This window comes from Thalassospiraceae bacterium LMO-SO8, assembly GCA_031655335.1.
Classification (GTDB): Bacteria; Pseudomonadota; Alphaproteobacteria; order Rhodospirillales; family Casp-alpha2; genus UBA1479.
The window spans coordinates 1,716,503-1,771,654 of sequence record CP134226.1; the positions used below are offsets into that span (position 1 = coordinate 1,716,503).

The window sequence follows — 55,152 nt, forward strand, 5'->3', positions numbered from 1 at the left end:
CCAAGGGCGTGCCGACATGGGGGCAGGAATTGACGTAGGCGAAAACGGTATCGCCTTGGCGGATCGCCATGACCAGCTTGCCCGCGACCTCGAACCCGGCCGAGCCGCCGTCGGCGATGTCGTCCAATGGGCAGAGGGCGTGTTCCGTCATGAAATGTCTCGGGCCGGGTCTCGGTCGGGGGCTTTCGGTTCGGGTCACTCGGCGGGAATGGTGCGCTTCCAGCGCTTGATGACCGTGCTTTCGAACAGGCCGGCCTTGGCATAGGGGTCGTTCTTGGCGAAGGCTTCGGCGGCGGCGCGGTCGGGTACGTCGATCACCAGCATGCTGCCGATCATGGAAGCACCGTCGTCGGACTGCATGGGCCCGGCGGTGACGATGATGTCTTTCTGGGACGTGAGGTATTCCAGATGATCCGGGCGGCTGGCCTGGCGCAGGTCGACATGGCCGGGCTTGTCGATGGCGAAGACGATGAAGTGCATGGGCGTGTCCTTGGTTAGGCTTTCGTGGGGAGCATTCGGGTTCATAGTTCCTTGGTGAAGGGGCGGGCGAGCAGGCTTTCGATCATGCGGTCGATGTCCTTGCCGTGATTGACGACGGCGTTGACGGCGGTGCAGATCGGCATGTCGACGCCGAGACGGCCGGCCAGTTCGATCACCGCGCGGGCGGAAAACACCCCCTCGGTCACGGCCTTGCGTTCGCCCAGGATGTCGGCCAGCGGCCGCCCCTGGCCGAGCGCCACGCCCAAGGAGAAATTGCGCGACTGCAAGGCGTTGCAGGTCAGCGTCAGATCGCCGATGCCGCACAGGCCCATGAGGGTTTCCGCCTGCGCGCCCTTGGCCAATCCTAAGCGCACGATTTCGGCGAGACCCCGGGTGATCAGCGCCGCCCGTGTATTGTCGCCCATGCCGCGGCCCTGCACGATGCCGCAGGCGATGGCCAGGATGTTCTTCACCGCGCCGCCGACCTCGGCGCCGATGGGATCTTCCGAACGGTAGGGCCGGAAGCGCGGCGTGCCGATGGCCTGGATGAACTGTTCGGCCAGCCGGCCGTCGTCGGACGCCAAGGTCACGGCGGAGGGAATTTCCCGGGCCACCTCGATGGCGAAGGTCGGCCCCGACAACACGGCCTGGGCGGCGGCGGGCAGGGTTTCGGCGACGACCTCGGTCATCAGCTTGCAGCTGCCGTTCTCGATCCCCTTGGCGCAGATCAGGACCGGCGCCTTGAACGGCCTGGCCGCCGACATGGCCAGGGTCACCGGGCGCATGAACTGCGCCGGGGCGACCAGGATCGCCGCGTCGGCGCCGTCGATGGCGGCGGCCATGTCCGACGTCGCCTCGATGGCCGGGTCCAGCGTCACGCCGGGCAGGTAGGGGTTCTGGTGGCTTGAATTGATCTCGGCGGCGATGTCGGCTTCGTGGGCCTGCAGGATCACCGACCGTCCCGCCCGGCGGGCGACCATGGCAAGCGCCGTGCCCCAGGCACCGGCGCCGATGACGGCGAAACGTTCCATGGCGACTCTTTTATAGGCCGGGCCGGGGACTGGGAAGAGGGAGATGGCGCATTGTTGCTCCTTATGCCTTGACCCCGGCGCCCACGGCCTTGGGCGCGTCGGGGTCAAGCGGCCAGCGCGGGCGCGGGCGGAAATCGAGCCCGTCGGTCAGACCCAGGCGGAAGCGTTCGACCCCGGCCCAGGCGACCATGGCGCCGTTGTCGGTGCACAGCGCCGGGGCGGGCACGGCGAAGTCCAGGCCCCGGTCCGCCGCCAGACCCTGCAATCGTGTGCGGACCGCCTGGTTGGCGGCGACCCCGCCGGCGACGACCAGGGTGCGGCCCGCCGGATGTCTTTCCAGAAACATGTCGATGGCCCGGCCCGTGCGTTCGGCCAGCACGTCGGCGACCGCGGCCTGGAACGAGGCGCAAAGATCGGCGATGTCCCGGTCCTGCATGAGGCCGGGGGGCAGGCCCTCGATCGCCATGCGCACGCGGGTCTTGAGGCCGGAAAAGGAAAAATCGCAGCCGTCGCGGCCCTTCAGTGGGCGCGGCAGGTCGAAGCGCGTCGCATCGCCCGCCTGCGCGGCCTGTTCGACCGCCGGGCCACCGGGATAGCCCAGGCCCAGCATTTTCGCGGTCTTGTCGAAGGCCTCGCCCACGGCGTCGTCGATGGTGGTGCCGAGCCGCCGATACCTGCCCACGTCCTCGACCACCAGCAGTTGGCAATGGCCGCCCGACACCAGCAGCAGCAGATAGGGAAAGGGCACGTCGTCGGTCAGCCGCGCGGTGAGCGCGTGGGCCTCCAGATGGTTGACGGCGACGAAGGGCAGGCCGCGCGCCGCCGCCAGGGCCTTGCCGGTCATCACGCCGACCAGCACGCCGCCGATCAGGCCCGGCCCGGCCGTGGCGGCGACGGCGTCGATGCCGTCCCAGCCGACGCCCGACTGGTCCAGCGCCGCCTGCACCACCCGGCCGACCTGATCCAGATGCGCGCGGGCCGCGACCTCGGGCACCACGCCGGCGAAGGGCTGATGGTCGGCCAGTTGCTGATGCACCACGTTGGACAGCACCTCGCGCCCGTCGCTCACCACGGCGGCGGCGGTTTCGTCACAGCTGGTTTCGATGCCCAGAACGCGCATGGCTCTCCAGATGGGTGAATTTCATGGTTGCGGCAATGGCCGGGGACTTTACTCTGTCGCCCGCCGCACAACCAAAAGGCTTTTTCGCCCGTGACCGAACCCATCGACCCGACCGACCCGAAATTCCTGCGCATCGGCACCCGCGCCAGCCCCCTGGCGCTGGCCCAGGCCCATGCGGCCCGCGACCTGATCGCGGCCGCGCACGGCACTCCGACGCCGCTCGGGGCGACCTCGATCGTCGAGATCAAGACGACGGGCGATCTTGTGCTCGACCGGCCCTTGGCCGATATCGGCGGCAAGGGCCTGTTTTCCAAGGAAATCGACCGCGCCCTTTTGGACAACCGCATCGATCTCGCCGTCCATTCCATGAAGGACCTGGAAACCTGGATGCCCGACGGTATCGTCATCGTCGCCGTGCTGGAACGGGAAGACCCCCGCGACGCCTTCATTTCGAATTTACATCAATCGTTGTCTGACCTGCCCCAGGGCGCGGTGATCGGCACCGCCTCCGTGCGCCGTCAGGCGCAGTTGCTGCATTGGCGGCCCGATCTTAAATGCGTGACCTTCCGCGGCAACGTGCAGACGCGCCTCGGCAAGCTGGCCGAGGGTCAGGCGGACGCGACCCTGCTCGCCTGCGCCGGGCTCAACCGCCTGGGCCGGGCCGAGGTCGTGACCCAGGCGATTTCCCCCGAAGACATGCTGCCGGCCGTCGCCCAGGGGGCGGTCGCCATTACCTGCCGCGCGGGCGACGACCGGGTGCTGGACCTGTTGGCGGCCCTCAATCACGCCCCGACCCTGGCCCGGGTCACGGCGGAACGCGCCATGCTCGAAGCCCTCGACGGATCCTGCCGCACGCCGATCGGCGGTCTGGCCGTGCTGTCCGCCGACGGCAGCGAAATGACCCTCGACGGCCTAGTCGCCCGCGGCGACGGCAGCGCCCTGCACCGCACCCGGCGCAGCGGCCGGACCGGGGATGCCTATCGCCTTGGCCGCGACCTGGGCGAGCAGCTGAAAGCCATGGCCGGCCCCGGATTTCTCGACGATCCCGGCCCCGGCGCGGGGGCTTGATCCGTGGCCGGGATTCTTGTTACGCGCCCGGAACAGGATGCCGCCGCGACGGCGGCGCGGCTCATGGACCTGGGGCACGCGGCGATCGTCACGCCGCTCATGGACATCCGCTTCGTGGCGGGGCCGGCGCTCGACCTGACCGGCATTCAGGCCCTGCTGGTGACCAGCGCCAACGGGGCGCGGGCCCTGGCGGCACGCCAAGCGGGGTCGGATATCGCTCTGCCCGTCCTGGCCGTCGGCGACGCTACGGCCCGGGCGGCCCGGAATTTGGGATTCACGGACGTGGAAAGTGCCGGCGGCGACGTCGACGATCTGGCGCGCCTGGCGGCGGACCGCCTGCGCCCCGGGGACGGCGCCCTGCTGCATGTCGCGGGCAGCAAGGTCGCGGGCGATCTGGCGGGCATGCTGGCCAAGGCCGGATATACCTACCGGCGCAGCGTGCTCTATGACGCGCGGCCCGTGGCGGCGCTGCCCCAGGCGGCGCAGGCGGCGATCGCCGACGGCGCGGCGGCCGGGGTTCTGCTCTATTCGCCGCGCACGGCGGCCCTGTTCCGTGATCTGGCCCTGGCCGCCGGGCTTGAGGGGTTCGTCGAGAATCTGACCGCCTTCTGCCTCAGCGCCAACGTGGCCGCGCGTGCCGGGGCGGGCTGGCGCCGCGTCGTCGTTGCGGTGCGGCCGACGGAACCGTCCCTGATCGACGCGGTCGCCGATTGGGCCCCAGAATAGGCCTGGGGTCGGGCGTCGCGCCTTGCGCCGGGCGGCCCCTCAACGTACCTTGGTCGACAACGACCGCCGGTCCGACGGGATCGGTTCCGACAGGATCGGCGGCGGGCCCGAATCTCAAAGCGACGCAGACCAGATGGGAGCCATCGGACCATGACCACCCCGCCGCGAAAACGCGCCAGCGCCAAGCGCACCCCGGCCAAGGGCCGCTCCCAGGCATCGTCATCGGCCGCGGCATCGACGGATTCCCAGGACGCTCCGGCGACGGATGCGCCGGCGAAGCAAGCCAAGGCGTCCGAAGAAACGGCGGCCACGGAGGCGGAAAAGCCGAAATCTTCCGCCAAGGCCGAGGCCCCGGCGGCCTTCATGCCGCCGCCGGCGCGCACGGCGAGCGCGGCGCGGGTCCTGGCCTGGCTGACCCTGGCCATCGGCGTTTTCGTCGGCACGGCCGCGTTCACTTGGCCGCAGTGGTCGCCTTATCTGGTCAAGGTGTTTCCCCATCTGGCGACGGCGGATGCCGGGACCCCGGTGATCGATGAACTGGCCGGCCGGGTTCAAGCCCTGGAACAGGAAAAGACCGGCACCCTGTATCAGTTGGAACAGGAACGCGCCCGTTTCCAGGACGAGTTGAAAACCCTGATGGCGCGTCTGGCCGAGGTCGAACAGGCCGTGGCCGAGGCCCGCAATCTGGTCAAGGCGGCCGAAGCCCCGGCCAGCACGGCGGCGGCGGCGGAATCCCTCAAGGTTCTGTCCGAGCGCCTGGCCGAGCTTGAGGGCGGCGGTGGGCAGGTCGGCGCCCTGGCCGCCCGGATCGAGGAAATCGAAAAGGCCAAGACCGACACCGGCCAAGGACCCGCGCCCGCCGCCGGCCCGGACCCGAAAGTCACGGCGGCGCTTGACGCCATGGCCGAACGACTGAAGCGCCTGGAACAGGAAACCGACGGCAAGGCCGCCGACTTCGACGGCGCGACGGCGCGCGCCATCGTCCTGGCCACGGCGCAGCTGCGCGACGCCGTGCGCGAAGGCACCCCCTTCACCGCCGACCTGGAGGCCCTCAAGGCGCTTGCCGCCGGCCGCCCGGCCATCACCCAGATTTTGCAGACCCTGACCCCCCATGCCGACCTCGGCGTCTCGACCCTGGCCGTGCTGCGCACCCGCTTCGCGACCCTGGCCGGCCCCATCGTCAACGCGGCGGGTGCGGCGGAAGGCGACGGCTGGTTCGCCGAGGCGGCGGCGCGGCTGGCCTCCCTCGTGACCATCCGGCGCGTCGGCAACACGGCGCCCGACGATTCCATCGACGCCCTGGTCTCGCGGGTCGACGCCTTGTTGTCGGCGGGCGATCTGCGCTCGGCGGTCGAGGCGCTCATGCTGCTGAAGGGCAAGCCGGCCGAGGTCGTCGCCCCCTGGCTGCGGTCCGCCGAGGCGCGCCTGGCGGCGGAAAAGGCCGTCGCCAACCTGCATGTCCATGCCCTGTCCCTGATCGCCCCGGCCAAGGCCGGCGGCTGAACGGGAACGAAACGATGCTCCGCGCCCTCCGCTTCCTCGCCGTCCTCGCGGTTCTGATCGCCGCGGTCCTGTGGCTGACCGACAACCCCGGCACGATCCGGGCCGAATGGCGGGGCTACCGGATCGAAACCTCCGCCGCCCTGATGATCGCCGTCGTGGCGTTGCTGATGGGGGCGTCCGCCATCTTCTACCGGGGCTGGATCTTCCTGCGCCGCGCGCCGGGCTCCATCGCCGCCGCCTGGCGCGAACGCCGCCGCCGGCGCGGCTACGAGGCCCTGACCCGGGGCATGGTCGCCGTCGCCGCCGGCGACCCGGCGGAGGCCCGCAAACATTCCAAGCGGGCGGAGGTGCTGCTCAACGAGCCGCCGCTGACCATGCTGCTGTCGGCCCAGGCGGCGCAGCTCGACGGCGACGACAAGGCCGCCGAAGACTTCTTCAAGGCGATGTCGGAGCGGCCGGAAACGGAATTCCTCGGCCTGCGCGGCCTGTTGTCGCAGGCGCTCAACAAAGGCGACCGCGACCGCGCGCTGGACCTCGCGCGTCGGGCCTACCGCCTGCGCCCGTCCAGCGAATGGGTGGCGGGGACCCTGTTCGACCTGCAGGCCCAGTCGGGCCTGTGGCTCGACGCCAGCGTGACCAACGACGAGCTCGGCCGGCGCAAGCTGGTCGACCGCGCCACGGCCGAGCGGCGCAAGGGCGTGCTGGCCTTCGAACAGGCGCGGCGGGCCCAGGCGAACGGTGATCCGGGCGCCGCGTTCAAGCATCTGCGTCAGGCCCATGACCTGGCGCCGGACCTGGTGCCCGCGGCGGCGCGTCTGGCCCATCTCCTGGCCGTCGACGGCAAGGAGCGGCGGGCCGCCGGCCTGATCGAAAAGGCCTGGATCACCGCCCCCCACCCGGACCTCGCCCGCGAATACCTGAACGCGCGGCGGGTTGATGATGCGCTGGCCGCGGTCAAGGCCATGGAAAAACTGGCCCGCGCCAACCCGGATCATCCGGAAAGCCACCTCGCCCTGGCCCAGGCCGCCGCCGACGCGGCGCTGTGGGGCGAGGCGCGCAAGTATTTGGATCTGGTGATCGCGGGGACGGGTCACGACGGCTATATGGGCCGCGCGCTGCGCTTGCTCGCGGCGGTCGAGGAAGGCGAGGGCGAAAACCCCGCGCGGGCCCGCGACTGGCTGTTGCGCGCCGCGACGGCGGGGCCGGACAACGCCTGGGTCTGCGCCAACTGCGGCAACGCGGCGCCGGAATGGACGGTGACCTGTTCCAACTGCGGGCAGTTCGACGGCTATTCCTGGCGCACGCCGCCGCATGCGAGGCTCCCTATCGACGCCCTGGACGGCCACGCGGGGGCGATCGCCGACGGCGGCACGGCCCGGTTGCCGGCGCCGGACGGCGCCGGCGGCGGCTGAACGTCGTGCCGCCGGCCCCGGGCCGTGTGTTTGAACTTGACTTGCGGGCCCGCCTGATAGAGTTTCCGCCTGGAAAACGCGCCCCCGGGCCGCGTCGCCGCCTTAGCTCAGTTGGTAGAGCATCGCATTCGTAATGCGAGGGTCGGGTGTTCGAGTCACCCAGGCGGCACCATTCCTCCCTGTGCCCCTATTCCGTTCGCCGCGGCGCTCCGTTGCGGCGGCTTTGTCCTTCTCGCCGTTGGTGATATGAAGGCCGGCATCCCGTGACCACTTGCCAGACTGAGATGACCCAGCCCCCTTATTTCACTCAAAAGCACGTCCTTGGGGTCGTCGCGGTGCCGGCCAGCGTGTTTCTCGCCAATGGCATGCTTGTTCTCATGCTCAAGCTCACGGGCGCCGGGTTGCTTGCCTACGGACTGGCCGTTCCGCTCGTGCTGGCGGCCGGGGCGGCGATGGTCCGCCATTTACGCCGCCATGCGGCGCTGCCGGACGGGCGCCGCCTGCTCGTTCTTCTGGCCTTCGCCTCGGCGGCCTCGGCGGCCCATCTCATCATCTTCGGCACGGCGATCAACAGCGACGCGACGGTTCATTCCGCGCACGCGTTCCATACGTTCTTTTCCGCCGGCGGGTTTTCGTTTTCGGAAGCCCCCTTCGTCACCTACGGCACGCAGCCGCCGGCCAAGCATTGGCTGCCCAACAATTTGGAGTACGCGACGGCGGCAATCGCCTGGATCTTCGACCTGTCGTTCTACCGCCTGACGTTGGGGGTGAACTTCGTCTTCAATCTGCTCTACGTCGCGGTTTTCCTGGCCTTGATCTTCACGTTCGTCCGGGTGGTGCCTGGCCTGCTGCTGGCGACCGCCTTCTTGGCCGCCCTCTATGCCGTGATCGGTAATTCCGAGGATATCATTGGCATGGGCCTGTTCCGAGGGTTCGAGAACAAAGGGCTGATCTTCGGATTCTATTACTGGGGGACGATTGCGCTGTTCCTCGTCTCTCCCGGCCGTCCGGCGGCCGCGGCCGGGCCGCCGGTGGCGGTCATCGTGTTCGCAACCAGCGCAGTTGTGGTTTCCGCGAATTTCCCCGTTCTGGCCGTGATCGCACTTGTCCTGGCGGCGGGGGCGGTAGCCGGAAAATCGCCGGCAGATGGCGTTGGCGGGGCGTTGCGGCTGGTCACGCCGATCATTCTGGCGGCCGCGATTTATGCGGGCCTCCCGGGCGGGGACGTCTTGACTCCTCCCGGTGATCCGGCGTCGGTGACTGGCGCCGCCTATATCAACCAGATCAGCGATATCTATACCTATCCGAAAAAACACTGGATTGCCGCTGCCGCGGTTGTCGTCTGGCTGTTTTGGTTCGACCGCGCCCTGGCTGTGCAACTGGCGGTCTATTTGGCGGTCGCCCTCGTTTCCCACACGTCGTGGGCATTTGAGCTGGCGGCACCGCTTCTTGGCGGGTACAGCCGGGTCGTTTGGCGGTTCCTGATCCTGTTCAACCCGTTCGTTCCCATCATTGTCGGCGGGGCGGCCCTGGCGGGCCGTCTTGACCGCCGCCGGCCGGCGCGGCTGCCGACGTTGGCGCTGGTCTTGGTTGCCGGCGGGCTGATCCTACGTCCGCCGCCCGCGCATCCGTATGTCGGCGCGATCCGCCCGGTGCTGCCTCATGTTGCTGCCGCCTGCCGGCCCGATGCGGGCATTCTGGTATCGCGCGCGCTCGGTGCCGTGCTGCCCGTGATCGCGCCCGGCTTCCGCATCTATGCCGGAAAGGACCAGTACCTGAACTGGCAAATCGCCAACCTTGCGCCTGGCTCTCCGGATCGCAAGCGCGCGGAAGATGTCCGCGATGCGTCCAGCTACCTTGGCGGTAACGCGGCCAATGAAGCGGCCTTGGCCGCCGTGGTGGCGGCCGAGCGTCCGGAGATCGTGATCGCCGACGCGCCGCTGTCCTCAAGCGCCGAACAGATGTTGGCCGATTACCGGCGTGAAACCTACCGGGCGGCGTCGCCCTACGTGCGGGGCAAGACGGAGACCCACGTGATCTACAGCCTGCCGGGCGTCTGCGCCTTCCCGGAGTGATCGCCCGCAACAAAAGAAAACCGGCCCGCGGGGAGCGGGCCGGCGAGGTTTAACAGGGAGGCTGCCGAGGCATCCGGGGAGGGAGGGGAGAGAGACACCTCGACAATGACCGTACCCTAGCGGGCAGATCGGTCTGATTCAGTGACCAAAGTCACATTCGAAAAAAATAATTTAAGGGATGCGGGGCCGGGGCCAGCACGCGGCGGCGCCGGGTCGGTCAGTGCTCTTGGAGCTGGCGGTAGAAGTTACGGTCCAGCAGCACAGCCTCGGACAGGGTGCGGCGGCGGTTTTGGGAATCTTCGCGGACCAGAACGTAATGAGGAACGGGCGTGCGTTCGCTGCCGTTGGCGGCGACGACCCAGACCATGCGGGGTTCGTCCACCTTCACGAAACGGGCGCCTAGGTCGATGCGACGCTTCTTCATTGTTCTTCGGTTTCTTGGTCTTCGATGGGGTGACAGGAGGAGAGCACTTAGCCGCACTACGTAACGCGGCGGTCACCTGCATTTCAAATTAAAAATCGGCCCGAAGGTCGAAAAAAAGTCTTGCCTGCGGAACGGCGGCGCTTTGGTGTGAAAACGGCCCGCCACTCTTAAGCCCCCCCGTTGCATAGGTCGGGCAATGTCGCCGGAACGCGGGTGCGTCGTTTAGGATTGCAAGCACCCCCTATTCGTTCACGGCGGAGGTCCATCGCCGGCCGCGGCACGGGCCGGACCGCACGGCGGTCTCAATGATCGCCCCTAATGCCTTGAAGTTATTTGGTTAATGATATCCGTTATGGATGCGCGAATCGGGCGGCCCCACTGCGCAAGTAGTTGCGAGGGCGCGATTCCGCCACTGTTGCGGAACGATTTTGCCCGTCACGGGGCCGGGTTCGGGCCCGCCAAGGCCCGGCCGGGGCTCCCGGGGCGGGGTCAATGCCCGCCTGCCCGTATGATATGAAGTCCTGAATTATCAGAACGTTAACCAATTTCCCTCAACAATAACCTCGGATTCGGGCGTAAGCCCGTTGATGCACAAGGCCTCTGCCGCCGGTGTTTCGGCTGGCCGCCGTCCGCTTAACAACGATAGCAGTTGCATGGCGCCGGCGAGCGGGTAAATTCATTGCATCACGGGTATGGACCGGCCCGTCCGGACACGGCCTTCCGGCGCCCGCGGGGATCCCGGCGCGGGCCGGGGCGGCGGACCGGAGGGATGACGTCGGCAGCGAACAGGCATGGGGCCAGGCAATGACCCAGGACATTAAAAAACATTCCTATACCATTCCATGTGCCTCCGCGTTCCGTGACGCGGTGACCGATCTGGCCACCCGGCGGCGGGTCAACGTGGGCGATCTGGCGCGCTCGGTCCTGCTGGTCGTTCCGGAAGGCGTGATCCGGGATTTCCCCGATCCGGGCGAGCCGGATCAGGACGACCGCGAAACGGTCATTCTCAAATCCGGCACGGCCAAGGGCCGTCCGTGGCGGCGCAAGCCGCGTCTCCAGGTGCGCATGGCGCCCGGGTTCGAGGTCGAGTTCATGCGCCGCGCCCTGGCCATCGCCCTGGCCCTGGACCACGGGGAAACCCGGGTGCTGCTGCGTTCCGAGGAGGCCCCGCAAGAGCCGCCGGAAGCGACCGGGCGGGAGGTCGTCGACCCCGAGGAGCTGGTCCGCCTGCGCACCATCGTTTCGGTGCTTTCGTTCGACCCGTTGAACGACGGCGTGCGGTCCCGCGAGGATGCGCTTTACGTCCTCGGCTTCCCGCCGGGCCGCATCCCCGACGGCGAGACGTTGCGCGCGCGGTTCCGCATGCTGGCGACCATCCATCATCCGGACAGCCCCCACGGCGACCATCGCCGCATGAGCCAACTCAACAGCGCCATGGATATTCTGAAGCGCGGCGCGGCCTGACCGCGGGTCCGGCCCCCGAGGGGGCCAGGGACGCGACCGATGCGCTTACGGAACGAAAACCGCCGTCCTTCCGGCCTGAATCCGCGCTGGGCGGGCCATTTTTTCTTGAGGCGGTCCGGCCGTTATGGCCTCATGCCGGCCAAGGACGAGACGCGCCGCCCTGCCGTCCGGCAGCGGCGGACCAACGACATTCAGGACAAGATCATGCGACTAAAGGATAAGGTGGCGCTGGTGACCGGCGCCGGATCGGGCTTTGGCGAAGGCATCGTGCACCGCTTCGCCGAGGAAGGGGCGCAAGTCGTCGTCGCCGACATCGACGGCGCCGCCGCCGAGCGGGTGGCCAAGGACATCCAGGCCCGCTCGTTCCAATGCGACGTTTCCGACAGCGCCCAGGTCAAGGCCATGGTCGCGGCCACCGTCGGCTGGCACGGTCGTCTCGACATCCTGGTCAACAACGCGGGCATCGCCCAGAAGCGCGGCCCGCTGCTGAGCGTCAGCGAGGCCGAGTTCGACCGCATCTACGCCGTCAACGTAAAGAGCATCTATCTGGCGGCCATCCATGCCGTGCCGCAGATGCGGGCCCAGGGCGGCGGCGTCATTCTCAACACGGCCTCGACCGCGGGCGTGCGCCCGCGCCCGGGCCTGACCTGGTACAACGGCTCCAAGGGCGCGGTCATCACCCTGACCAAGTCCATGGCGGCGGAACTGGCGGCGGACAAGATCCGCGTCTGCGCGCTGAACCCCGTGCTGGGGGCGACCGGCCTGACCGCCGATTTCATGGGCGGCGACAGCCCGGAACTGCGCCAGCAGTTCAACACCACCATTCCGCTCGGCCGCATGTCGACGCCCCAGGACGTCGCCAACGCGGCCCTGTTCCTGGCCTCGGACGAGGCCGAATTCCTGACCGGCGTGTGCCTGGAGATCGACGGCGGGCGCTGCATCTAGCGATCCGCCGCCGGTAATTCATAAAGGGGAGGAGACACCCATGCCCAACAACAAGCCGCGCCTGCTGGTCGCCCGCATCTTTCCCCAGGATGTCATGGACCGCGCCGCCCGCGATTATGACTGCATCGTCAATTCCGAGGACGCCAACTGGTCGGGGGCGGACGTGATCGCCCGCGCGGGCGAGGTCGATGCGATCCTGACCTCGGCCCGCACCAAATACCCGGCCGATGTCATCCAGGGCCTGCCGGCGAACGTGCGCATGCTGGCGACCTTTTCCGTGGGCTACGAACATATCGACCTCGACGCCGCCAAGGCGCGGGGCCTCGTCGTCTCCAACACGCCGGACGTGCTGACCGAGGCCGTCGCCGACATCACCATCCTGCTGCTGCTGGCGGCGTCGCGCCGGGCGCGCGAGGCGTTCGAGATGCTGGCGGGCGACCAGTGGCTGAAGATCGGCGGCTGGCGGCCGACCCAGTTCCTCGGCACCGGGGCCCAGGGCAAGGTGCTGGGCATCCTGGGCATGGGGCGCATCGGGCGCGCGGCGGCGGCCCGGGCGCGGGCCATGGGCATGACGATCCACTATCACAACCGCTCGCGGCTTTCGCCGGACCTGGAACAGGGGGCGGTCTACCACGACACGCCGCAGTCGCTGTTGAAGGTCTCGCAGTTCCTGTCGATCCATTGCGAATCGACGCCGGAAACGCGCAAGCTGATCAACGAAGACGGCATCGCCCTGATGCCGGAAGGCGCGATCATCGTGAACACCGCGCGCGGCGACATCGTCGACGACGACGCCCTGATCCCGGCCCTGGAATCCGGGCGCATCGCGGCCGCCGGGCTCGACGTGTTCGCGGGCGAACCGGACGTCGACAAACGCTACTTCACGACCCGGAACGCGTTCATTCTGCCGCATATCGGCAGTGCGACGGTGGAAACCCGCAACGCCATGGGCTTCCGCGCGCTCGACAACCTGGACGCCTTCTTCCGGGGCGAGGAACCGGCAGACCGTCTGGCCTGATCCGTTCGATTGCAGGCATGAAAAAACCGCCCGGGGCTGGCGCCGCCGGGCGGTTTTTGCGTTTCCCCAGGGGAGGAACGCGGGTTCGGCTACTCGCGGTTGCCGAAGAACTGCAACATGAAGATGAACATGTTGATGAAGTCCAGGTAGAGCGTCAAAGCGCCCATGATGGCCTTCTTCTCATGCGTTTCCGAATGGTCGCCCTCGGCGTAGATCGCCTTGATCCGCTGCGTGTCGTAGGCGGTCAGGCCGGCGAAGATCAGCACGCCCAGGATCGAGATCACGAAATGCAGGCCCGAGGACGCCAGGAAGATGTTCACGACCGAGGCGATGATGATGCCGATCAGGCCCATGACCAGGAAGGTGCCCATGCCGGACAGGTCCTTCTTGGTCGTATAGCCGTACAGCGACAGGCCCGCGAAGGCGGCCGAGGTGATGAAGAACACCCGGACGATGCTTTCGCCGGTGAAGGCGAGGAAGATGTAGCTGAGCGACAGACCCATCAGGCCCGCGTAAACCCAGAACAGGGTCTGCGCCGTCGCGGCCTTCATGCTGTGGATGCGCGCCGACAGGAAGAACACGAAGCCGAGCGGCGCCAGCATGACGACCCAGCGCAACGCCGTGCCGTGAATCGCATTCATCAGCTCGCCCGAGGTCGAGGCGGCGAAGGCCACGGCCCCCGTGAGCGCCAGGCCGATGCACATGTAGTTGTAGACGCGCAGCATGTAACTGCGCAGGCCGACGTCGATCCCGGCGGCAGCGGCCTGCGCATGGTCCATGCGCCCGGTCTGCAGCCGGAACCTATCGTTCTGACCCATAGCCATTGGTATTCTCCTTTTACACTTCCCTAATCGGGTGGCCGTCCTTGTGAGGTTGGCGGCCCTGCCCGGTGAAACCTGTGAATTTCCCTGTTCCTAATATGGCAGCGAATACCGGAAATTCAACTGTTACCGGGGCGTCACACTGGTTTTACGCACGATTTCGGCGCCAATGTTTCCGTCACTGGTTGCGCAGGTGGGGCATGGCCTTCTGGCCCATGGCCCGCCAGGTCCCGAACAGCCCCATCACCAGCGTCACGGCGAGGCAGAACGCCGCCGTGACGGCGGCGGCGGGCAGATCGAAGGCCCAGTCGCTTTTCATCAGGTGGACGACGATGCCCCAGGCGGCCGCCGTGCCCACGGCCGCGCCGATCGCCGCCGTCAGCAGGCCGAGGGCGCCGTATTCCAGGAGATAGCCGCCGAGCACCCGGCCGCGTCCGGCGCCCAGCACCTTGAACACCACGGCGTCGTAAACCCGGCGCCGATGGCCGGCGGCGATGGTGCCGGCCAGGACCAGGGCCCCCGCCGCGATGGTGATGGCGGCGACGCCGCGCACGGCCCAACTGACGCCTTCCATGATGCGCGCGGCCGCTTCCAGGGCTTCGCGCACGCGGATGGCGGAGACGTTCAGGAAACGGTCGGCGACCGTGCGCTCGATGGCGTCCTCGGCGGATGGCGGCGCCTCGACCGCGGCGATATGGCTGTGCGGCGCCCCTTCCAGGGTGCCGGGTGCGAAGATGATGGCGAAGTCGAAGCGCAGCGACCGCCAGTCGATCTGGCGCAGGCTGGCGATCTTTGCCGTCACGGGCCGGCCCAGGATGTTGAGGGTCAACGTGTCGCCCAGGCCGACGCCGAAGCCCTTGGCCAGATTGGCGTCCAGGGAAATCAGCGGCGGGCCGGCGTAATCCTTGGGCCACCACTCGCCGGATGTGATCTCGCTCGCCTCGGGCCGGGCCGCCGCATAGGTCAGGGCGCGGTCGCCGCGGATCGCCCATTGGCTGTCGGGCGCGATCTCGGCCTGATCCACGGGCGTGCCGCCGATATGGGTGATGCGCCCGCGCAAGCTGGGCACACGTTGCAGATGGGCGGTGCCCGCCACGCCCATCACGGCGGCGTCGAATGCGGCGACCTGGTCGGGCTGAATATCCAGAAAGAAAAATGCGGGGGCTTCCTCCGGCAGGCGTTCGGAAACCTGGCGGGTCATGTTGGCGTCGATCAGGGCGACGGCGACCAGCACGGCCAGGCCCAGGCCCAACGACGTGACCACGCTGGGCACCATGCTGTCGGGCCGCCCCAGATTGGCGACGACCAGGCGCAGCCGCGCCCCCGGCGGGCGTTTGCAGGCCCGCGCGGCACATCCGACGGCCCAGGCGGCGGCGCGCAGCACGGCCAGGAACAGAATGGCGCCGCCGACGAACCAATAGGCGAACCAGTGGTCCGCCGCCGTGGCGACGGTCAGCGCCGCGAGCGCGGCCACGCCCCCGGCCATCAAGACCAGATAGCCGAACCGGGGGCGGCGGGCGGCGGGGGCGACGCGGTCGCGGAACAGGTCGCCGGCCCGGACGTCGCGCGCGCGGGCCAGCGGCCACAGCGCGAAGGTCACGGCGGACAGCATGCCGAAGGCCGCCGCCGTGGCCAGGGCGGCGGGATAGATGCCGGGCTCGGGCGCCACGGGCAGCAGCCCGCCGAACGCCGCGATGCCGAGCCAGGGCAAGGCCGCCCCCAGAACAAGGCCCAGCGCCACGCCCCCCGCCGCCAGGATCAGCACCTGAATCAGGTAGATCGTGAAGATCAGCCGCCCGGGCGCACCCAGGCATTTCAGGGTCGCGATGGTCGTCGCCCGCTGGTCCAGGTATCCGGCGACCGCGTTGGTGATGCCGATGCCGCCGACCAAAAGGACCGTCAGCCCGACGAAGCCCATGAACAGGGTCAGGCGTTCGACGAAGCGGCGCACGCCGGGGGCGGCCTCGTCCGCCGCGCGGATGCGCCAGCCGGCGTCGGGGAATTGTTTGTTCAAATCCTCGATGAAGGCGGGGACGGACGTGCCCGGGGGCAGCATCACCCGGTGGTGATAGCGAATCTGGCTGCCGGGCTGCACCAGTCCCGTGGCCGGCAGGGCGTCCAGGGACACCATGAACCGGGGGCCGAAGGAAAACACGCTGGCGACGCGGTCGGGCTCCTTCTTGATGACGGCGCGGATCTCGAACGCCGCCTCGCCGACGCGCACCCGGTCGCCGACCTTGGCGCCCAGGCGGGTCAGCAGGTTACCGTCGACGGCGGCACCCCAGGAGCCGTCCCGGTTTTCGAGAAGGGTACCAAGCGGCAGGGCCGGTTCCGTGACCAATGTGCCGGTCAGCGGATAGGCAGCGTCCACGGCCTTCAATTCGGCCAGGGAACGCCGCGCCTGGGGGTCGAGCGGCCGCGCCATGGTGCGCATTTCCACCGTGTCGGCGCGCGCCCGGGCATGGGCGTCGAGATAGGCAAGCTGCGCCGCGTCGGCGGCGCGGTGGGTCAGGCGCAGATCGACGTCGCCACCCAAAAGCTTGGTGCCGTCCCGGTCCAGCCCGGCGACGAAGGAGCGCGACAGGGAGTTCACGGCGGCGATCGCCGTCACGCCCAACACCAGACAGGCCAGAAAGATGCCGAGCCCGCGCAACACCCCGCCGGGCCCACCCTTAAGGTCGCGCCACGCCAGACGCCAGGCAAGGGCGATGCCCATGGGATCAGTCTCCGGCCAGGCGCAGGGCGGTCTGGTCGCCCGCGACCAGACCGTCGCGGATGGTCAGCATGCGCCCGCAGCGTTCGGCCAGTGATTTTTGGTGGGTGACCAGCAGCAACGTGGTGCCGAGGCGGTCGTGCATGCCGAACAGCAGGTCGATGATCTGATCGCTGGTGTGTTCGTCCAGGTTGCCCGTGGGTTCGTCCGCCAGCAAAAGCTTGGGCGATCCGGCGAAGGCGCGGGCGAGCGCCACGCGCTGCTGTTCGCCGCCCGACAGCTGGCCGGGATAATGGCTTGTGCGGTGGCCCAGGCCGACGGCGGAAAGTTCTTCCGCCGCGCGGTCGAAGGCGTCGTCCCGCCCGGCGAATTCCAACGCCACGGCGACGTTTTCCAGCGCCGTCATGGTCGGGATCAGATGGAAATCCTGAAACACGATGCCCAGGGTGTCGCGGCGGAACCGGGCCAGGCCGTCCTCGTCCAGGGCCGTCAGGTCATGGCCGGCGACGACGACCTCGCCGCCCGTCGCCTGTTCCAGGCCGCCCAGAACCATCAGCAGCGACGTCTTGCCCGATCCGGAGGGACCCACGATGCCCAGGGTCTCGCCGGCCCCGACGGTCAGGTCGATGCCTTTTAGGATATTGACCTCACCGGCTTCGCTCTCCAGGGTAAGGCGCAGGTCGCGCGTCCGTACCGCGGGCGCCGCCGGGCCGGTCTTTCCATTCGGATGAGCATCCATGCAATCGTTCCGCCGCCGTTTGTCTATCATGGGATATGTGCGCAAGGCCGTGAATGTCAACGCGGCGGCTGCCATTCTGTTGGTGTTGCTGTGGGGCGTTCCGGCCGCGAACGCGGCCCCGCCGCTGCGTCTGCTCGTCCTGGGCGACAGCCTGACCGCGGGCTACGGCCTGACGGCGGAAGACGGGTTCACCGCGCAATTGCAGGCGGCGTTGAAGGATACCGGGCGCGATGTCGTGGTCCTGAACGCGGGCGTGTCCGGCGACACCACGGCCGGCGGGCGGGCCCGCATCGGCTGGGCCCTGGGCGACAAGCCCGACGCGGTGATTGTCGAACTGGGCGCCAATGACGGCCTGCGCGGCCTCGATCCCAAGGCGACCTTCGACAACCTGGACGCCATCATCGCCGACATCCGCCGGGCCGGCCTGCCCGTGCTGCTGACCGGCATGCTGGCCCCGCCCAACCTGGGCCGCGACTATGCCGACGACTTCAACGCGATCTTTCCGCGCTTGGCGAAAAAACACGGCGTCTTGTTCTATCCCTTCTTCCTGGCCGGGGTCGCGGCCAAGCCCGATCTCAACCAGGACGACGGCATCCATCCCAATCCCGAAGGGGTGCGGGCGATCGTCGCGCGCATCCTGCCCTATGTTTTGGATCTGCTGACGCAGGCGCGGGGCAAGGCCAAGGGGGCGTCATGACCGGCTTCAAGCACGCCCATGCGGGCGGCGGCGACTGGGCCGAGATCGCGCGCGACTGCGCCCGTCAGCTCGACCCCCCTCCCGAGGGCGCCAACCTGGGCTTTCTCTACGTCACCGACGCCCTTGCCGACGAGCTGACGTCGATCCTTACCTTCCTGCGCCAGACCTCGGGCATCGAGGACTGGGTCGGCACCGTCGGCATGGGGGTCTGCGCGGGGGCTCAGGAATATCATGACGAGCCGGCGGCGGCGGTGCTGCTGGGCGCCTTTCCGGCGGATTCGTTCCGCGTGTTTCCCGTGCTGCGCGGCGGGCTCGGCGATATGCCGGCGGGCCTGCGCGGCTGGATCGACGGCGGGGCGGCGCCCTTCGCCGTGGTCCACGGTGACCCGTACAACCACCACCTGCCCGAGCTTTTGGAGGAAACCGCGAGCGGCCTGTCGTCGTTCCTGGTCGGCGGGCTGACGGCGTCGCGCGGCAGCGGCCCGCAGATCGCGGGCGCGGTCGCCAAGGGCGGTGTTTCGGGCGTCCTGTTCGGGCCGCAGGTCCAGGTCGCGACGGGGCTCAGCCAGGGCTGCACGCCCGTGGGCGAACCGCGCCAGGTGACCGAGGCCGAGGACAACATCATCATGTCCATCGACGGCAGGCGCGCGCTCGACGTCATGAAGGCCGACATCGGCGAGCTTCTGGCCCGCAATCTGGAACGGGTCGCCGGATACATCCACGCCGCCTTCCCCGTGCCGGGCTCCGACACCCGGGATTATCTGGTGCGCTCGCTGCTCGGCATCGACGTGGACCGCGGCTGGGTCGCCGTCGGCGGCGCGGTCGAGGCCGGCGACCGCGTCATGTTCGTGCGCCGCGACCCGATTTCCGCCGAACAGGATCTGGCCGACATGGTCAACGGCCTGAAGGCGCGCCTGCCGTCCCCGCCCCGGGGCGGGTTGTATTTTTCCTGCGTCGCGCGCGGCCCCGGCATGTTCGGCGCACCCGGCAAGGAAATGGCCCTGATCGTCGAACGCCTGGGCGACATCCCCCTGGTCGGGTTCTACGGCAACGGCGAAATTTCCAACGCCCGGCTGTACGGCTATACGGGCGTGCTGGCGCTGTTCCTCTAGGGCTCTTCCGCCGATCCTGCGAATCGGGACCATTTCGCCCCCGGTTTTTCCTGCCGCCGCCCGACCGCGCCATGATGGCGCCGCATTTGCTTTTGATCCTCGAGGCCTGGAAAGCGGCGTCGTCCGGGCGGGTTGCCCCACACCTTGGTGCATACGTCTGGACATCCCCAAACCGACGCCATAGAAGCGAAGGCAAGGGAACGGCGCCGTCTGTTCCGGGAAGCCAACAGCCAAGGAGGCCGCGTCATGCGCCTTTTCGTCGGATTGGACCTGCCCGAAGACCTTCGTCTCACCCTTGGCCTGCTGCGCGCCGGCATCAACGGGGCGCGCTGGGTTCCCCCGGAAAACTTCCACATCACGCTGCGCTTCATCGGCGAGGCCGACCGCCATCAGGCGGCCGACCTGGACGACGCCTTGGCCGACATCGACGTGCCGGCCTTCGATCTGGCCTTTCACGGGGTCGGCAGCTTCGCCTCGCGCGGGCGGCTGCGGGCGATCTGGGCCGGGCTCGAATCCTCGGGCGCGCTTGTCCATCTGCACGACAAGGTGGAGCGTGCCGCGATCCGCGCCGGCTTCGCCGTGGAACAGCGCAAGTTCAAGCCGCACGTCACCCTGGCCCGGCTCAAGGGCACGCCGGAGGTCGCCGCGCAGCGGTTTCTCGAAGACCATGCCGGGTTCACGACCCGGCCCTTCACGGTGGACCGCTTCGTCTTGTTCGAAAGCACGCTGGGCGGCGAGGGGGCGCATTACACGCCGGTCTGCCGCTATCCGCTCGGCACCTTCGATTACGCCGACTACGGCGATTTCGAGGATCTGGCCGCCGACTACGCCGACAGCGAGGTCTAGGCGCCCTTGATCAGGTCCGGCAGGCGCGTCATGTCGTCGAACACGGTCTCGGCCCCGGCCGCCATCAGGGTCTCGCCGTAATGCGCGACCTCCCGGGCGTGGGAGGCCCCGGTGAAGCCGAGGACCCGCATGCCCGCGCGCCGCGCCCCCGTCACCCCGGCGGTGGAATCCTCGATCACCAGGCAATCTTCCGGCGCCCGGCCCATGGCGTTGGCGGCATGAAGGAACAGGTCCGGCGCCGGTTTGCCCTGCTTGACCATGCCGGCGGAAAACAGGTGCGGCTTGAAGAACGGCAGCAGGCCGGTGACCCCCAGGGTCGTCTCGATCTTCACGATCGGGCCCGACGAGGCGACGCAGCGGTCGTGGGTCAACTCCCGCACCATCTCCAGAACACCGGGCATGGGTTTCAATTCGCGCTGGAAGGCTTCCCGGTCCTTGACCTTCAGGGTTTCGATGAAATCGTCGGGCACTTCGACGCCCTCGCCGCGCACCAGGTTGACGACATCGGTCATCCATTTGCCGGTGAAGCGTTCGCGGCACTGCTTGGCGGTGATGGCATAGCCCAGGGCCGACAGCTGGCCGGCCAGCACGCGCGACGCGATCATCTCGCTGTCCACCAGGACGCCGTCGCAGTCGAATATCAGAAGCATGGGTCACTCGCCGAATGAGAGGAGGGGCGGCGCAGGTGTACGGGCAGCGGGTGTTGTTTGTAAAGGACGCACCGCGCCCGCGCGGTTCGGATCAGCGCGCCAGGTCGGTTTCGCGGATGTGCTCGAGCAACCCCCGGGACGCGGCCTCGATCATGTCCAGCACCTTTTCGAACCCGTCGCCGGGGCCGTAGTAGGGATCGGGGACTTCCGTCAGGCCCAGGTGCGGCGCGAAGGCGAGGAACATGTGCAGACGGTCCCCCCGTCCCTTGGACGCCAGCAGGGACAGGGCGGCGTGGTTGCGCCGGTCCATGGCGAGGACGTAGTCGAAATCCTCGAAATCCTGGGCCCGGGCCTGGCGGCAGCGCAGGTCCGACAGATCGACGCCCCGGTGCTTGGCGGCTTCCTGGGCCCGGGGGTCCGGCGGTTCGCCGATATGCCAGTCGCTGGTGCCTGCGGAATCGGTTTTGATGACGGCGTCCAGGCCCTCCCGGCGGACAAGGTCGCGGAACACGCCCTCGGCCGTGGGCGAGCGGCAGATGTTGCCAAGGCAGACGAACAGAACGTTGACCAGGGTGCGGCCCTCTCTCTTATAGTGCGGCGGTGATACCAGGGGCGTAGTTTACGCGCGGCGGAGAGGCGCAACAACCATGGCCGGAGACGCAGTGGCGAAACACGGGCCGTCCATCGTCGTTCTGACGGGGGCGGGCATTTCCAAGGAATCGGGGCTCGCGACCTTCCGTGATGCGGACGGCATCTGGGCGCGCCACCGGATCGAGGACGTGGCTACGCCCGAAGCCTATGCCCGCGACCCGGAACGGGTGCTTGGATTCTACAACGCCCGGCGCCAAGGGGCGGTTGCCGACGACGTGCGCCCCAACCCGGCGCATCTCGCCCTGGCCCGGCTGGAAGCCGACTGGCCCGGCCAAGTCACGGTGGTGACCCAGAACATCGACGACCTGCATGAACGGGCCGGTTCGAAAAACCTGATCCACATGCACGGCGAATTGCTGAAGGCGCGCTGCACGGCGTGCGCCGGCGTGCATCCCTGGCGGGACGACATCACCTTGGACCTCGCCTGTCCGGCCTGCGCGTCCCTGGGCACCCTGCGTCCCAACGTGGTGTGGTTCGGGGAAATGCCGCTTGGCCTGGATGAAATCGACGCCGCCTTGGCGACCTGCGCCCTGTTCCTGTCCATCGGCACTTCGGGCAACGTCTATCCGGCGGCGGGCTTCGTGCAGCATGTGCGTTTGCTGGGCCGCGCGCGGACGATGGAACTGAACCTGGAGCCCAGCGAGGGGGCGAGCCTGTTCGAACACGCCCGCTACGGCCCGGCGTCGGAAACCGTGCCGGCCTTCGTCGATGACTTGCTGATGCGGGGGCTTGCCGCCGCCGTGTAGCGGGCTAGCCTTCGTTGACCAGGCGCACGCCGTCGAAATCCTCAAGCTTTTCCGCCTCGATGATCTGATGGATCAGGCTGCCGTAGGTCTTGGGAATTTCCGAATACTGGGTCAGGCGCGTCGCCAGATGGCGCGCGTCGGGATCGCGGCCCTGGTCCCGCATGTGGCGGCGCGCGCGGCGGAAGTCCAGATAGGCCGGATGGGTGTTCAGGTTCAGCATGTAATGGGCCACGCCCGCCCCCAGGTCGTCGTATTTCACGACCTTGAAGCCGTTGGCCTTTTCCGGCTCCAGCCCCGGGGTATCCGGGTTGTAGGTGCGGATGCCGAACAGGTTGTTGGCGTCGCGCGCGAAGCGCGATGTGCCCCAGCCGCTTTCCAGTGCCGCCTGGGCCAACACCATGGAGGCGGGGATGACGTCGACGCGCCGGCGCAGGGTCGTCACGTCGCCGGGCTTCACGTTGTACTTTTCCCAGAGGGCGTCGGGGACGTCGCCGGCCGGCCCGGCGGCGTGGCGGCGCTCTTCGCGGATGCGGGCGTTCTCGCGCGCCACCAGGGGCAGGGCGATCTTGAGGAAGGCCTGCTTCTTGGCGTCGAGGTCGAGCGCTTCCAGATCGGTCGCGATGCGGGCCGCGAACACGGGCGGGACCACGCCCGTCCGGCGCACCTTGTCCAGGGACACGGCATGCAGCGGATCACGGGCCAGGGCGGCGACGGCGCGGGCCTGGCTCATGGCCGTCTTGCGCAGGTCGCGGTCGGTCATCTCGAAGGTGATCCCGGCGGCGGCCAGAAGGACGGCGGCAAGGCCCGCCGTGGCGGTCCAACGCGCCGGGGTCAGGCGCGGTAGGCATGCGGTCATGTTCATCACTTTTCGTTGCCGGTGCGGCCGTGTGGCCAAGATGTGGTCGGCCCTCGGGGGTTGCAAGGCCTTATCGCGCCTAGCCGCCTTTCGGGCATGCGACCCTAAATGCCGGGCAATGGGTGCGACATCAGGGCCGCATTACGGCCATTCCATGGCAACTTGTAACAGAAAACGACGGCCTGTCGCCGATTCTCGCCTTACCGGCCGTTGCAGGGCTTCAGGGACAGCAGATAGGCGACGAGGTCGCGGCGCTCCCAGTCGTCCTTGACGCCGTCATAGGTCATGGTCGTGCCGGGCACGACCCCCAACGGGTCGGCCAGGAACCGATCGAGGGTCTGATTGTTCCAGATGAACCCCGCGGCCCGCATGGCGCCGGAATAGTCGAACCCGGGCAGGCTCCCGGCCCGCCGGCCCTTGAGCCCGCAATGGCGCGGGCCGACGCGGTCATGGGCGACGGCGTGGCAGGCCAGGCAGCGGTCGTAAATCTGTTTACCGCGGACGGGGTCCGGGGCAACGGCGGCCTGTGCCGGGGACGCGGCGGCGATGGCGGCCGCCGCCAGCAGCCCGGCCCAGGCCCGGCGAAGGGCGGCGCGGACGTGGTCGGCGGCCCCCTTTCGGGGACCGCCGACGGCTGCGCCGAAGGGGGTGCGGCGCGCGCCCATTACGACACGAAGGCCACGGGAACGGGATTCTGGCCCAGGGCGTTGCGCAGCACCGCCCAATGCATGGCCTCGTCGCCGAGAATACTCGCCGCCGCCTTGGCCAGATCGCGGTTCTGGAACAAGGGCACGGCGCCCAGATAGGCGCTGACCGCCCCCTTTTCCAAACCGGCGGCGAAGCCCAACACGTCGTTCTGGGACTTCAGCCGGTCGACGGGGAAGTCATAGGCCTTTTTCGCGTCGACAGGATTTCCGCCGAGCGACCGTACGGTCTTGGCCAGGACATCGGCATGTTCCTTGTGATGGCCCTGGAACTGCACGGCGAGGTCCAGAACCGGCTTTTGCAGCAAGCCGCTTTCGGCCCCGACCTGATAGGCGGCGATGGCCTCCAGCTCGGCGCCGAGGGCGGTGTTCAGGATCGAGATATCGGCGGCGCTGGCGCTGCTGCCGGCGGCGGCGCTTTCGCATCCGGCAAGCATGGCGACGGCGGCGGCCGACAGGGTCAGGGTGCCGGCGCCGCGCAGGAAGCCGCGGCGGGGCAGGATCAGGCCGTTGTCTTCGGTCGCAAGGTCCGGGGCCTGAAAGTCGGGTTGGGTATCGGTCATGGGAATCTCCTTTTGGTTGGTTTGGGGGGGTGGAACCTGGGCAAGGGGGTGGCGTCGACGCCCGAGGGGGTGCCTGGGAATCGGGAAAGTTTTTGTTGGGTCAGTCGGGCGAGGACGTCAGGCGGTCGAGAACCCCGTTGACGATGCGGTCGCAGCGCGCGCCGGCGAAAGGATGGACGTCTTGCAGGGCGCTGCCGGCATCCCGGTCGAGCAGGTCGCGCAGCCGCGCCCGGGCCCGGTGGAACCGGGTGCGGACCGTCGATGGCGGAATGCCCAGCATGTCCGCCGTTTCATCGACGGAAAACTCCTCGATCCCGCGCAGAACGAAGACCGCCCGGAAGTCCTCGGGCAACTGGGCGATGGCGACTTCGAGATAGCGGCGGATCTGATCCCGCGCCGCGTTCTGTTCCGGCGTGGTGGCCGGGGCCACCAACCCGCCCGACGGGCGCAGGTGGGCGGCCATGGAAATCACGTTTTCCATCGTATCCAATGGTTCGGTCATGCGGGTTTTCCTGCCGCGGTTGTGGACTTCATGAAGGGCGATCTTGACCAGCCATGTCGACAGCCGGGCCCGCCCGTCGAATCGGTCGATCGCCCGGAACGCCTTGATGTAGGTTTCCTGGATGACGTCCTCGGCGTCCGCGTCGCTGGGGACAAGGTTGCGGACGAAGCGGTAGAGCAGCCGGTTGTGGGCGCGCATGATCGCTTCGAACGCCGCGTGGTCGCCGGCGCGGGCCCGGCCGATGACGGCCTCCGTCACCGTGACGTCTTTGTGAACGGGCTTCCTGGCGCTGTGCATTGAATTTCGTCCTCAGGCGGTTAACTGTGTCTGGTCATTGGACGCGGCCGCGCGCGAAAAGGTTCCCGCCTTTTTCCAGATCATGCGTGACGGCCCGGATCGCAATGACATTTATCCGCCGCAACGGTGCGGGAGGCCCGGCATGGGATCGGAAAATCTGGAAACGGTGCTGAAGCGCGCCCGCGCCTGTACCACCTGCGCGGACCAGCTGCCGCTAGGCCCCCGGCCGGTGGTGCGCATGGCGCCGTCGGCCCGGGTGCTGATCATCGGCCAGGCGCCGGGCACCAAGGTCCATGCCTCGGGCGTGCCGTGGGACGACAAGTCCGGCGAACGGCTGCGCGACTGGCTGGCGGTCGGCGGCGACGTTTTCTATGACGAAACCCGCATCGCCATCATGCCCATGGGCTTCTGTTATCCGGGCCGGGCACCCAAGGGCGGCGACAACCCGCCGCGCCCGGAATGCGCGCCGCAATGGCACGGGGCTCTGCGCGCCTTGCTGCCCGAGGTTCGTCTCACCCTGTTGATCGGCACCTACGCCCAGAAATACCATCTCGGCGCGCGCGCGCCCGCGACCATGACGGAAACGGTCGCGCGCTGGCGCGATTTCCTGCCGGACTATCTGCCGACCCCCCATCCCAGTTGGCGGACCACCCATTGGATGGCCAAGAACCCCTGGTTCGAATCGGACCTGCTGCCCGACCTCCGCCGCGTTGTGGCCAAGGCCCTGGCCTGATCCCCGATTTCCGCATCCCGGCCCCTTCCCGGGTGGAGCCTTGACGTCGGGCGCCGGGGGCGCGATGCTTGGCCGATAAGCGCATCCACTTGAGCTTGTTTTGTGGATGCGCCGGGGAACGGGACGGGGATCCCTTGGAACACATCGCCGCATCGGACATTCTGCGCCGCCTGGAATTCGATAATCCCTGGTGGGCCTTTCGCTCCGGCACGCGGGTGCGCTTCCGCCACCCGCCGCAGCGCGGCTTCGCCCGCGATTTCGCGGTTCGCGCCCTTGATGCCGCGCTCGACGTGCCGCTGATCGCCGCCGGCCCGCCGGGGGCCGGCAAGACCATTGTTCTGCGCCAGACCCTGGCCGCCGTGGTCCGCGCCGGCGTGTCGCCCATGCGCATCGCCTATCTGTCCTTGGGCGCGCCCGTGTTTTCCGGCGAGGATCTGGCGGCGCTCGCCGACCGGGTGCTTGACCGCTTCGCCTACGGCCGTGACGAAAAGGTGTTCCTGTTCCTGGACGATCTGGATTACGTCGCCGATGGGATCGGTCAGTTGGCGGCCTTGCAATCGCGCCTGCCGAACGCGCGGCTGATTGCCGGCCTGTCGTCGGGCACCCCCCGTCTGACCCCGGGGCGGGCCGAGATCGCAAACGACGGCGGGGCCGGCGCCGTCGAGGTCCGCATTCTGCCGCCGCTCAGCTTCGCCGAATTCATGGGTTTCCGGCGCACGGACGCGGGCGGCGTGCTGCCCGAGGCCGGATCGTCCCTGCCGCTCGACGCGGCGGGGATCGCGGCCCTCAACGCGGAATTCGCGCGCTATGTCGCGTTCGGCGGGTTTCCGTCCGGCATCGCCGCCAAGCGCGAGGACGAATCTCCCCCGGCCCTGGTCCGCGACGCCCTGCTGCACGACGTCCTGCACCGCGACCTCGCCGCCTTCGCCGGGGTGATCGAGCCGCGCGAGCTGGGCCGCCTGTTCGCCGTCCTGGCCCGCAACACGGGCGGCGAGGCCGCCATCGAGGATTTGGCCAAGGCCACGGGCGTGGCCAAGAACACGCTGCGCAAGTATCTCGATTTTCTGGAAGGGGCGTTTCTGATCCGCCGCGTGCCGCGCCTCAACCGCGACGGCCGGCCGTTCCAGCGCCAGGTGCTGTTCAAGGTCTATCTGACCTCGCCGACCCTCTACACGGCCCTGTTCGGCCCCGTCGCCCCCGACGATCCCGACTATGGGCGGCTGGTGGAGACGGCGGTCGCGGCCCAATGTTTTGCCACGGGCCTGGCCGACCGCCTGGCCTACGCCAGCTGGAAGGGCGGCATGGTCGACCTGGTCCTGCTCGACGAACCGGACGGAAGGCCGGAACAATTGTTCCAGTTCGACTGGTCGGGGGCGGTGGCGGCGTCGGACAACGGGCCCGACACCATGGTCAATTTCGCCGTGCGCACCAATCCGGACGCGCGGATGACGCTGTTGACCAGGGGGCGGGGCGGCCCGGCGCGGCGCGGCGGGCTCGACCTCAATCTGGTGCCGGCGGCGCTCTATGCCTACTGGCTGGGCACGCGGAAGGGTTAGCTAGCGGCCGACGGCGGCTTCGGACAGCAGCCAGTCGCGGAATGCCTTGACCGGCGCGTCGTCGCGGCGCGCCTGACGGCTCACGAAATAACATCCCTCGCCGCGCAGAAGGTCGCGCCGGAACGGGGCCGCGAGCCGCCCGGCCTCCAGCGCGTCGCGCACCTGGGCCTCGCGGGTGATGGCGATGCCCATGCCGGCCTCGGCGGCGTCCAAGGCCATGGTCGTCAGATCGAACGTCTGGCCCTGATCGGGATCGACGGCCGTGGCGGGAACCCCCGCCGCCGTCAGCCAGCGCGCCCAGTCGCCCCGCCGATGGTAGGTGTGCAGCAGCGTGTGGTCGCGAAGATCACGGGGGTCCACCAAAGGCCGGTCGCCTGCCAGCAGGCGCGGATGGCAGACGGGAAACACGTCTTCCTTGAACAGAAGGTCCGCCGTCATGCCGGGCCAGGCGCCGGCGCCGAACTGGATCGCCGCGTAGACGTCGTCGCGGTCGAAATCGATGGGCCGGGCACTGGTCGCGATATGCACGGAAATGTCCGGATGCAGGGCCTGAAACCGGCCCAGGCGCGGCACCAGCCAGCGGATCGCGAAGGTCGGGGTGACATGGATGTGCAGTTCCGTCGAGGCCTGGTTGCGCGACAGCGCCCGGCAGGCGAGGTTGATCTGCCCGAAGGCGTCGCCCAATTGCTGGGCCAGGCGTTCGCCCTCGAAGGTCAGGCGCCGCGCCCCGCCTTCGACCTGGAACAGGCGGATGCCCAGCCAGTCCTCCAGATTCTTGACCTGATGGCCGACCGCCGAGGGCGTCACGCACAGCTCATCCGCCGCCCGCGCCAGGGTGCCCAGCCGGGCCGTGACCTCGAAGGCGCGCAGCGCGTTGAGCGGCGGAATGGGGTGCGCCATGGGCGGAGATTTCCTCAAATACTTCGATAGATTTGATCGGTTGCCGCTTTTTGGCGGCGGCGTACAATAGCGCCAAGAGCCCGGAATGCAAACGGGCCGGAAAACGATGTAGAAAAACTAGGGACGCATCCGCCATGGACATGACCGTTGAACGGCTCGGCGGCAGTTTCGCCGCCCGCATCTCCGGGATCGACGCCGGAAATCTCACCAACGCCCAGGCCGCCGATCTGCATCAGGCCTATCTCGACCACAAGGTGCTGGTCATTGAAGGACAGGACCTGTCCGTCGCCCAGTTCGACGCCTTCGGTACCCTGTTCGGCGAGACCGTGGAACATCCGGTGAAGAATTTCCTGCACCCCGACTTTCCCAAGGTCATGGTGCTGTCCAATTCGACCCGTTTGGGCAAGCCCGTGGGGGTCAAGGACGCCGGGTCGTTCTGGCATTCCGACCGCTCCTACATGGAGCGCGCGGCGGACGCGACGATCCTCTATTCCATCGAAATTCCCGACGAAGGCGGCGATACCTTCTTCGGCGACATGGAAGCGATCTACGACGCCCTGCCGGACAAGACCAAGGCCCGCATCGACGGGCGGCAGTACGTGTCGCAGTACCGCTGGTGCACCAACCGGGGCGATCCGGAATCGCGCTGGAACTTCCTGACCGAGGAAGAAATGGCAAAGACCCCGCCGGTCGTCCGCCCCATCGTGCGCACCCATCCGGAAACCGGGCGCAAGGGCCTGTTCGTGTTCCCCGGCGCCTCGGCGGGGGTCAAGGGCATCGTCGGCATGGACGCCGTCGAAAGCGCCGACCTGCTGGACGAACTGTTCGACCACATGACACAGCCGGAATTTCATTTTCAGTTCAAGTGGCGGGACCCCGGCACCATCGTGCTGTGGGACAACCGCTGCGTCATGCACCGGGCGACGACCAAGAACCTGCCGCCCGACAAGGTCCGCACCCTGCACCGCATTTCGACCCTGGGCGGCGTGCCCGCCTGAACCTCAGCAGCAGGAGACGACACGGATGAGCGGCAAGATCGCCCTGATGGTGGAATTCGGCGTCCGCCCCGAACGGCGGGCCGACTTCCTCGCGCTGATGCGGTCCCACGCCAAGATGACGCTGGACTCGGAGCCGGGCTGCGAGCAGTTCGACGTGCTCGACCCGGTGGAGACCAGCGACAGCGTGTTTCTCTACGAGCTTTACACGGACAAGGCGGCCGTCGACGCGCATATGAACTCGGCGCTGCTGGCGTCGACGCGCGGCAGCTACGACGACATGATCACGTCGAAACGCGTGGTTTGGTGCAAGGTGACGTAAGACCACCTGCCAAGGCAAAACGAAACACCCCGGCCATTCTTGGCCGGGGTGTCTTTTTATGCGTATGCGGCGTCCGTGGCGGGCCGGAGCGTGGGCGTTATCCGCCGTTGCGCTTCAGCGTCATCAGGCGCAGGGCGTTCAGCTTGATGAAGCCCTGGGCGTCGCGCTGGTCGTAGACCTGGTCTTCCTCGAAGGTGACCAGGGCCTCGTCATAGAGGCTGTTGGGCGACTTGCGGCCGGTGACCATGACGTTGCCCTTGTACAGCTTGAGCCGCACCGTGCCCGTCACGCGCTCCGCCGCCTTGTCGATGGCGGCTTGCAGCATCTGGCGTTCCGGCGCGAACCAGAACCCGTTGTAGATCAGTTCCGCATAGCGCGGCATCAGCTCGTCGCGCTGGTGCATGGCGCCGCGGTCGAGGGTGATGCTCTCCATGGCGCGGCGCGCGGCGAACAGCACGGTGCCGCCGGGGGTCTCGTAGACGCCGCGCGACTTCATGCCGACGAAGCGGTTTTCGACGATGTCCAGGATGCCGATGCCGTTGGCCCCGCCCAGCTCGTTCAGCTTGGTCAGCAGGGTGGCGGGCGACATCTTCTCGCCGTTCACGGCGACGGCGTCGCCGCGCTCGAAATCGATGGTGATTTCCGTGACCTTGTCGGGCGCGTCCCAGGGGGCGACGACGCGGGTGTAGATGCTGTCGTCGGCCTCGATCCAGGGGTCTTCCAGCACCTTGCCTTCGGACGAGATGTGCAGAAGGTTGGCGTCCTGGGAATAGGGAGCTTCGCCGCGCTTGTCCTTGGGGATCGGGATCTGGTGCTTCTCGGCGTATTCGATCAACCGGGTGCGCGAGGTCAGGTCCCATTCGCGCCAGGGGGCGATCACGCGGATCGAGGGGTTGAGGGCGTAATAGCCCAGTTCGAACCGCACCTGGTCGTTGCCCTTGCCGGTGGCGCCGTGGGACACGGCGTCGGCGCCGGTTTCGGCGGCGATCTCGATCTGGCGCTTGGCGATCAGCGGCCGCGCGATGGAGGTGCCCAGCAGGTAGGTGCCTTCGTACAGCGCCGCCCCCCGGAACATGGGGAACACGTAGTCGCGCACGAACTCCTCGCGCAGGTCCTCGACGAAGATCTGCTTGATGCCCAGCATCTCGGCCTTCTTGCGCGCGGGCTCCAATTCGCCGCCCTGGCCCAGGTCGGCGGTGAAGGTCACGACCTCGGCGCCGTAGGCGTCCTGTAGCCAGCGCAGGATGACCGAGGTATCCAGGCCGCCCGAATAGGCGAGCACGACTTTTTTCACGTCTTTGGTCATGGCGGGTTCCCTGATGCGGCGCGGGCGCAAAAGCGGCCCGGCGGAAAGACGGCGCAGTATAGGGATTTCGCCTGCCGCCGCAATACGCCGGCCCGCAAAAATCCCGAGACCGCGGGATCAGAAATGATACAGCACGCTGGCGGCGAACACGTTGGAATAGGCGGTGTCGGACAGGATATAGAGCTCCCATTCACCGCGCAGGGTCAGGCGGTCGGAAAACCGATAGTCCGCCCCCAGGCCGAGCACGGCGCCCGCGCCCGTTTCCTCCTGGGGGTTGGCCGTCGCCGCACTGTCCGCATCCTCCCACCACAGGCTGACGCCCGCGCGGACAAACGGTTTTAAGGGCGTGTTCAGGGGCAGGCTCAACAGGGCGCTTGTCGTGAAGGCATGGAACTGGCTTTCCTCCGTCGTCCCGTTGGCGAAGTGTTCGTCGAATGCGCCGACTTTGCCGATCGACGCCTCGAAGGCCAGGACGTCGTTGGGCCGGTAGCCGCCGAAGACCTTCCAGGCGAAGGGTTTCTCGTTAAGGGTCGTGTTTGCGTTGTCGCTCTCGTAATCGAACACGCCCAGGCCCAGGCCGACGCCGGCGTAGAACCGCTGCGGGCGGCCGATCGTTTGGTCTTCGGCGGGTGTGAATTGCTTTTGGCTGGCATAGCGGGCGGCGGGGTCGCTGTCCCCGCCCGGGGGCGCGGCGGCCTGGCCCCGCGGCGGCGCCCATGTGGGTGCGGGCCGCGGCGTCGGCGTGCGGTATCCCGGATGGGACGGGTTGGTTTGGGCGGCGGATGGCGTCGAGTAGGCGGCAGGGACCGGCGCCCGATAAACCGGCGTCGCCGGATAGGCCGGGGGTGCGGGCGGGTTGACGGCGCTGGCCGGTGCGGGGGCGGGCGGTATGGGCCGCACGTTCGGGTTGCCGCCTTCGCGTACAAGCCAATCGTTGACGGACAGGCCGCCGGCTTGGGCGAGTTCCTGCGGGGCCGGTTCTTGCCGATCCAATGGTTGCCGGGACAACTCGACCGGCCGCGCCAGGGCCTCGGCCGGGCCGCCGTCGAACAGCATTTCGCCGCCGCCGGCGGCGGCAACCTCGAAAGGTTGCGTCGGGCGCGGCGTCTTGCGCCTGGCCGGCAGGGCCTCGGCATGGGGTTCCGGGCCGGTGGACGTGGGCGTCACAGTGATGGTGGTGTGCGGCGCCGGCAGCAGAATCCGCGGGCGCGCCGGGGCGGATGCCGGAGACGGCGCGGCGGCAAGATCGATGACGATGCGGGCCCCCTGGCCGTCCTTGGGCAGCAGGGTGAACTGGCGGCGGATGTTGGCGGGGCGCCGCGTCTTGATGATCAGGCGGCTGCCGCGGGGATCGCGGTTGATCTCGATGGCGCGGATGATGCCCTGGGCCTGGGCCTGGGGCGTGCCGGCGGCATCGGACAGGGTGGCACCCGTCACCATGACGACGATCTCGTCCGTGCCGGGAAAGGCGAACTTGTAGGGAACGGGGGTGCGGGTTTCCAGCACCAGACGGGTGAAACCCTTGTGCAGGCCCGTGCGGACCTCAAGGCCCGGCGCCGGCTCCGCCGCATGGGCGGGCAGCGCGACAAGGCCCCAAACAAGGCCCGCGGCGAAAAGGTTGCGGATCAGGCGCAACACGGTCATGAACCCCCAGCTCGGTGATCTCCGATAACAGCCTAATTTTAAGGAGAAACCAGTTAAGACTGTCTGAAGGCGGGGACGGGGCCTAGGGGCGGAGGGCGATGCCGCGCCGGTCGTAGAGGTAATGCTTCAGCAGCAGCGGCACCACGGCGCCGATGTAGCTGCCCATCACCACGTCGGATACGTAATGAACGCTGGCCAGGAAGCGGCTGGCGGCGACGGCGGCGGCGAAGGTGAACAGCAGAGGCCACAGCCGGGGAAAAATCAAAAACAGCGACACGGCCAGCGACCACACCATCTGGGAATGACCCGAGGGGTAGGAGTTCATGCCGAAATCCGTGTTGAAGGGGACGAAGCCGTACAGGCCGTTTTCCAGCAGCTCGCGGGGCCGCATGCGGCCGATCAGGAACTTCAGCAGGTTGACCAGCACGCCCGCCGAGGCGATGGAAAGGATCACGAACAGGGCCGCGTGCATGGCACGGCGCAGGTGTTCGCTCCCCTCGGCCATGCGGCGGCGCAGGACCCAGCAGACGGCGGCGGTCAGGGCGGCGGCCGCGAAATAGAATTCCGGCTTGCCCAGCGCCCCCACCGTATGGCCGAAAAACCGCCGCTGGTCGGCGTCGAAGGCGGCGCGGAAGAACCGCGCGGCGGCCTCGTCGACAAATGCCATGCACAGGGCTGAGATGGCGGCGGCGGCGAGGAACCCGCCAATGATCAGGCTCCAGTTCAGGGGCTTTGCGGCGGTTTTGCTCATTTGGCTGGGACCTTCCGCACGAAGACATGCAGGGTCACGGGCTTGCCCTTGGAATAGTTGATGCCGGATACCCGGGCGGCTTCGCGGACCTCCGCCGCCCGGTCGCCGAGCGCCTTGGTGAAGGCGGGCAGTTCCCGGCCCTCGATGATGGCGGCGGCCCGAGGTTCGTTCAACAGGTGCTGGGCGGCGGCACCGCCCGAGGTCAATATTGTTTTTGTTCCGGAAAGAAAAACCAGGGACGGTTCGGAAAATCCGGCGGCGGCTGTCACGGGAACGGCGCCATCCTTGAATTCCGCCGCCACGGCATTGGCCGCGCGCGCGGCGACCCACATGGGCGCGAAGCCCGCGACCATCAGCCAGACCACCATGGCGGTCAGGATGCCCCCGGAAATCAGGGAATTTTCCAGGGCTTCGGTGATCACGTGGTGTTTCATGGCGGCCGCCGTGGTGGCCAGAAGATAGACCGCGAACAGGGCAAAGAACCAGGTGCGCCAGGTCGGATCGAGCCCGAAATGAAGGGGCAGATAGGCGGCCGCGCCGCCCAGGGTCAGGCCGACCAGGGCCCAGAGCCCGCCGGTCAACCACAGGGCCCGCTTGTCGTACCAGGGGGCCTTGCCGTCGAGAATCGCCATGGCGGACCGCGCGCAGATCAGGGCCAGGGCCGGATAGAGCGGCAGCACGTAATGGGGCAGCTTGGTCGGAATGATTTCCATCAGGATCCAGGCCGGGAGCAGCCAGGCGAGGCAGAAACGCAGCGCCGGGTCGGTGCGTTCCTTCCACGCGCGGAACAGAGCCGGCCAGGCCAGGAACACCCCAGGCCAGAAAAACAGAAGCATGGTCAGGACATAGTATCCCGGCGGGGCACCATGGCTTTCCTGCCCGCCCAGAAGCTTGGGGATCAGGTCCGTGGTGATCGCCGTCATGACGAAGCCGTCGCCGCCGTCCCCTTTGTCGCCGACCATGAGGAACCAGGGCAGGGCGAGGACCAGCATCAGCGGCAGACCCCAGAGCCAGCCGAGCCCCTTGATCCAGCGGGCATCGCGGTCGGCGACGGCGAGGGTTGCCAGGGTCAGGGCGGCGATCAGGGGCGCGATCGGCCCCTTGATGAGAATGCCGGCGGCCAGCGCCAGCCAGAACAGCAGCGACCAGCCGATCCCGGCTGTTTCGTCTTTCCCCCGCCGGGCCGCCAGGTAATGACGGGCCAGCGGCAGCATCAGGGCCAGGACGCAGGCCAGCAGGACCGCGTCGGTCTTGGCCTGATGGGCCTCCAGGATCAGCAGGGTCGACGCCGCCAGCATGGCCGCCGCCGTGAACGCCGCGCGCCGGTCGAACAGCAGACAGCCCAGGGCGAAGGTCAGCAGCACCGCCGCCCAGGCGCCGATCACCGACGGCACGCGGTAAGCCCAGATCTCCCGCGCCGCCACGTCGGACAGCAGGGTAACGCTGGCCGCCTGCAGCCAGTGGATGCCGGCGGGCTTCTTGTGGCGGGGCTGGTCCTGGAAGCGGATGTCGACGAAATCCCCGGTTTCCAGCATCTGCGCCGTCGCCTGGGCGAAGCGGGCCTCGTCCCGGTCGAGCGGCGGCAGGCTGGCGATGCCCGGCAGGAACAGGATGCAGCAGAACAGGGTCAGCAGGGCATAGGGTTTCCAGCCCAGGGTCGGATTGATCAGCAGGCGGCGGCCCAGGCGCGGGGCTTTTTTGGCGGCGGCGCTCATGCGGGCGGCGCCGAAATGGGTTTGTCGCCGACGAACCATACGTCCATGCGCGCCCAATAGAACGCGACGTGGTCCTTGATGGCGGCGCAGGCCGGGATCGGGTTGGGATAGGCCCAGGCCAGGTCGGTTTCCTCGATGTCACCCAGCCGGAAGGTCCAATATCGCGCCTCGCCCTTCTTGGGGCAGGTCGTGCGGGTTGCCGTCGCGGTCAGGAATTCGGCCGTGCGCACGTCCTCGGGCGGGAAATAGAACACGGCGGGATGGCCGTCCTCGCGCAGAATCTTGGCGTTCGTGCTGTCGGCGATGACGATGCCGCAGATCGCGGTGCGCACGCGGCCGGGGAAATCGGCGATTTCAATCCCGCCGGCGGCCATTACCGGATCAGGCATTGCCCGCCGCGTCGCGCGGGGCGGGGTCGGCGCCCTCGGGAACCAGGGCCTCGACACGGGCGGTCATGCGCTTCAGGCGCTCGCGCTCGCTGGCCGATTTCAGCTGTCCGCAGGCGGCCATGATGTCGCGCCCGCGGGGCTGGCGGATCGGCGACGAGAAGCCGCCGTCGTTGAGGATGGTGACGAACTTGTCCATGGCCTCGGGCGTCGAGCATTCGTAGGGTGCGCCCGGCCAGGCGTTGAACGGGATCAGGTTGAACTTGACCGGGATGCCCTTGGCCAGGCGCAGCAACTGCCGGGCGTCGGCCTCGGAATCGTTGACGCCCTTCAGCATCACGTATTCGAAGGTGATGCGCCGGGCGTTGTTGGCCCCGGGGTATTCGCGGCAGGCGCGGATCAATTCCTTCAGGGGATACTTCTTGTTGATGGGCACCAGCACATCGCGCAGTTCGTCCGTCACGGCATGCAGCGACACGGCCAGGTTGACGCCCAGTTCCGCGCCGCATTTTTCCATCATCGGCACCACGCCCGAGGTCGACAGGGTGATCCGCCGCTTGGACAGGGCGATGCCCTCGCCGTCCATGATGATCTTCAGCGCCTTCGATACGTTATCGTAATTGAACAGGGGCTCCCCCATGCCCATCATCACGATGTTGGAAATCATCCGCCCGCCGTCCATGGGCGTCGGCCATTCGCCGTAACTGTCGCGGGCGACCATGAACTGGCCGACGATTTCCGCCGAGGTCAGGTTGCGCACCAGCTTCTGCGTGCCCGTGTGGCAGAACGTGCAGGTCAGGGTGCAGCCGACCTGGGACGAGATGCAGATCGCCCCCCGGTCGTCCTCGGGGATGTAGACGGTTTCCGCCTCGTTGCCGTCGGCGAACTTGACCAGCCACTTGCGGGTGCGGTCGCTCGACGTCTGCTCGCGACTGACGACGGGCTTGCGGACCTCGAACACCTCGGCCAGCTTTTCGCGCAGCGGCTTGGCCAGGGTCGTCATCCGGGCGAAGTCGGTTTCACCCTGGTGATAGATCCAGTGCCACAACTGCTTGGTGCGGAACGGTTTTTCGCCGACAGCCGCGACCGCTTCGGCCAGTTCCTCGCGGGACAGGCCGACCAGATTGGTCTTTTCGGGGGCGGTTTCCATCGTCATGGGCCCTCATATAGCGCGTCCGGGCCCGCTTCCCAACGTGAAAACGCCAAGAAGGCTAGAACCCGCAGGCCTTGCCGATGGCTTTCCAGGCGGCGGTGAAGCCCTTGAGCGAATAGGTGTCCGTCGTCAGGGTGCCGCGCGACGAGGTGCCCTTCACGACCATGTCCGCGCCCCGGATCATGGCGTCGACCAGGGCCGCGTCCTTGCCTTCCTCGGCGAAGGCATGGCCGCCCGAGGTGAACAGCTTGTAGGTCTTGTCGCCGATGGTCACCGTGGCGTCCGAGCCTTCCTTGTAGTCGTAGCCGGTGGTCACGGAAACGACGCCCTTTTCCTTGTCCTTGGGCCGATGGGTGACCAGCATGACGACGCGGCCGCGCGCGGAATACTTGCCTTCCATCTTCTTGGGCTCGGAGCCCATGTAGCAGATCTTGGCCCCGGCCTCGTTGGCCGTGTAGGCCTCCCAGTCGTCGAACAGGCCGATCAGCTCCGGCGCGGCCTGGGCGGCGGCGGGGGTCAGGATGGCCAGGGCGGCAAGGGCGGCGGCGGCGATGCATTTTATCATCGCTCATAGATAGCCGGGACGGCGGCGGGCCTCAAGCCCGGGCGACGGGATAACTTTCCGGCCCCCTTGCCAGGGCCGCCGTTCGGTGGCATGGGAAGGCATGACGAAAAGCATCCATTCACCGGCCCCCGCGATCATCGAGGTCACGCGCGGCACCCTGGTCGAAAGCCGCCACCGCGTTCATGCGGCGGTCGCCGACGCGGCCGGAAACATCATCCACGCCTGGGGCGACGCGGATAAGGAAATCTACCCCCGCTCCGCGATCAAGCCGCTGCAGACCCTGGCCCTGATCGAAACGGGGGCGGCCGACCACTGGCGCCTGACCGACGAGCGCATCGCCCTGGCCACCGCGTCCCATTCCGCCTCGGCGGCGCATATCATGGCGGTCGAGGCTTGGCTGGACGACATCGGCCGGGGCGAAGGTGACCTGGAATGCGGCCCTCAGATGCCGACGGACGAGGCCGCGGCCCATCGCCTGATCAAGCAGGGCGACGCCCCGACGCGCCTGCACAACAACTGTTCGGGCAAGCACACGGGCTTTCTCGCGACGGCGCTGCACATGGGCGAAGATATCCACGGCTACACCGGCGCGGACCATCCGGTGCAGCGGCGGCTGTATCAGGCGCTCGTGGAAATGGGCGGGGCGGAGCTTTCGGGCACGGGGCGCGGCGTCGACGGCTGCGGCATTCCCGTCTACGGCATGCCGTTATCAGCCCTCGCCCGCGCCATGGCGAAAATGGCCGACCCGGGAACGGCCGGCCTGGGGGCCGTGCGCACGGCCGCCGTCCAGCGCATCGTGTCGTCCATGGCCAAGCACAACTTCATGGTTTCCGGGCGCGGGCGCTTCGACCATGCCGCCATGACGGCGGGCATCGCCGTCGCCAAGCGCACGGGCGTGCCCGTGTTCGCGACCAAGACGGGGGCCGAGGCCGTGCACGCGGCGATCCTGCCGGGCCTGGGCCTGGGCGTGGCGGTGAAGGCCGAGGACGGGGCCAAGCGCGCGTCCGATACGTTGATGGCGAATTTGTTGAATTTCCTGGGCGCCTTCGACGACGGGGCGCGCGCCGACATGGCGCCGTTCCTGGAGATGACCGTGGTCAACGCGGAGGGTGCGCCCGTCGGCGCCGTGCGGCCCCAGGCGGGCTGGGACCGGCCTCAGTCGTTGTAGACTTCCGGCGGCGTGTCCTCGAAGGCCTTCATGCGGGCCTGCGCCTTGCGCGAGAAGCGCCCGCCGAACTGAGGGGCGGGCAGGTCCTCGACGGGGCCGCCCTCGGCCACGGGGCGGGGCGCGAAACGGCCCTGGCTGGTCAGCCGGTCGTACATGACGATGGCCCCGGCGATGCCGACGTTGACGCAGAATGACATGGGAATCTGGATGATGTGGTCGCAGCGCCGGATCATCTCGGGGCTCAGCTCGCCGCGCTCCGGTCCCAGGACATAGGCCGCCTGCTGCGGGTGGCGGAAGCTCGGCAGTTCAATCGAATTTTCCAGCAGCTCGACCCCGACCAGCTTGCAGCCGTCCGGCAGCATCACCTGATCGGCCGTGGGAAAGCTGTAGAACGGCACATGCCCCCCGCTTTTCGAGGTGTCGGCCTTTTGCCCGATGGTGCGCTCGTAGGTCGCGTCGATGGTGAACACGAAAGACGCCCCGAAGGCATGGGCCGTGCGGAACAGATTGCCCACGTTCATGGTCTTGGAAATGCCTTCGACCCCGATTCCGAAATATCCGCGCATGGTTTGCCTTCATCCCCTGAAAGCGGGTCCGGGGCGTCTTGCCCTTTGGCCCTTGGTATGGTCAGGTTGCGCAACCTTGGCCAATTCCGGCCCGAAATCAAGTTTTGCCCAACCTGTCTTAAAAAGGAGACCCCGATGCGCGCGGTTGTCTGCACCACCTTCGACGGCATCGACGCCCTGACCTGCGTCGACGACGCCCCCGTCCCGCCGATGACCGAGAACGGCGTGCGCATCCGGGTGCAGGCGGCGGGCATCAATTTCGCCGACACCCTGATGTGCAAGGGCGAATATCAGGTCAAGCCGCCGTTCCCGTTCTCGCCGGGGCTGGAGGTCGCGGGCGACGTGCTGGAGGTCGCCCCCGGCGTGACCCGCGTCGCGCCGGGCGATCGGGTCATGGCGACGGTGCATTACGGCGGTTACGCGTCCGAGGCGGTCACCCATGAGGCCACGGTCTTCGCCATTCCCGACAATCTGGATTTCGTCTCCGCCGCCGCCTTTCCCATCGTCTACGGCACCTCGCATGTCGGCCTGGTCGACAAGCTGAAGGTACAGCCGGGGGAGGTCTTGCTGGTTCACGGGGCGGCCGGCGGGGTCGGCCTGACGGCGGTCGAGATCGGCAAGAAGCTGGGCGCGACGGTGATCGCCACGGCGGGCGGGCCCGACAAGCTGGCCGTGGCCAAGGAATATGGCGCCGACCATTTGATCGACTACCGCAAGGAAGACATCCGCGAACGGGTCAAGCAGTTGACGGACGGACGCGGGGCCGATTGCGTCTATGATCCGGTCGGCGGCACGGCGTTCGATGCGTCGCTGCGTTGCACGGTGCAGGGCGGGCGCATCCTGGTCGTCGGGTTCGCGTCCGGCACGGTGCCGCAGATCCCGGCCAACATCCTGCTGGTCAAGAACCTCTCGGTCATCGGCTTCTACTGGGGCGCGCACCGTACCCTCGACCCGGATTTGATCGAGCGCTCCTTCAACGAGCTTCTGGGCTGGATGGCGGCGGGCGACCTGCGCCCCCATGTCAGCCATGTGTTCGACCTGGCCGACGCGAAGGACGGCATGAACATGCTGCTGTCGCGCAAGTCGACGGGCAAGGTCGTGCTGACCACGGGGGCCGCGCCGGGCACCCTCAACTAACGGCGGGCAGGATCAGGCGGAAGGTCGAGCCGGTGCCCAGCTGGGAAGACAGGTCGATCGATCCGCCGGCCTTTTCAACGATCCGCCGGCATTCCGACAGGCCCACGCCGTCGCCGGGCACAAGGGACTGCTTGCCGCCGCGCTCGAAGCGGTTGAACACCCGGGGCTGATCGGCTTGGGAGATCCCGGCGCCGTTGTCCTTGATGTAAATCTGCACGGTGTCGCCCTGGCGCCGGGCGGAAATATCGATGGTCAGGGGCCGCTCCAGCGACCTGTACTTAAGGGCATTGTCCAACAGGTTCTGGAACACGCGGGTCAACTGCAATGGAGTGACGGCAACGGGTGGAAGATCACCGACGGTGATCTCGGCGGCGACGGCGTCGATCATCGGACGCAGGCTGTCTTGGGCTTCGCGCAGGCATTGACCGGGATCGGCGGTTTCGGCCGATGAGGCCTGCTGCGCCGACCGGGCATCGTCGAGCAGGTCGCCAATAAAGCGGTTCATGCGCAAGGCGGCCTTATGGGCGGAGGCAAGGAACGCCGCCCTCTGCTGGTCGCTCATGGCCGATGACGGCAGGATTGCGGCCTCAAGATTGCCGATCACGGCATTGAGCGGTGATTTCAGGTCATGGGCGACGGCGCCGGAAAACCGCTCCAGCTCTTCATAGGCGGCGCGCAGTTGGTATTCGGCGCGGTTGCAGGACGCCCACAACAGGCCGAGGCTCCAGCCGATCACCGTCGCCATGCCGATGAACGCGAAGGCAACATCCAGGGTCACGATCTGGTCGTTCGGTCCCACGGGCCCGTCGAATAGCGGCCGGACGAAAATGCGGAACAGCTGAAGGGCCGCGAACACCGCGAACATCGCGCCGAGAATGCGGCAGGCGGTTCTGAGGCTCGGGTCGCGTTCGCCGAAAAGATCCCGTGCGGTCAGGCCGCAGACGATGGCGAATATAACGGAGTTTACGACCAACCCGCCGGCGACGTTCTGTTTGACGACGATGAAATAATAGATGCCGGCGGCGGAAATGATCAGCGCCGCCAATTCCAGAACATAGCGCGGGCGCCGGTTCTGCAGGCGGCCCATGGCCCGCGTCGCCGACAGGATGGCGACGACGAAACACATCAGGCCGAAACCGGCGGGGCGAAAATCCATCATCGCGGCGCCGGCGCCGACGGCCAGCGCGCCGACCCCGCCGACGGTCATGGCCAGAGCCATTTCCTTCAAGCCGCCGGTCTTGATCCGCGCCAACCAGAAGGTGGTCAGGATCGCGGCCATGATGAACTGCACCACGGTCAGCGAGATCAGGATGGAGCTCATGTTGAACATAAAGACCGGCCAAACAGGGTTGCCGGCCGGCGGCGACGCGGGCCGAGGGTGCAGGATCGGCATGGGTTATAGATGTATGAAGCACCGGCGACAACAGCCAGCGCCCGCCCGGACGGGGGCCAGGCGGGGCCGGCGAAACGGAGCGGGACCGATCAGGCCGCGGCGGCGGCGGGGCGCTTTTCCGGAATGGGGATATGCAGGGCGGCGGCGGCGAAGCCGAGCGCGATGGAGCCGTACCACACCCAATCATAAGACCCGGTGGTCTGGTACAGATAGCCGCCCAGCCACACACCGAGGAAGCTGCCGACCTGATGGCTCAGGAAGGTGATCCCGAACAGCATGGACAGATAGCGCACGCCGAACATATGGGCGACCAGGCCGGACGTCAGCGGCACCGTGCCGAGCCACAACAGCCCCATGGCGCCGGCGAACAACAGGATGTTGGTCTCGGTCTTGGGAGCGGCCAGCAGGGCGATGATGCAGAGCGAGCGCAGGAAATAGAGCCAGGCCAGAACCCATTTCTTGGGGAACCGGCCGCCGAGCGCGCCGCAGGCGAAGGTGCCGACGATGTTGCACAGCCCGATCAGCGACAGGGCAAGTGCCGCGATCCGCAGGTCGATGTGCAGAAGCTCCAGGTACTTGGGGAAATGCACGGTGATGAAGGCGACCTGGAAACCGCAAACGAAGAATCCCAGGGTCAGCAGGTTGAAGCCCAGGTGACGGTAGGCACCGCCCAGGGCTTCGCCCAGGCTGATCTCGGCGCTCTTGCCCTGGCGCTGGGTGACGGGCGTGGCGTCGGGGCCGAGCGGCTGGCGCGCCAACAGAAAGGCCAGCGGCACGGCGAACAGCATGATCACGGCGAGCGCCGTCAACGCCCCGGTCCAGCCGTAGGTTTCCAGCAGCGCCTGACCGACGGGGGCCATGTAGAACTGGCCGAAGGAGCCGCCGGCGCTGGCGATGCCGAGCGCCAGGGAACGGTTCTCGGCGGGCACGCGGCGGCCGACGGCACCCAGGACGACGCCGAACCCGGTGCCGCCCATGCCGATGCCGATCAGGAACCCGGCGCCGACGTTGAACGCGAACAGACTGTCCGCCGTGCCCATGACGTACAGTCCCGCGGCGTACAGCAGGGCGCCCAGGATCATCATGCGCATGCTGCCGAACTTGTCGGCGATCGCCCCCATGAACGGCGTGGCGATGCCCCACATCAGGTTCTGCACGGCGATGGCCAGGCCGAAGTCGCCGGGCGTGATGGCGAGGTCGCGCAGGATATCGGTCTGGAACAGGCCGAAGGTGGTGCGGGTGCCCAGGTTCAGGCTGCCGATCAGGCAGCCGGCGAAGGCGACGATCCAGATGGCGATACCGATGCGTTTGGTGGACATGGCGTTTCCTCGTTGAAACCAGTAGGTCGGGGCCGGTCAGACGTGTCGGGTCAGTCGGATGCGGCGGCCGTGGGCGGAACCGTGCGGCGCATCAGCCGCGCCACCACGGCGGGCGGGGTCAGGACGAACAGGTTGCCGACCAGCACGCAGCCGACGCCGAAGATGGCGCCGGTCGTCCATTGGAAACCTTCCATCCAGGTCGATACGGCCAAGGCCACCAGGGGAAACAGGACCGATGAATAGCTGGCGCGTTCGGGCCCGATGCGGCCCACCAGGGTCAGATAGGTGGCGAAGGCGACGACGGTGGAAATGATCGCGAGGAACAAAAGCGAGCCCACGTAGGCCGTCGTCCATTCCATGCGGAATTCGGCGCCGCGCGCCAAGCAGTAGACCAGCAGGAACAGGGAGCCGTAGACCATGCCCATGGTGTTGGTGCGCACCACGCCCAATCCGCGACGCTGGTTGAGCGCCGAAATCAGCATGCCCGTGGCGGCCGAGGCGGTGCCGCAGAGGACCAGGACCATGCCCTTGGCTCCGCCCTGGGTGAGGTCGAAATGGGCCAGTTCCGGCCAGAAGATGACGGCGATGCCGCCGATCCCGAACACCGCGCCGATCACCATGCGGGGCTCCACCCGGTTGTGCAGGACCAGCGCCCCCCCGGCCACGTTCATGACGATGACGAGCGAGAACAGAATCGAGACCAGGCCCGACGGCAGATGCTGCGCGCCCAGATAGACCAGATAGAAATTGCTGCCGAACAGGAACAGGCCCTGGGCCGCGACCCAGGCGTGGTCGCGCGGCCGGAAATCGATGGCGCGCCCGGTCGCCCGGCAGAACGCGTACATCACCGCCGCCGACAGGGCGAAACGGTAGAACACGGAGACCTCGGGTGCGACGACGCCCAATTGCAGCTGGACGCCGTACCAGCTGAAACCCCAGGCGAAAACGGTCACGGCGTAAAGCAGCAGGATCACGGAATTGGTTCCGGGCCGGGGCGGCGAGGCGATCGCCGGTGGAAAAAGGGCGACGGGACCGATCGCGGGGATCGGTCCCGTCCAGGGGCACTGATCGTGCCAGGGAAAGTTTAGTCTCTTGGATCAGGAAATCCAAAACGGCTTTTCAACCTCGCGGCGAACGTCGGCCCGGGTCAGGCCCACATCCGCGAGCAGCCGCGGGTTCATCTCGTCGAGATGGCGGCGCATTTCGTACCGTTTCTGCCATTTCACGAGGGTGGTCGGGAAATTGAACACCGCCTGCGCGGCGGAAACGGTAAGCGAAGCGAGGGCCTGTCCAAGAGGAAACAGGCCCGGGCGGGCGACGGAGCGGCCCGCTGTCTGCGTGGTCGTCGATGACGAGGCCATGGGTCCTGTCCTTGTTTCGTTGCCGGGACGGTTGCCGCCGTCCGGGCGGGGTTGCGAATAAGTCGGTTACGGTGTCGTTCTCAAAGGTCGCGCCATCTGTGGCGCCCAGGTTGAATAAGCGAGAACAAGGCCCGTTCACAAACGACAAAATTTCCTGTATGGATTAGAAATTATAATTCATATGTATCAGTACAATATTAAAAATGTTTATTTTCATATAGTTAAAAAATATCGAAGATTTAATGGGTATGTCACGATAAGGAAATTTAATGTTATGGTACAATCATGTCGCGCCGCCTGCCGCCCCTGAACGCATTGCGCGTCTTTGAGGCGGCGGCCCGTCACCTGTCGTTCACCCAGGCGGCGGAGGAACTCAACGTGACCCAGGCGGCGGTCAGCCACCAGATTCGCGGGCTTGAGGACTGGCTCGGCTTTCCCCTGTTCCGGCGCCTCAGCCGCGCCCTGGTGCTGACCGAGGCGGGGCAGCTTTTGTTTCCCGAGGTGCGCGAGGCCATGGACATCCTGACCACGGCGGTCAACCGGGTGCAGCGCCAGGATTCCGAAGGGGTCTTGACCGTGACGACCATGGATTCCTTCGCGCAATCCTGGCTGGTGCCCCGCCTCGGCCGGTTCCGTCAGGCCCATCCGGATATCGACGTGCGCCTGGTCATGGTCGACCGCATGGTCGATCTGGCGCGGGAGGGCGTGGACGTCGCCGTGCGCTATGGCCGCGGCAACTGGCCGGGGCTGACCGTGTCCCTGCTGCGGACGGAGGAGCTGTTTCCCGTCTGTGCGCCGGAACTGATCGCCAAGGGACCGCCCTTGAAAGAGCCCCGCGACCTCGCCCATTACACCCTGCTGCATGACGAGATGCCGGTCGACTGGCGTGACTGGCTGGCGGCGGTCGGCTGCGATACGGTCAACCCGGAACGGGGGCCCGGCTATTCTCATTCCAACCTGGTGTTGCTGGCCGCGCGGGCGGGCGAGGGCGTCGCCTTGGGCCGCAGCGTCATGGTCGCCGACGATCTGGCCGAAGGCCGCCTGGTGCGGCCGTTCGACTTCGCCCTGCCGGCCCCCCAGGCCTATTACCTGGCCTGCGTCGAGGGCGAGGAGGACCGGCCCAAGATCCGCGCCTTCCGCGAATGGCTGATGGGCGAGTTCGAAGCCGCGTGACGGCGCCCGCCCGCCCTTTTAAGGTGGCGGCGAAACTTGAGGAGACTTCCGCCATGACCGTATCCCCGCCCCCCCTGAACGGCCTGCGCCACCTCGCCCTGGTGGTCGAAAACTTCGACGCATGTGAGCGTTTCTACCGCGACATCCTGGGCATGCGGGAACTCAGCCGCTTCAACGACGACCTGGTCTACCTGACGTTGGGCAACGACAATCTGTCGCTCGGCCGCGCCCGGCCCGGCGAGACGCCGCCCGCCAAGCGGCCCATGGATCATTTCGGTTTCGTCGTCGACAGCAAGGAAGACCTGCAGGCCTGGTACGACTTCATGAAGGCCAAGGGGGTCAACCTGCTGGACACGCCGGCGGATCATTTCGACGGAGCGCGGTCGTTCCACTGCACCGACCCGGCGGGCAACGTGATTCAGCCGATCTTCCATCCGGCGATTTCCGGCCAGCGTTTCGAGGGGCCCTGAGTCGCGGGCCGTCCCACCGTCATTCCGGGTCGGCGAACCCCGCGCCGGCCGTCATCGGCATGAGCCGGATCAGGCGCGAATCGGCGACGGCGGCCTGGCGATGGCGCACGGCGTTCCGGTATTGCGGGTCGAACACCATCTCGGCGAAGGCGGCGGGTGACGGATATTCCGCGATGAAACAGATGTCCCAGGATTCGTCGCCGGGTCCGATCAGCACCTGTTCCAGGCGGCCGCGCCACGCAATGCGGCCCCCCAGACGGGCCAGCACGGGAGCACTTTCCCGGCCATAGGCGGCATAGGCGTCCGCCCCTGTCGCCGGGGTGCCGTCGGCGGGCGCATCCGCGCCATAGTCGGCCAGCGGCCGCAGCTTGATCAGGTTCAACATGTGGACCGGGCCGGGCCGGTTGTCGTCGCGAAAGGCACGGAAGGCGTCGCGGGTGAAGGCGGTATGGGGCATGTCGGGCTCCTTCGCGTTTCTCAGGACCGGCCGGCGGCCGAGCGGTCGAGGAAGCGCGCGATTCCTGCCGCGACCGCCGGGGTGGCGGCGGCGCGGGCGAACTGGGCGGCTTCCACGGCCAGGCCCTCGTCGATGCTCAGATTGATGCCGCGGGTCACGGCGGTCAGGCTGGCGGCGACGCTGACCGGGGACTTTTCAATAATCCGCTGGGCCAGCTTTTCCGCTTCGGAAATCAATTTCGATTTCGAAACAACATGATTGACCAAACCCGCCTGGCGGGCCTCCTCGGCGGTGATGGGGTCGCCGGTCAGGATCATCTCCAACGCCCGCTTGCGCCCGACCAGGCGCGGCAGGCGCTGGGTGCCGCCGAACGGCGGGGGAAAGCCCAGGTTGATCTCGGGCTTGGCGAAGGTCGCCGTATCCGCCGCCACGGCCAGCGGCATGGCTTCGAGAATCTCGCAGCCGCCGCCGAACGCCAATCCGTTGACGGCGCCGATGATCGGCTTGGGAAAGCGTTCGATGCGCGACGTGAAGGCCTGTCCCCGAGCGACGAAATCGCGCAGCGCGACCTCGACCCCGGCGGCGACCGAATGGGCGAATTCCTTGATGTCGGCGCCGGCGCTGAAGGCCCGGTCACCGGCTCCGGTAACGATCACGGCGCGGACCGCATCGTCGCGCTCGATGGCGTCGAGATGGGCCATGAAGCGGCCGATCAGGGCGTAATTCAGGGCGTTCATCTGATCCGCCCGGTTGAGGGTCAGGATCGCCACGCCATGGCGTTGGTCGTAGAGCACGGGATCGTCGGTCATTGTGAGGTCCTTTCGGATTAATAAAAATCATGTATTTATGTGTTTGAAGGGAGATAATCACTGACATGCCTTTCGAACAAACGGATATAACTGGCTCAATAAGTGAATTTAACTAACTCATGATGGATGCTCTTCCGCCCCTGAAGGCGTTGCGCGCCTTCGAAGCCGCGTTCCGCCATGAAAGCTTCGTCGAGGCGGCGCGGGAATTGAACGTGACGCCCTCGGCGGTCAGTCATCAGATAAAGTTGCTGGAGGACGTGCTGGGCCTGCCCCTGTTCCGCCGCGAGGTGCGCGCCGTGGTCCCGACGGCGGCGGCCCGCGCCGCCTATCCGGGGGTGCGCCGGGGGTTCGAGGAACTGGCCGGGGCCATGGCGCGCATCCGCCCGCCCAAGGCGGGGCCCCTGGTGTTGTCCTGCGTGCCGTCCTTCGCCATGAAATGGCTGATCCCCCGCCTGGACCGCCGCCCCGCCGGTTTGCAGGTGCAGATCGTGGCGACCCGCGACCGCGCCGACCTGATCGCCGGCGAGGCCGACATGGCGATCCGCTTCGGCATGGGGAATTATCCGGGGTTGGACGCCCACCGCCTGTTCGACGAAATGGTGGTGCCCCTGGCCGCCCCCGCGCTGCTGGCGGGCGGGCGGGCGCTCGACGGGCCGCGCGACCTGCGCCACTTCACCCTGCTGCACGACGATTCCGTGGCCTTCGATCCCCTGGCGCCCGACTGGCGGTCGTGGCTGGCCGCCGCCGGGTTCCCGGACCTGGAGGCCGAGGCGGGGCCCCGCTTCACCGCATCGGAAAACGTGTTGCAGGCGGCGATCGCGGGGGCGGGGGTGGCGCTCGGCCGCTGGTCCATGGCCGCCGGGGACATCGAGGCAGGGCGTCTGGCCGTGCCCTTCGGGCCGTCCTTGACGCTACAGCCGGCCTATTACCTGCTGTCCGTGCCGGGCCGCGCCGAGGCGCCCGCCTGCCGCCTGTTCCGCGACTGGCTGTTGGACGAGGTCGCGCGGTTTCAGGCCCGCCCGGGCCATGCGGCGCCGTGATCAGGTTTTCAGTTCGGTCAGATTCTCGAACAGCCGGAGGGCTTCCGGATTGGCCATCGCCTCCTTGTTCTTCACGGGGCGGCCGTGGACGATGTCGCGCACGGCCAGCTCCGTGATCTTGCCCGACTTGGTGCGCGGGATGTCGGCGACCTGGACGACCTTGGCCGGCACGTGACGCGGCGTGCAGTTGGCGCGCACCTGATCCTTGATCCGTTTCGTCAGCGCATCGTCCAGCGCCTTGCCCTCGGTCAGGCGCACGAACAGCACGACCCGCACGTCATTGTCCCAGTCCTGGCCGATCACCAGGCTTTCAACGACGTCCTCCAGCTTCTCCACCTGGCGGTAGATTTCCGCCGTGCCGATGCGCACGCCGCCGGGGTTGAGCGTCGCGTCCGACCGCCCGTAAACGATCATGCCGCCGTGTTCCGTGATCTCGATGTAGTCGCCGTGGGTCCAGACGTTGGGGAACTGTTCGAAATAGGCGGCGTGGTAGCGCGACCCGTCGGCGTCGCCCCAGAACCCTGTGGGCATGGAGGGAAAGGCCTTGATGCAGACCAGCTCGCCCTTCTGGCCGATCATCGGCTTGCCGTCGTCGTCCCAGCATTCCACGGCCATGCCCAGCGCCGGGGCCTGCAATTCGCCCCGCCACACGGGCCGGGTCGCGTCGCCGCCGGCGAACACGCCCATGATGTCCGTGCCGCCGGTGAACGACACCAGATGCACGTCGGACTTGATGTGGTCGTAGACGAATTCGAAGCCTTCCGGCGCCAGCGGCGATCCGGTGGAGCACAGCATGCGCACGCTGGAGAGGTCGTGGGTTTCCTTCGGCCGGATGCCCGACTTGGCGACCGCGTCGATGTATTTGGCCGAGGTCCCGAACAGGGTCATGTTCTCCGCGTCGGCGTAGTCGAAGATCGTTTCGGGGCCGGGGTGGAACGGCGATCCGTCATAGAGCAGCAAACAGGCCTCGCAGGCCAGAACCGAGACCAGCCAGTTCCACATCATCCAGCCGCAGGTCGTGAAGAAATAGACCCGGTCGTCGCGGCGGATGTCGCAATGGATGGCCTGTTCGCTGGCATGCTTCAGTATCGTTCCGCCAACACAATGAACCATGCACTTGGGCGCGCCCGTGGTGCCGGAGGAAAACATGATGTAGAGCGGGTGGTCGAACGGGACGGGGACGAAGTCGATGTCGCCGGGGGCGTGGGCCGCCGCCGCGTCGGCCATCAGGATCGCCCCCGGAATCATATCCAGGCCCGGCCGGTCGGCGGGATCGTAGGGGGCGACGATAACGTCGGTCACCGTCGGCAGACCGGCCAGGATCTCGGCGTTCTTCGCGCGCACGTCATGGCGCTTGCCGTTGTAGAAATAACCGTCCGTGCAGAAGAACACCTTGGGTTCGATCTGCCCGAAGCGGTCGAGCACCCCTTGCACCCCGAAATCGGGGGAACATGATGACCATACGGCGCCCAAGCTGGTCGCCGCCAGCATGGCGACCACCGCTTCGGGCATGTTGGGAAGATACCCCGCGACCCGGTCGCCGGACTGTACGCCCCGTGCCTTGAGATATTGCGTCAGCGACGAAACCTGGTCGTACAGCCCGGCGAAGGTCACGGCCCGCCGCGCCCCGGTTTCCGAACGGAACACGACGGCTTCCGCGCCGTCGCGGCGGCGCAGCAGGTTTTCCGCGTAGTTCAGGCGCGCGTCGGGGAACCATTTGGCCCCCGGCATCTTGTCGCCGTCGACCAGCACCCGCTCCCCCCAGGTTTCCGCCCGCACGCCCGTGTAATCCTTCAATGCGACCCAGAAACGTTCCCGGTCGTCGATGGAAAAGGCGTGCAATTCCGCCGTGTCGGCCAGGTTCAGGCCGAGGGTTTCGTTCAGATGACGGCGGAATTGCTCGATCGTCGATCCGTCGGCGTAGCCGGGCGACGGCGTCCAAAGGGGCTGGTCGGCGTGGGTCTGGTCCATGGCCTGCGGATGCACTCCCTATCGTGATTTTCTGCCGGGGCGTCGGGCCGCCAGCGTGTTTCGCGCATTCTGCCCGCACCCCGGCAGCGCGGCAACGGTCTGTTGCGCCCCCGCCGGCCGTCAGACGTCACCCGCCGGCCGGCTGGGAAAAGCGCACCACGGCGAGTGCCGCGACCCAGCCCGCGTTGATCAAACAGGCGACGGCGTAGAGATAAAGGGCGCGGCCGATGTCGGCGGCCGTCGCCTTTGCCGTGCCATGGCCGATCCAGGGGTCGCGGGCGATGTCCTGGGCATAGCGCCGTGGGCCGGCGAGAGCGAGGCCGAGGGCCCCGGCCATGGCGCCTTCCGGCCAGCCGGCGTTGAGCGAGCGGTGCTTGCCGGCGTCGCGCAGCATCACCTTGACCGCCTGCCAGGGCTGGCCGGCGGGGGCGAAGGGGGCGCCTAAACAGATGAACAGGCCCGACAGCCGGGCCGGAATCAGGTTCAAGACATCGTCCAGCCGCGCCGCGGTCATGCCGAACGCCCGGTATTTCGGCGTGCGGTGGCCGATCATGCTGTCCATGGTGTTGACGGCCTTGTAGATGAACAGGCCGGGTGCCCCGAACAGGACATAAAAGAAAACGGGGGCGACGACCCCGTCGCAGAAGTTTTCGGCCGCCGATTCGATGGCGGCGCGGGCGACGCCGTGCTCGTCGAGCTGCTGCGGGTCGCGCCCGACGATGTGCGACACGGCCTCGCGGCCGGCCTCCAGATTGTTCTCAAGCCCCCGCCGCACGGCGCGCACATGGTCGTAAAGCCCCCGTTGCGCGATCAGCAGCACGATGCAGAACAGCTCGACGATCCAGCCCCAGGGGTGGACGAACGACAGCCAGGCCACGCCCAGCCCCAGGCCGCCGGTCAACGTCACCACGGCCAGCACGGTGACGGCGCCGCGCACGGCGCGGTCCATTTCCGGGCGTCTGTCGCGGTTCAGCTTGCGGTCGAGCCAGTCGATGAGAGAACCCAGCAGCGCCACCGGATGCTTGGCGCGTTTGAACAGCCACGGCGTGTCGCCCAGATAGGCGTCAAGCAGCAGGGCAAGCAGCAGGAGAATCAGGGGGTCGAAGGCCGCCTTCCCCCCGTCGATGAGACCGATCAACAGCATGGCGCGGCCAGAATGGGGGGTGCTCCCCCCCGGGTCAATGGCGCCGCATGCGCGGGGGCGGGTTGGCCTGGGGGCTGTATTGGTACGGTTTTAAGGATAATGTAAGGGTCAACGGCTAGGCTCCCGCCCGGACAGGCGACGACATGGGCACGGGATACGCAGGAACATGGCGGAACAGGCAAAACCGAAGGCGCCCGGCGCCGCGCCGGGCAAGGCAAAACCCAAAGGGAAGGGCAAGCCGAAGGCCGGCGGCAAGGCCAAGAAGGGCCTGCCCAAAAGCTTCTTCTGGGGCTTTATCCTCATCCTTGTCGTGCCGGCCGTGGCCCTTTTGGGCTGGTACGCCTATCAGGTGATGGGCCATGTCGCGAAGGACAGTCAGGAAGCGCTCGACGCCCGGGCCAAGGAACTGGCCAGCAAGGCCAACCAGTTCGCCCGCCGCGCCGCGCAGGAAGGCTTCAAGATCCAGGATTTCGACGCCTGCGCCCAGATCAAGGAGCAATACCGAATCCCGGCGGGTGTCGTGTACACGGAATTCACCCAGCGTCAGCTGGTCGGCCTGTCAAAGTTCGCGTCGGATGAACAGGTGACCGAACGCTGCATCCAGTTCGCCAAGGCAGTCGCCAAGATGGAGGCCATGTCTCATCACCTGCGCCATGTCTACGTCTGCCAGAAGGCGCAGTTCAACGCCGACAAGTCCGGCCGTTATTTTCTGACGGCCGATGCCGAGGGCAGGGGCGTGGTCGAAAATCTGAGCGGCCGGGCGACACTTCATCCGATCCAGGTGGGGGAATCGATCCTGCTGCGCGGATGGCAGATCTATAATCAGGGCGACGGTTGCGTGATCGTCGGCATGTCGAAATCGGGGACCTTCAGCTTCCGGGGCGGCGTGACGATTATCGAATAGGCCTGTATTCGGACATGCAGGGGGGGGGAGATGTTCTTGGGGGGGGCATCATGGGCACGACAATTTTCGGTACGTCCGCGACCTGGGACGCCCTAGTCGCCGTGGAAATCCTATTGATTGCCGTGGCCGTTGTCGGCACGGCCGTGACGCTCCGGCGGTTCGGCGAGCTTCGCCGCGCCGGCGCGACCCTGGGCGTGGCCCTGGTCCTGGCCGGTCTGTGGATGGGCATTCTGCTGTACGTCGCCGATTTGGTGATCATGAACACGCGCCCGGAGGCGAACGCCCTGGCGCAGGCGCTGGCGGCGGCGGCGCCCCTGGGCGCGGCGGCAAGCTGGTATGTCCTTTCCGCCTCGGTGGCCCTGGTCCTTGCGGGTCTGGTGGCGACGGTCTTGCGCATGGTGCGCCAGACCATGGAACTGGACCGCCAGCGGCAGGCGCTCGAAGACAGCGAAAGCGTTTTGCGGTCGGTGTTCGAGAACGTTCCCGTCGGGCTGTTGATCAAGGATGAAAATCACGTCGTCGAGCGGCCCAACCGCACCTATACGGATTGGTACGGCTTCGATGCCGAGACCATGGTCGGCCGCCGGTCCGACCAGATCGAGGATTTCCAGGGACCAGATGAAGCGGCCTTCATGAACGAACAGGAAAGCCACGTCCTGACCACCGGCAACACGCTCAGCCGCCAGGTCGAACGCACCTTCGCCGACGGCGAGCGGCGTATCCTGAACATCACCAAGTTCCCGATCCATGATCCCGCCGGTAACATCATCAAGGTCGGCTCGGTCAGCGTCGATCTGACCGAACAGGTCCGGGCCCAGCGCAAGCTGGCGGAAAGCGAGGCCCGGTTCCGCGATTTCGCCGAGGTGGCGTCCGACTGGCTGTGGGAAATGGATGCGGACCTGCGGTTCAGCTATTTCTCCCGCCGCACGAGCGACGTGACCGGCCTCGACCCCAGCATCCATCTGGGCATGCGGCGAACGGACGCCACGGCCGAAGACACCAGCCAGGCGAAATGGCGCCGTCATCAGGAAGATCTGGAAAATCGCCGCCCGTTCCGCGATTTCGAATACCAGTTCAAGGACGGCAACGGCAATCCGCGGTCGGCCCGGATCAGCGGCAAGCCGCTGTTCACCGAGGACGGGAAGTTCGCCGGCTACCGCGGCACCGGCACGGACGTGACCGAGGAACGCCGCGCCCAGCGCGCCCGCGACGCGGCGCTGCGCTCGGCCGAGGAGGCGAACCGCGCCAAGTCCGAATTCCTGGCCGCCATGAGCCACGAACTGCGCACGCCCCTGAACGCCATCCTGGGGTTCTCCGACATCCTGGCCAACGACTATTTCGGCGCGCCCGACGCGGCGAAACGCCGCGAGTACGCCAACGACATCCACGCCAGCGCCAGTCATCTGCTCGATCTGGTGAACGATCTTCTCGACATTTCGGCGATCGAGGCCGGGCGCACGGCGCTCAATCTGGCGCGGGAACCGATCGCCGGCATTATCACCGACTGCGCCCAGACCATGACCGAGGTCGTCCGCGCCAAGGGCGTCGATCTTGAGGTCGTGGTGCCGGACGGCCTGCCGCCGATCCTCGCGGACCGCCGAGCGATCAAGCAGACGTTGCTGAACCTGCTGTCCAACGCGGCGAAGTTCACGGAACCGGGGGGACGTATCGCCATAACGGCGGAAACCGCCCCCGGCGCGGTGCGTATCCGGGTGTCCGACACGGGCATCGGCATCGCGCCCGAACGCCTGGACGATATGATGGCGACCGTCACCGGCGGCCCAGGATCACCCTATGTGGGGGATCCGCAGGCCCCCTATACGGTGGAAAAGGGCTGGGGTCTGGGGCTTGCCATTTCGCGGTCATTGGTGGAAATGCACGGCGGGGCCATCGCCATCGAAAGCCGCCTCGGCGCGGGCACGACGGTGACCGTCGACCTGCCCGAGTATCGGGGCCCCGCCGAGGCCGGCTGAATGCCCCTTTATCCCTTATTTTCCGCCGCCCCTTGCATCCCTCGGCCCTCGGCGCTATAACCCGCGGCTCGACCGGGCGGCATGGCTTTGTAACGGGCATGCCTGGCCGCCCCGAAACGACTATTGATCAAGACCTTGCGGCCTCCGCCATGGGCGGGGCCCACCAAAGAAAGGATGTCGAAATGCCCAAGCTGAAGACCAAGTCCAGCACCAAGGGACGGTTCCGGGTCACCGGGACCGGCAAGGTGCGCGGCAATTTCTCCTTCAAACGGCACAATCTGCGCAAGCGCTCCACGAAAATGAAGCGCAAGGCACGGGGCACGATGGTTCTGGACGCGACGAACGCGCGCCAGATCAAGTCCTACGCGCCTTATCTGTAACGCCGCGTATTTTTTGAATTAGGAGAGCTGGACAATGGCACGAGTCACTCGGGGCGTCACCGCGCACGCCCGTCACAAGAAAGTCATCGCCCGCGCCAAGGGTTACCGCGGCCGGAACAAGAACAACTTCCGCATCTCGCTGGAAAAGGTCGAAAAGGCGCTGCAATACGCCTACCGCGACCGCCGCGCCAAGAAGCGGAACTTCCGCCGCCTTTGGATCACCCGCATCAACGCGGGTGTGCGCGAACACGGCATGACCTATTCCCAGTTCATGAACGGCCTGGACAAGGCCGGGATCGAGCTTGACCGCAAGGTTCTGTCCGATATCGCGATCCGCGAACCGGAAGCCTTCAAGTCGCTGGTGGAACAGGCCCAGGCCGCCCTCGGCAACTAATCCCGATCCGGTATCCGGCGCCCGTCCCGGCAAGGGACGGCGCGCCGGCCCCGGAACCGCCATCTGAATGACGAGGCCTGGCCATGGAGAGTGTCGACAAGCTCCGTGAGGAACTGCTTGCCGCCGTTGAGGCGGCGGGCGATCTGGACGCGCTCGAACAGGTGCGCGTGGCGGCCCTCGGCAAGAAGGGCCGCATCACCGATCAGATGAAGGGCCTGGGTGCCCTTGACGGCGACCGGCGCCGCGAAGCGGGCCAGGCGCTCAACGCGCTGAAGGACGCGGTCGCCGACGCCCTGGACGCCCG

At 67.5% G+C, this 55,152-nt stretch carries 57 protein-coding genes, 1 tRNA gene and 1 pseudogene (2 of these 59 only partly in view); 28 read left to right on the forward strand and 31 right to left on the reverse strand.

All coding sequences use genetic code 11. The features are described 5' to 3' along the window. The 4 genes from RJ527_08250 to tsaD form a co-directional block, all read right to left on the reverse strand. Positions 1–151: the 5' end (the start) of a Rieske (2Fe-2S) protein gene (locus RJ527_08250; GenBank protein WND77725.1), read on the reverse strand. 179 nt of this gene lie to the left of the window's left edge; the window shows 151 of its 330 coding nt (coding positions 1–151); the start codon lies at positions 149–151; its stop codon lies off the left edge, out of view. A 44-nt stretch (positions 152–195) separates the two neighbouring features. Beyond that, positions 196–480 (reverse strand): YciI family protein, encoded by a 285-nt coding sequence (locus RJ527_08255; protein ID WND77726.1) that lies wholly within the window; start codon positions 478–480, stop codon positions 196–198. A 41-nt stretch (positions 481–521) separates the two neighbouring features. Further along, the gene (locus RJ527_08260; GenBank protein ID WND77727.1) at positions 522–1,511 is read right to left on the reverse strand and encodes an NAD(P)H-dependent glycerol-3-phosphate dehydrogenase; all 990 of its coding nucleotides are present in this window, start codon (positions 1,509–1,511) and stop codon (positions 522–524) included. Positions 1,512–1,572: 61 nt separating this feature from the next. Further along, positions 1,573–2,631, reverse strand: coding sequence for a tRNA (adenosine(37)-N6)-threonylcarbamoyltransferase complex transferase subunit TsaD (tsaD, locus tag RJ527_08265; protein ID WND77728.1), 1,059 nt, complete (start codon positions 2,629–2,631; stop codon positions 1,573–1,575). A gap of 90 nt (positions 2,632–2,721) precedes the next feature. Here tsaD and hemC point away from each other — a divergent pair, with 90 nt between their 5' ends. The 6 genes from hemC to RJ527_08295 all read left to right on the forward strand — a co-directional run bounded on the left by hemC (position 2,722) and on the right by RJ527_08295 (position 9,415). Beyond that, entirely contained in the window at positions 2,722–3,699 is a 978-nt protein-coding gene (gene hemC / locus RJ527_08270; GenBank protein ID WND77729.1) for a hydroxymethylbilane synthase, read from the forward strand. Positions 3,700–3,702: 3 nt separating this feature from the next. Further along, positions 3,703–4,425: a uroporphyrinogen-III synthase gene (locus RJ527_08275; protein WND77730.1), complete on the forward strand. Its 723-nt coding sequence runs from the start codon at positions 3,703–3,705 to the stop codon at positions 4,423–4,425. 150 nt (positions 4,426–4,575) lie between these two features. Next, positions 4,576–5,928, forward strand: a complete 1,353-nt coding sequence (locus RJ527_08280) for a mitofilin family membrane protein (protein WND77731.1) — start codon at positions 4,576–4,578, stop codon at positions 5,926–5,928. Positions 5,929–5,942: 14 nt separating this feature from the next. Then, positions 5,943–7,340, forward strand: a complete 1,398-nt coding sequence (locus RJ527_08285) for a heme biosynthesis HemY N-terminal domain-containing protein (GenBank protein ID WND77732.1) — start codon at positions 5,943–5,945, stop codon at positions 7,338–7,340. 96 nt (positions 7,341–7,436) lie between these two features. After that, a tRNA-Thr gene (locus RJ527_08290) sits at positions 7,437–7,512 on the forward strand. Between the two features lie 91 nt (positions 7,513–7,603). Further along, on the forward strand, positions 7,604–9,415 hold the full coding sequence (locus RJ527_08295; protein WND77733.1) for a hypothetical protein: 1,812 nt from the start codon (positions 7,604–7,606) through the stop codon (positions 9,413–9,415). Positions 9,416–9,632: 217 nt separating this feature from the next. On the opposite strand, the gene RJ527_08300 is transcribed toward RJ527_08295, so the two are convergent. Beyond that, positions 9,633–9,839 (reverse strand): hypothetical protein, encoded by a 207-nt coding sequence (locus tag RJ527_08300; GenBank protein ID WND77734.1) that lies wholly within the window; start codon positions 9,837–9,839, stop codon positions 9,633–9,635. 804 nt (positions 9,840–10,643) lie between these two features. Between RJ527_08300 and RJ527_08305 the strand changes: the two genes are divergently transcribed. The 3 genes from RJ527_08305 to RJ527_08315 all read left to right on the forward strand — a co-directional run bounded on the left by RJ527_08305 (position 10,644) and on the right by RJ527_08315 (position 13,266). Beyond that, on the forward strand, positions 10,644–11,303 hold the full coding sequence (locus RJ527_08305) for a J domain-containing protein (GenBank protein WND77735.1): 660 nt from the start codon (positions 10,644–10,646) through the stop codon (positions 11,301–11,303). A 204-nt stretch (positions 11,304–11,507) separates the two neighbouring features. Beyond that, entirely contained in the window at positions 11,508–12,248 is a 741-nt protein-coding gene (locus RJ527_08310; GenBank protein WND77736.1) for an SDR family oxidoreductase, read from the forward strand. A 40-nt stretch (positions 12,249–12,288) separates the two neighbouring features. Next, positions 12,289–13,266: a D-glycerate dehydrogenase gene (locus RJ527_08315; GenBank protein ID WND77737.1), complete on the forward strand. Its 978-nt coding sequence runs from the start codon at positions 12,289–12,291 to the stop codon at positions 13,264–13,266. Between the two features lie 89 nt (positions 13,267–13,355). On the opposite strand, the gene RJ527_08320 is transcribed toward RJ527_08315, so the two are convergent. Both RJ527_08320 and RJ527_08325 read right to left on the reverse strand, forming a co-directional pair. Continuing rightward, positions 13,356–14,084, reverse strand: a complete 729-nt coding sequence (locus RJ527_08320; GenBank protein ID WND78038.1) for a Bax inhibitor-1/YccA family protein — start codon at positions 14,082–14,084, stop codon at positions 13,356–13,358. Between the two features lie 181 nt (positions 14,085–14,265). Further along, entirely contained in the window at positions 14,266–16,005 is a 1,740-nt protein-coding gene (locus RJ527_08325; protein WND78039.1) for an FtsX-like permease family protein, read from the reverse strand. 11 nt (positions 16,006–16,016) lie between these two features. Here RJ527_08325 and RJ527_08330 point away from each other — a divergent pair. Continuing rightward, positions 16,017–16,088 (forward strand): annotated as a pseudogene (locus RJ527_08330) (DNA-binding protein). 719 nt (positions 16,089–16,807) lie between these two features. Here RJ527_08330 and RJ527_08335 read toward each other — a convergent pair. After that, entirely contained in the window at positions 16,808–17,539 is a 732-nt protein-coding gene (locus RJ527_08335; protein WND77738.1) for an ATP-binding cassette domain-containing protein, read from the reverse strand. Here RJ527_08335 and RJ527_08340 point away from each other — a divergent pair. From RJ527_08340 to thpR, 3 genes are all read left to right on the forward strand, one after another. Further along, a complete protein-coding gene (locus tag RJ527_08340) occupies positions 17,538–18,236 on the forward strand; it encodes an arylesterase (GenBank protein ID WND77739.1) in 699 nt (232 codons plus the stop codon). The genes RJ527_08335 and RJ527_08340 overlap by 2 nt on opposite strands. Continuing rightward, the gene (locus tag RJ527_08345) at positions 18,233–19,348 is read left to right on the forward strand and encodes an FIST N-terminal domain-containing protein (protein WND77740.1); all 1,116 of its coding nucleotides are present in this window, start codon (positions 18,233–18,235) and stop codon (positions 19,346–19,348) included. Before RJ527_08340 ends, RJ527_08345 begins: the two co-directional genes overlap by 4 nt. 246 nt (positions 19,349–19,594) lie before the next feature. Next, positions 19,595–20,194 (forward strand): RNA 2',3'-cyclic phosphodiesterase, encoded by a 600-nt coding sequence (thpR, locus tag RJ527_08350; GenBank protein ID WND77741.1) that lies wholly within the window; start codon positions 19,595–19,597, stop codon positions 20,192–20,194. On the opposite strand, the gene RJ527_08355 is transcribed toward thpR, so the two are convergent. Together RJ527_08355 and RJ527_08360 are read right to left on the reverse strand one after the other, a co-directional pair. Continuing rightward, on the reverse strand, positions 20,191–20,844 hold the full coding sequence (locus RJ527_08355; GenBank protein WND77742.1) for an HAD family hydrolase: 654 nt from the start codon (positions 20,842–20,844) through the stop codon (positions 20,191–20,193). The two genes, thpR and RJ527_08355, sit on opposite strands and share 4 nt — an antisense overlap. Positions 20,845–20,935: 91 nt before the next feature. Further along, on the reverse strand, positions 20,936–21,355 hold the full coding sequence (locus RJ527_08360) for a low molecular weight protein-tyrosine-phosphatase (GenBank protein ID WND77743.1): 420 nt from the start codon (positions 21,353–21,355) through the stop codon (positions 20,936–20,938). Positions 21,356–21,491: 136 nt separating this feature from the next. Between RJ527_08360 and cobB the strand changes: the two genes are divergently transcribed. After that, positions 21,492–22,241 carry an NAD-dependent protein deacylase gene (gene cobB, locus RJ527_08365; protein ID WND77744.1) on the forward strand — a complete coding sequence of 250 codons (750 nt, stop codon included), beginning with the start codon at positions 21,492–21,494 and terminating at the stop codon, positions 22,239–22,241. Between the two features lie 4 nt (positions 22,242–22,245). On the opposite strand, the gene RJ527_08370 is transcribed toward cobB, so the two are convergent. From RJ527_08370 to RJ527_08385, 4 genes are all read right to left on the reverse strand, one after another. Next, on the reverse strand, positions 22,246–23,097 hold the full coding sequence (locus tag RJ527_08370) for a glucosaminidase domain-containing protein (GenBank protein WND77745.1): 852 nt from the start codon (positions 23,095–23,097) through the stop codon (positions 22,246–22,248). 200 nt (positions 23,098–23,297) lie between these two features. After that, positions 23,298–23,762, reverse strand: coding sequence for a c-type cytochrome (locus tag RJ527_08375; protein WND77746.1), 465 nt, complete (start codon positions 23,760–23,762; stop codon positions 23,298–23,300). Continuing rightward, positions 23,762–24,364 (reverse strand): ferritin-like domain-containing protein, encoded by a 603-nt coding sequence (locus RJ527_08380; GenBank protein WND77747.1) that lies wholly within the window; start codon positions 24,362–24,364, stop codon positions 23,762–23,764. The genes RJ527_08375 and RJ527_08380 overlap by 1 nt, the downstream gene beginning before the upstream one ends. Positions 24,365–24,464: 100 nt before the next feature. Then, positions 24,465–25,163, reverse strand: a complete 699-nt coding sequence (locus tag RJ527_08385; GenBank protein ID WND77748.1) for an RNA polymerase sigma factor — start codon at positions 25,161–25,163, stop codon at positions 24,465–24,467. A 142-nt stretch (positions 25,164–25,305) separates the two neighbouring features. Here RJ527_08385 and RJ527_08390 point away from each other — a divergent pair, with 142 nt between their 5' ends. Together RJ527_08390 and RJ527_08395 are read left to right on the forward strand one after the other, a co-directional pair. Continuing rightward, complete coding sequence (locus RJ527_08390; GenBank protein ID WND77749.1) at positions 25,306–25,896, forward strand: uracil-DNA glycosylase family protein; 591 nt, start codon at positions 25,306–25,308, stop codon at positions 25,894–25,896. 134 nt (positions 25,897–26,030) lie between these two features. Continuing rightward, entirely contained in the window at positions 26,031–27,452 is a 1,422-nt protein-coding gene (locus RJ527_08395; GenBank protein WND77750.1) for a hypothetical protein, read from the forward strand. Here the strand turns inward: RJ527_08395 and gcvA (RJ527_08400) are convergent, their stop codons facing one another. After that, positions 27,453–28,352, reverse strand: coding sequence for a transcriptional regulator GcvA (gene gcvA / locus RJ527_08400; protein WND77751.1), 900 nt, complete (start codon positions 28,350–28,352; stop codon positions 27,453–27,455). Between the two features lie 134 nt (positions 28,353–28,486). Between gcvA (RJ527_08400) and RJ527_08405 the strand changes: the two genes are divergently transcribed. Together RJ527_08405 and RJ527_08410 are read left to right on the forward strand one after the other, a co-directional pair. Next, entirely contained in the window at positions 28,487–29,350 is an 864-nt protein-coding gene (locus RJ527_08405) for a TauD/TfdA family dioxygenase (GenBank protein WND77752.1), read from the forward strand. 25 nt (positions 29,351–29,375) lie between these two features. Further along, positions 29,376–29,669: an antibiotic biosynthesis monooxygenase family protein gene (locus RJ527_08410; protein ID WND77753.1), complete on the forward strand. Its 294-nt coding sequence runs from the start codon at positions 29,376–29,378 to the stop codon at positions 29,667–29,669. A 97-nt stretch (positions 29,670–29,766) separates the two neighbouring features. Here the strand turns inward: RJ527_08410 and RJ527_08415 are convergent, their stop codons facing one another. The 7 genes from RJ527_08415 to RJ527_08445 all read right to left on the reverse strand — a co-directional run bounded on the left by RJ527_08415 (position 29,767) and on the right by RJ527_08445 (position 37,189). After that, positions 29,767–30,975, reverse strand: coding sequence for an argininosuccinate synthase (locus RJ527_08415; GenBank protein ID WND77754.1), 1,209 nt, complete (start codon positions 30,973–30,975; stop codon positions 29,767–29,769). Positions 30,976–31,092: 117 nt separating this feature from the next. Next, positions 31,093–32,619 carry an outer membrane beta-barrel protein gene (locus RJ527_08420; protein WND77755.1) on the reverse strand — a complete coding sequence of 509 codons (1,527 nt, stop codon included), beginning with the start codon at positions 32,617–32,619 and terminating at the stop codon, positions 31,093–31,095. 82 nt (positions 32,620–32,701) lie between these two features. Further along, positions 32,702–33,370 carry a phosphatase PAP2 family protein gene (locus tag RJ527_08425; protein ID WND77756.1) on the reverse strand — a complete coding sequence of 223 codons (669 nt, stop codon included), beginning with the start codon at positions 33,368–33,370 and terminating at the stop codon, positions 32,702–32,704. Beyond that, positions 33,367–35,085, reverse strand: a complete 1,719-nt coding sequence (locus RJ527_08430) for a glycosyltransferase family 39 protein (GenBank protein ID WND77757.1) — start codon at positions 35,083–35,085, stop codon at positions 33,367–33,369. The genes RJ527_08425 and RJ527_08430 overlap by 4 nt, the downstream gene beginning before the upstream one ends. Further along, a complete protein-coding gene (locus RJ527_08435) occupies positions 35,082–35,474 on the reverse strand; it encodes a DUF427 domain-containing protein (GenBank protein ID WND77758.1) in 393 nt (130 codons plus the stop codon). Before RJ527_08435 ends, RJ527_08430 begins: the two co-directional genes overlap by 4 nt. Further along, positions 35,467–36,627 (reverse strand): 23S rRNA (adenine(2503)-C(2))-methyltransferase RlmN, encoded by a 1,161-nt coding sequence (gene rlmN / locus RJ527_08440; protein WND77759.1) that lies wholly within the window; start codon positions 36,625–36,627, stop codon positions 35,467–35,469. Before rlmN ends, RJ527_08435 begins: the two co-directional genes overlap by 8 nt. A 55-nt stretch (positions 36,628–36,682) precedes the next feature. Continuing rightward, complete coding sequence (locus RJ527_08445; GenBank protein ID WND77760.1) at positions 36,683–37,189, reverse strand: invasion associated locus B family protein; 507 nt, start codon at positions 37,187–37,189, stop codon at positions 36,683–36,685. Between the two features lie 100 nt (positions 37,190–37,289). On the opposite strand from RJ527_08445, the gene RJ527_08450 reads away from it, so the two are divergent. Beyond that, positions 37,290–38,357: an asparaginase gene (locus RJ527_08450; GenBank protein WND77761.1), complete on the forward strand. Its 1,068-nt coding sequence runs from the start codon at positions 37,290–37,292 to the stop codon at positions 38,355–38,357. Here RJ527_08450 and RJ527_08455 read toward each other — a convergent pair. Further along, entirely contained in the window at positions 38,345–38,923 is a 579-nt protein-coding gene (locus RJ527_08455) for an RNA methyltransferase (GenBank protein ID WND77762.1), read from the reverse strand. The genes RJ527_08450 and RJ527_08455 overlap by 13 nt on opposite strands. 135 nt (positions 38,924–39,058) lie before the next feature. Between RJ527_08455 and RJ527_08460 the strand changes: the two genes are divergently transcribed. Then, a complete protein-coding gene (locus RJ527_08460) occupies positions 39,059–40,060 on the forward strand; it encodes an NADPH:quinone oxidoreductase family protein (protein WND77763.1) in 1,002 nt (333 codons plus the stop codon). Here the strand turns inward: RJ527_08460 and RJ527_08465 are convergent. From RJ527_08465 to RJ527_08480, 4 genes are all read right to left on the reverse strand, one after another. After that, a complete protein-coding gene (locus RJ527_08465; protein WND77764.1) occupies positions 40,053–41,381 on the reverse strand; it encodes a HAMP domain-containing sensor histidine kinase in 1,329 nt (442 codons plus the stop codon). The two genes, RJ527_08460 and RJ527_08465, sit on opposite strands and share 8 nt — an antisense overlap. Positions 41,382–41,542: 161 nt before the next feature. Continuing rightward, a complete protein-coding gene (locus RJ527_08470) occupies positions 41,543–42,772 on the reverse strand; it encodes an MFS transporter (GenBank protein ID WND77765.1) in 1,230 nt (409 codons plus the stop codon). A 50-nt stretch (positions 42,773–42,822) separates the two neighbouring features. Further along, a complete protein-coding gene (locus RJ527_08475) occupies positions 42,823–43,746 on the reverse strand; it encodes a DMT family transporter (GenBank protein ID WND77766.1) in 924 nt (307 codons plus the stop codon). 123 nt (positions 43,747–43,869) lie between these two features. Continuing rightward, the gene (locus RJ527_08480) at positions 43,870–44,133 is read right to left on the reverse strand and encodes a DUF1127 domain-containing protein (GenBank protein ID WND77767.1); all 264 of its coding nucleotides are present in this window, start codon (positions 44,131–44,133) and stop codon (positions 43,870–43,872) included. A gap of 285 nt (positions 44,134–44,418) precedes the next feature. On the opposite strand from RJ527_08480, the gene RJ527_08485 reads away from it, so the two are divergent. Together RJ527_08485 and RJ527_08490 are read left to right on the forward strand one after the other, a co-directional pair. Then, a complete protein-coding gene (locus tag RJ527_08485) occupies positions 44,419–45,306 on the forward strand; it encodes a transcriptional regulator GcvA (GenBank protein ID WND77768.1) in 888 nt (295 codons plus the stop codon). A 53-nt stretch (positions 45,307–45,359) separates the two neighbouring features. Beyond that, positions 45,360–45,776: a VOC family protein gene (locus RJ527_08490; protein WND77769.1), complete on the forward strand. Its 417-nt coding sequence runs from the start codon at positions 45,360–45,362 to the stop codon at positions 45,774–45,776. A gap of 19 nt (positions 45,777–45,795) precedes the next feature. Here RJ527_08490 and RJ527_08495 read toward each other — a convergent pair whose 3' ends face one another. Both RJ527_08495 and RJ527_08500 read right to left on the reverse strand, forming a co-directional pair. Beyond that, positions 45,796–46,233 (reverse strand): DUF1330 domain-containing protein, encoded by a 438-nt coding sequence (locus tag RJ527_08495; protein WND77770.1) that lies wholly within the window; start codon positions 46,231–46,233, stop codon positions 45,796–45,798. 20 nt (positions 46,234–46,253) lie between these two features. Continuing rightward, the gene (locus RJ527_08500) at positions 46,254–47,042 is read right to left on the reverse strand and encodes a crotonase/enoyl-CoA hydratase family protein (protein ID WND77771.1); all 789 of its coding nucleotides are present in this window, start codon (positions 47,040–47,042) and stop codon (positions 46,254–46,256) included. A 119-nt stretch (positions 47,043–47,161) separates the two neighbouring features. Between RJ527_08500 and gcvA (RJ527_08505) the strand changes: the two genes are divergently transcribed. Continuing rightward, a complete protein-coding gene (gene gcvA, locus RJ527_08505; protein WND77772.1) occupies positions 47,162–48,082 on the forward strand; it encodes a transcriptional regulator GcvA in 921 nt (306 codons plus the stop codon). Here gcvA (RJ527_08505) and RJ527_08510 read toward each other — a convergent pair whose 3' ends face one another. Continuing rightward, positions 48,083–50,053, reverse strand: a complete 1,971-nt coding sequence (locus tag RJ527_08510) for an acetoacetate--CoA ligase (GenBank protein WND77773.1) — start codon at positions 50,051–50,053, stop codon at positions 48,083–48,085. It abuts the gene before it with no gap. Positions 50,054–50,180: 127 nt separating this feature from the next. Beyond that, positions 50,181–51,197, reverse strand: coding sequence for an adenosylcobinamide-phosphate synthase CbiB (gene cbiB, locus RJ527_08515; GenBank protein ID WND77774.1), 1,017 nt, complete (start codon positions 51,195–51,197; stop codon positions 50,181–50,183). Between the two features lie 166 nt (positions 51,198–51,363). Between cbiB and RJ527_08520 the strand changes: the two genes are divergently transcribed. The 5 genes from RJ527_08520 to pheS form a co-directional block, all read left to right on the forward strand. Next, positions 51,364–52,101, forward strand: coding sequence for a hypothetical protein (locus tag RJ527_08520; protein WND77775.1), 738 nt, complete (start codon positions 51,364–51,366; stop codon positions 52,099–52,101). Between the two features lie 50 nt (positions 52,102–52,151). Further along, complete coding sequence (locus RJ527_08525) at positions 52,152–54,074, forward strand: PAS domain-containing sensor histidine kinase (protein WND77776.1); 1,923 nt, start codon at positions 52,152–52,154, stop codon at positions 54,072–54,074. A gap of 182 nt (positions 54,075–54,256) precedes the next feature. Next, complete coding sequence (gene rpmI, locus RJ527_08530; GenBank protein ID WND77777.1) at positions 54,257–54,454, forward strand: 50S ribosomal protein L35; 198 nt, start codon at positions 54,257–54,259, stop codon at positions 54,452–54,454. A 34-nt stretch (positions 54,455–54,488) separates the two neighbouring features. Continuing rightward, positions 54,489–54,848: a 50S ribosomal protein L20 gene (rplT, locus tag RJ527_08535; GenBank protein ID WND77778.1), complete on the forward strand. Its 360-nt coding sequence runs from the start codon at positions 54,489–54,491 to the stop codon at positions 54,846–54,848. A gap of 83 nt (positions 54,849–54,931) precedes the next feature. Next, a protein-coding gene (gene pheS, locus RJ527_08540) for a phenylalanine--tRNA ligase subunit alpha (GenBank protein WND77779.1) crosses the window boundary here: on the forward strand, positions 54,932–55,152 show its start. It continues 862 nt past the right edge of the window; the window shows 221 of its 1,083 coding nt (coding positions 1–221); the start codon lies at positions 54,932–54,934; its stop codon lies beyond the right edge, outside the window.

Excerpts from the sequence above, each read along its gene's own strand:
- RJ527_08255 (WND77726.1), bottom strand. The coding sequence starts at position 480 with ATGCACTTCATCGTCTTCGCCATCGACAAGCCCGGCCATGTCGACCTG.
- RJ527_08260 (WND77727.1), bottom strand. The coding sequence starts at position 1,511 with ATGGAACGTTTCGCCGTCATCGGCGCCGGTGCCTGGGGCACGGCGCTT.
- tsaD (WND77728.1), bottom strand. The coding sequence starts at position 2,631 with ATGCGCGTTCTGGGCATCGAAACCAGCTGTGACGAAACCGCCGCCGCC.
- RJ527_08280 (WND77731.1), top strand. The coding sequence starts at position 4,576 with ATGACCACCCCGCCGCGAAAACGCGCCAGCGCCAAGCGCACCCCGGCC.
- RJ527_08285 (WND77732.1), top strand. The coding sequence starts at position 5,943 with ATGCTCCGCGCCCTCCGCTTCCTCGCCGTCCTCGCGGTTCTGATCGCC.
- RJ527_08300 (WND77734.1), bottom strand. The coding sequence starts at position 9,839 with ATGAAGAAGCGTCGCATCGACCTAGGCGCCCGTTTCGTGAAGGTGGAC.
- RJ527_08305 (WND77735.1), top strand. The coding sequence starts at position 10,644 with ATGACCCAGGACATTAAAAAACATTCCTATACCATTCCATGTGCCTCC.
- RJ527_08310 (WND77736.1), top strand. The coding sequence starts at position 11,508 with ATGCGACTAAAGGATAAGGTGGCGCTGGTGACCGGCGCCGGATCGGGC.
- RJ527_08315 (WND77737.1), top strand. The coding sequence starts at position 12,289 with ATGCCCAACAACAAGCCGCGCCTGCTGGTCGCCCGCATCTTTCCCCAG.
- RJ527_08320 (WND78038.1), bottom strand. The coding sequence starts at position 14,084 with ATGGGTCAGAACGATAGGTTCCGGCTGCAGACCGGGCGCATGGACCAT.
- RJ527_08325 (WND78039.1), bottom strand. The coding sequence starts at position 16,005 with ATGGGCTTCGTCGGGCTGACGGTCCTTTTGGTCGGCGGCATCGGCATC.
- RJ527_08340 (WND77739.1), top strand. The coding sequence starts at position 17,538 with ATGCAATCGTTCCGCCGCCGTTTGTCTATCATGGGATATGTGCGCAAG.
- RJ527_08335 (WND77738.1), bottom strand. The coding sequence starts at position 17,539 with ATGGATGCTCATCCGAATGGAAAGACCGGCCCGGCGGCGCCCGCGGTA.
- RJ527_08345 (WND77740.1), top strand. The coding sequence starts at position 18,233 with ATGACCGGCTTCAAGCACGCCCATGCGGGCGGCGGCGACTGGGCCGAG.
- thpR (WND77741.1), top strand. The coding sequence starts at position 19,595 with ATGCGCCTTTTCGTCGGATTGGACCTGCCCGAAGACCTTCGTCTCACC.
- RJ527_08355 (WND77742.1), bottom strand. The coding sequence starts at position 20,844 with ATGCTTCTGATATTCGACTGCGACGGCGTCCTGGTGGACAGCGAGATG.
- cobB (WND77744.1), top strand. The coding sequence starts at position 21,492 with ATGGCCGGAGACGCAGTGGCGAAACACGGGCCGTCCATCGTCGTTCTG.
- RJ527_08370 (WND77745.1), bottom strand. The coding sequence starts at position 23,097 with ATGACCGCATGCCTACCGCGCCTGACCCCGGCGCGTTGGACCGCCACG.
- RJ527_08375 (WND77746.1), bottom strand. The coding sequence starts at position 23,762 with ATGGGCGCGCGCCGCACCCCCTTCGGCGCAGCCGTCGGCGGTCCCCGA.
- RJ527_08380 (WND77747.1), bottom strand. The coding sequence starts at position 24,364 with ATGACCGATACCCAACCCGACTTTCAGGCCCCGGACCTTGCGACCGAA.
- RJ527_08385 (WND77748.1), bottom strand. The coding sequence starts at position 25,163 with ATGCACAGCGCCAGGAAGCCCGTTCACAAAGACGTCACGGTGACGGAG.
- RJ527_08390 (WND77749.1), top strand. The coding sequence starts at position 25,306 with ATGGGATCGGAAAATCTGGAAACGGTGCTGAAGCGCGCCCGCGCCTGT.
- gcvA (WND77751.1), bottom strand. The coding sequence starts at position 28,352 with ATGGCGCACCCCATTCCGCCGCTCAACGCGCTGCGCGCCTTCGAGGTC.
- RJ527_08405 (WND77752.1), top strand. The coding sequence starts at position 28,487 with ATGGACATGACCGTTGAACGGCTCGGCGGCAGTTTCGCCGCCCGCATC.
- RJ527_08410 (WND77753.1), top strand. The coding sequence starts at position 29,376 with ATGAGCGGCAAGATCGCCCTGATGGTGGAATTCGGCGTCCGCCCCGAA.
- RJ527_08415 (WND77754.1), bottom strand. The coding sequence starts at position 30,975 with ATGACCAAAGACGTGAAAAAAGTCGTGCTCGCCTATTCGGGCGGCCTG.
- RJ527_08420 (WND77755.1), bottom strand. The coding sequence starts at position 32,619 with ATGACCGTGTTGCGCCTGATCCGCAACCTTTTCGCCGCGGGCCTTGTT.
- RJ527_08425 (WND77756.1), bottom strand. The coding sequence starts at position 33,370 with ATGAGCAAAACCGCCGCAAAGCCCCTGAACTGGAGCCTGATCATTGGC.
- RJ527_08430 (WND77757.1), bottom strand. The coding sequence starts at position 35,085 with ATGAGCGCCGCCGCCAAAAAAGCCCCGCGCCTGGGCCGCCGCCTGCTG.
- RJ527_08435 (WND77758.1), bottom strand. The coding sequence starts at position 35,474 with ATGCCTGATCCGGTAATGGCCGCCGGCGGGATTGAAATCGCCGATTTC.
- rlmN (WND77759.1), bottom strand. The coding sequence starts at position 36,627 with ATGACGATGGAAACCGCCCCCGAAAAGACCAATCTGGTCGGCCTGTCC.
- RJ527_08445 (WND77760.1), bottom strand. The coding sequence starts at position 37,189 with ATGATAAAATGCATCGCCGCCGCCGCCCTTGCCGCCCTGGCCATCCTG.
- RJ527_08450 (WND77761.1), top strand. The coding sequence starts at position 37,290 with ATGACGAAAAGCATCCATTCACCGGCCCCCGCGATCATCGAGGTCACG.
- RJ527_08455 (WND77762.1), bottom strand. The coding sequence starts at position 38,923 with ATGCGCGGATATTTCGGAATCGGGGTCGAAGGCATTTCCAAGACCATG.
- RJ527_08460 (WND77763.1), top strand. The coding sequence starts at position 39,059 with ATGCGCGCGGTTGTCTGCACCACCTTCGACGGCATCGACGCCCTGACC.
- RJ527_08465 (WND77764.1), bottom strand. The coding sequence starts at position 41,381 with ATGAGCTCCATCCTGATCTCGCTGACCGTGGTGCAGTTCATCATGGCC.
- RJ527_08470 (WND77765.1), bottom strand. The coding sequence starts at position 42,772 with ATGTCCACCAAACGCATCGGTATCGCCATCTGGATCGTCGCCTTCGCC.
- RJ527_08480 (WND77767.1), bottom strand. The coding sequence starts at position 44,133 with ATGGCCTCGTCATCGACGACCACGCAGACAGCGGGCCGCTCCGTCGCC.
- RJ527_08485 (WND77768.1), top strand. The coding sequence starts at position 44,419 with ATGTCGCGCCGCCTGCCGCCCCTGAACGCATTGCGCGTCTTTGAGGCG.
- RJ527_08490 (WND77769.1), top strand. The coding sequence starts at position 45,360 with ATGACCGTATCCCCGCCCCCCCTGAACGGCCTGCGCCACCTCGCCCTG.
- RJ527_08495 (WND77770.1), bottom strand. The coding sequence starts at position 46,233 with ATGCCCCATACCGCCTTCACCCGCGACGCCTTCCGTGCCTTTCGCGAC.
- RJ527_08500 (WND77771.1), bottom strand. The coding sequence starts at position 47,042 with ATGACCGACGATCCCGTGCTCTACGACCAACGCCATGGCGTGGCGATC.
- gcvA (WND77772.1), top strand. The coding sequence starts at position 47,162 with ATGATGGATGCTCTTCCGCCCCTGAAGGCGTTGCGCGCCTTCGAAGCC.
- RJ527_08510 (WND77773.1), bottom strand. The coding sequence starts at position 50,053 with ATGGACCAGACCCACGCCGACCAGCCCCTTTGGACGCCGTCGCCCGGC.
- cbiB (WND77774.1), bottom strand. The coding sequence starts at position 51,197 with ATGCTGTTGATCGGTCTCATCGACGGGGGGAAGGCGGCCTTCGACCCC.
- RJ527_08520 (WND77775.1), top strand. The coding sequence starts at position 51,364 with ATGGCGGAACAGGCAAAACCGAAGGCGCCCGGCGCCGCGCCGGGCAAG.
- RJ527_08525 (WND77776.1), top strand. The coding sequence starts at position 52,152 with ATGGGCACGACAATTTTCGGTACGTCCGCGACCTGGGACGCCCTAGTC.
- rpmI (WND77777.1), top strand. The coding sequence starts at position 54,257 with ATGCCCAAGCTGAAGACCAAGTCCAGCACCAAGGGACGGTTCCGGGTC.
- rplT (WND77778.1), top strand. The coding sequence starts at position 54,489 with ATGGCACGAGTCACTCGGGGCGTCACCGCGCACGCCCGTCACAAGAAA.